This is a genomic window from Desulfurobacterium pacificum (genome assembly GCF_900182835.1).
GTDB lineage: Bacteria > Aquificota > Aquificia > Desulfurobacteriales > Desulfurobacteriaceae > Desulfurobacterium_B > Desulfurobacterium_B pacificum.
Map to the genome: position 1 here is coordinate 56863 of NZ_FXUB01000001.1, position 56999 is coordinate 113861.

General features: G+C 39.7%; 56 protein-coding genes (2 of these 56 only partly in view). 37 read left to right on the forward strand and 19 right to left on the reverse strand.

What is annotated here, in order from left to right; translation table 11 throughout:
• The 4 genes in view from rpoN to QOL23_RS00300 are tightly spaced (each overlapping or abutting the next) and all read left to right on the forward strand, a layout consistent with a single transcriptional unit that may run on beyond the window.
• On the forward strand, positions 1–247 hold the 3' end of the coding sequence (rpoN, locus tag QOL23_RS00285) for an RNA polymerase factor sigma-54 (protein WP_283399575.1). Its footprint begins 1031 nt before the window's first position; the window shows 247 of its 1278 coding nt (coding positions 1032–1278); its start codon lies beyond the left edge, outside the window; the stop codon is at positions 245–247.
• Complete coding sequence (locus QOL23_RS00290) at positions 244–2925, forward strand: [protein-PII] uridylyltransferase family protein (protein ID WP_283399576.1); 2682 nt, start codon at positions 244–246, stop codon at positions 2923–2925. Before rpoN ends, QOL23_RS00290 begins: the two co-directional genes overlap by 4 nt.
• Positions 2889–3515 carry a hypothetical protein gene (locus QOL23_RS00295; RefSeq protein WP_283399577.1) on the forward strand — a complete coding sequence of 209 codons (627 nt, stop codon included), beginning with the start codon at positions 2889–2891 and terminating at the stop codon, positions 3513–3515. The genes QOL23_RS00290 and QOL23_RS00295 overlap by 37 nt, the downstream gene beginning before the upstream one ends.
• Positions 3470–4171 (forward strand): hypothetical protein, encoded by a 702-nt coding sequence (locus tag QOL23_RS00300; RefSeq protein ID WP_283399578.1) that lies wholly within the window; start codon positions 3470–3472, stop codon positions 4169–4171. The genes QOL23_RS00295 and QOL23_RS00300 overlap by 46 nt, the downstream gene beginning before the upstream one ends.
• Here the strand turns inward: QOL23_RS00300 and lpxD are convergent.
• From lpxD to QOL23_RS00320, 4 genes are read right to left on the reverse strand one after another with little or no spacing between them, the layout of a single operon-like run.
• Positions 4146–5150, reverse strand: coding sequence for a UDP-3-O-(3-hydroxymyristoyl)glucosamine N-acyltransferase (gene lpxD, locus QOL23_RS00305; protein WP_283399579.1), 1005 nt, complete (start codon positions 5148–5150; stop codon positions 4146–4148). The two genes, QOL23_RS00300 and lpxD, sit on opposite strands and share 26 nt — an antisense overlap.
• On the reverse strand, positions 5150–5692 hold the full coding sequence (locus QOL23_RS00310; protein WP_283399580.1) for an OmpH/Skp family outer membrane protein: 543 nt from the start codon (positions 5690–5692) through the stop codon (positions 5150–5152). Before QOL23_RS00310 ends, lpxD begins: the two co-directional genes overlap by 1 nt.
• A gap of 21 nt (positions 5693–5713) precedes the next feature.
• A complete protein-coding gene (bamA, locus tag QOL23_RS00315) occupies positions 5714–8008 on the reverse strand; it encodes an outer membrane protein assembly factor BamA (RefSeq protein ID WP_283399581.1) in 2295 nt (764 codons plus the stop codon).
• Between the two features lie 41 nt (positions 8009–8049).
• Entirely contained in the window at positions 8050–9198 is a 1149-nt protein-coding gene (locus QOL23_RS00320; RefSeq protein ID WP_283399582.1) for a sensor histidine kinase, read from the reverse strand.
• A gap of 77 nt (positions 9199–9275) precedes the next feature.
• Here QOL23_RS00320 and polX point away from each other — a divergent pair, with 77 nt between their 5' ends.
• Positions 9276–10988, forward strand: coding sequence for a DNA polymerase/3'-5' exonuclease PolX (gene polX, locus QOL23_RS00325; RefSeq protein ID WP_283399583.1), 1713 nt, complete (start codon positions 9276–9278; stop codon positions 10986–10988).
• Between the two features lie 63 nt (positions 10989–11051).
• Entirely contained in the window at positions 11052–11432 is a 381-nt protein-coding gene (locus tag QOL23_RS00330) for a hypothetical protein (RefSeq protein WP_283399584.1), read from the forward strand.
• A 5-nt stretch (positions 11433–11437) separates the two neighbouring features.
• Here the strand turns inward: QOL23_RS00330 and tsaD are convergent, their stop codons facing one another.
• Both tsaD and QOL23_RS00340 read right to left on the reverse strand, forming a co-directional pair.
• The gene (tsaD, locus tag QOL23_RS00335) at positions 11438–12427 is read right to left on the reverse strand and encodes a tRNA (adenosine(37)-N6)-threonylcarbamoyltransferase complex transferase subunit TsaD (RefSeq protein WP_283399585.1); all 990 of its coding nucleotides are present in this window, start codon (positions 12425–12427) and stop codon (positions 11438–11440) included.
• Positions 12424–14313, reverse strand: coding sequence for a DUF3857 domain-containing protein (locus QOL23_RS00340; protein WP_283399586.1), 1890 nt, complete (start codon positions 14311–14313; stop codon positions 12424–12426). The genes tsaD and QOL23_RS00340 overlap by 4 nt, the downstream gene beginning before the upstream one ends.
• 147 nt (positions 14314–14460) lie before the next feature.
• On the opposite strand from QOL23_RS00340, the gene QOL23_RS00345 reads away from it, so the two are divergent.
• From QOL23_RS00345 to QOL23_RS00360, 4 genes are all read left to right on the forward strand, one after another.
• The gene (locus QOL23_RS00345; protein WP_283399587.1) at positions 14461–14787 is read left to right on the forward strand and encodes a DsrE family protein; all 327 of its coding nucleotides are present in this window, start codon (positions 14461–14463) and stop codon (positions 14785–14787) included.
• A 79-nt stretch (positions 14788–14866) separates the two neighbouring features.
• Positions 14867–15556, forward strand: a complete 690-nt coding sequence (locus QOL23_RS00350) for an ABC transporter ATP-binding protein (protein ID WP_283399588.1) — start codon at positions 14867–14869, stop codon at positions 15554–15556.
• A complete protein-coding gene (locus QOL23_RS00355; RefSeq protein ID WP_283399589.1) occupies positions 15553–16743 on the forward strand; it encodes an ABC transporter permease in 1191 nt (396 codons plus the stop codon). The genes QOL23_RS00350 and QOL23_RS00355 overlap by 4 nt, the downstream gene beginning before the upstream one ends.
• A complete protein-coding gene (locus tag QOL23_RS00360) occupies positions 16743–17936 on the forward strand; it encodes an ABC transporter permease (protein WP_283399590.1) in 1194 nt (397 codons plus the stop codon). The genes QOL23_RS00355 and QOL23_RS00360 overlap by 1 nt, the downstream gene beginning before the upstream one ends.
• Before the next feature lies 1 nt (position 17937).
• On the opposite strand, the gene uvrC is transcribed toward QOL23_RS00360, so the two are convergent.
• From uvrC to rsmD, 3 genes are read right to left on the reverse strand one after another with little or no spacing between them, the layout of a single operon-like run.
• Positions 17938–19695: an excinuclease ABC subunit UvrC gene (uvrC, locus tag QOL23_RS00365; protein WP_283399591.1), complete on the reverse strand. Its 1758-nt coding sequence runs from the start codon at positions 19693–19695 to the stop codon at positions 17938–17940.
• A complete protein-coding gene (locus QOL23_RS00370; protein WP_283399592.1) occupies positions 19679–20344 on the reverse strand; it encodes a 6-carboxytetrahydropterin synthase in 666 nt (221 codons plus the stop codon). The genes uvrC and QOL23_RS00370 overlap by 17 nt, the downstream gene beginning before the upstream one ends.
• Positions 20337–20921: a 16S rRNA (guanine(966)-N(2))-methyltransferase RsmD gene (rsmD, locus tag QOL23_RS00375; protein ID WP_283399593.1), complete on the reverse strand. Its 585-nt coding sequence runs from the start codon at positions 20919–20921 to the stop codon at positions 20337–20339. The genes QOL23_RS00370 and rsmD overlap by 8 nt, the downstream gene beginning before the upstream one ends.
• A 72-nt stretch (positions 20922–20993) precedes the next feature.
• On the opposite strand from rsmD, the gene QOL23_RS00380 reads away from it, so the two are divergent.
• Together QOL23_RS00380 and QOL23_RS00385 are read left to right on the forward strand one after the other, a co-directional pair.
• Positions 20994–21575 carry a LolA family protein gene (locus tag QOL23_RS00380; protein WP_283399594.1) on the forward strand — a complete coding sequence of 194 codons (582 nt, stop codon included), beginning with the start codon at positions 20994–20996 and terminating at the stop codon, positions 21573–21575.
• Positions 21576–21771: 196 nt separating this feature from the next.
• Complete coding sequence (locus tag QOL23_RS00385) at positions 21772–22902, forward strand: iron-containing alcohol dehydrogenase family protein (RefSeq protein ID WP_283399595.1); 1131 nt, start codon at positions 21772–21774, stop codon at positions 22900–22902.
• A 27-nt stretch (positions 22903–22929) separates the two neighbouring features.
• Here the strand turns inward: QOL23_RS00385 and QOL23_RS00390 are convergent, their stop codons facing one another.
• The 6 genes from QOL23_RS00390 to purS form a co-directional block, all read right to left on the reverse strand.
• The gene (locus tag QOL23_RS00390) at positions 22930–23430 is read right to left on the reverse strand and encodes an Hsp20/alpha crystallin family protein (protein WP_283399596.1); all 501 of its coding nucleotides are present in this window, start codon (positions 23428–23430) and stop codon (positions 22930–22932) included.
• 62 nt (positions 23431–23492) lie between these two features.
• Complete coding sequence (gene murB / locus QOL23_RS00395) at positions 23493–24335, reverse strand: UDP-N-acetylmuramate dehydrogenase (RefSeq protein ID WP_283399597.1); 843 nt, start codon at positions 24333–24335, stop codon at positions 23493–23495.
• A gap of 9 nt (positions 24336–24344) precedes the next feature.
• Positions 24345–25952: a CTP synthase gene (gene pyrG, locus QOL23_RS00400; protein ID WP_283399598.1), complete on the reverse strand. Its 1608-nt coding sequence runs from the start codon at positions 25950–25952 to the stop codon at positions 24345–24347.
• Entirely contained in the window at positions 25942–26682 is a 741-nt protein-coding gene (gene kdsB / locus QOL23_RS00405; RefSeq protein ID WP_283399599.1) for a 3-deoxy-manno-octulosonate cytidylyltransferase, read from the reverse strand. Before kdsB ends, pyrG begins: the two co-directional genes overlap by 11 nt.
• 9 nt (positions 26683–26691) lie before the next feature.
• Entirely contained in the window at positions 26692–27384 is a 693-nt protein-coding gene (gene purQ, locus QOL23_RS00410) for a phosphoribosylformylglycinamidine synthase subunit PurQ (protein ID WP_283399600.1), read from the reverse strand.
• A complete protein-coding gene (gene purS / locus QOL23_RS00415) occupies positions 27384–27641 on the reverse strand; it encodes a phosphoribosylformylglycinamidine synthase subunit PurS (RefSeq protein ID WP_283399601.1) in 258 nt (85 codons plus the stop codon). The genes purQ and purS overlap by 1 nt, the downstream gene beginning before the upstream one ends.
• Positions 27642–27717: 76 nt before the next feature.
• On the opposite strand from purS, the gene QOL23_RS00420 reads away from it, so the two are divergent.
• From QOL23_RS00420 to rpoD, 5 genes are all read left to right on the forward strand, one after another.
• Positions 27718–28983, forward strand: coding sequence for a TIGR04013 family B12-binding domain/radical SAM domain-containing protein (locus QOL23_RS00420; protein WP_283399602.1), 1266 nt, complete (start codon positions 27718–27720; stop codon positions 28981–28983).
• Positions 28970–29551: a CPBP family intramembrane glutamic endopeptidase gene (locus QOL23_RS00425; RefSeq protein ID WP_283399603.1), complete on the forward strand. Its 582-nt coding sequence runs from the start codon at positions 28970–28972 to the stop codon at positions 29549–29551. Before QOL23_RS00420 ends, QOL23_RS00425 begins: the two co-directional genes overlap by 14 nt.
• Before the next feature lie 11 nt (positions 29552–29562).
• On the forward strand, positions 29563–30018 hold the full coding sequence (lspA, locus tag QOL23_RS00430) for a signal peptidase II (protein ID WP_283399604.1): 456 nt from the start codon (positions 29563–29565) through the stop codon (positions 30016–30018).
• A 65-nt stretch (positions 30019–30083) separates the two neighbouring features.
• Positions 30084–31724, forward strand: coding sequence for a DNA primase (gene dnaG, locus QOL23_RS00435; protein WP_283399605.1), 1641 nt, complete (start codon positions 30084–30086; stop codon positions 31722–31724).
• Positions 31725–31735: 11 nt separating this feature from the next.
• Positions 31736–33427, forward strand: a complete 1692-nt coding sequence (gene rpoD, locus QOL23_RS00440) for an RNA polymerase sigma factor RpoD (protein WP_283399606.1) — start codon at positions 31736–31738, stop codon at positions 33425–33427.
• A gap of 26 nt (positions 33428–33453) precedes the next feature.
• On the opposite strand, the gene QOL23_RS00445 is transcribed toward rpoD, so the two are convergent.
• Positions 33454–34302: an RluA family pseudouridine synthase gene (locus QOL23_RS00445; protein WP_283399607.1), complete on the reverse strand. Its 849-nt coding sequence runs from the start codon at positions 34300–34302 to the stop codon at positions 33454–33456.
• A 121-nt stretch (positions 34303–34423) separates the two neighbouring features.
• On the opposite strand from QOL23_RS00445, the gene QOL23_RS00450 reads away from it, so the two are divergent.
• Complete coding sequence (locus QOL23_RS00450) at positions 34424–35038, forward strand: peroxiredoxin (protein WP_283399608.1); 615 nt, start codon at positions 34424–34426, stop codon at positions 35036–35038.
• A gap of 32 nt (positions 35039–35070) precedes the next feature.
• Here QOL23_RS00450 and QOL23_RS00455 read toward each other — a convergent pair whose 3' ends face one another.
• A complete protein-coding gene (locus QOL23_RS00455) occupies positions 35071–37125 on the reverse strand; it encodes a hypothetical protein (protein WP_283399609.1) in 2055 nt (684 codons plus the stop codon).
• A 54-nt stretch (positions 37126–37179) separates the two neighbouring features.
• Between QOL23_RS00455 and QOL23_RS00460 the strand changes: the two genes are divergently transcribed.
• Genes QOL23_RS00460 through QOL23_RS00475 form a run of 4 tightly spaced genes read left to right on the forward strand, consistent with a single transcriptional unit; the run spans position 37180 to position 42036 of the window.
• Positions 37180–37941, forward strand: coding sequence for a sugar phosphate isomerase/epimerase family protein (locus QOL23_RS00460; protein ID WP_283399610.1), 762 nt, complete (start codon positions 37180–37182; stop codon positions 37939–37941).
• Positions 37935–38468 (forward strand): peptide deformylase, encoded by a 534-nt coding sequence (gene def / locus QOL23_RS00465; RefSeq protein WP_283399611.1) that lies wholly within the window; start codon positions 37935–37937, stop codon positions 38466–38468. Before QOL23_RS00460 ends, def begins: the two co-directional genes overlap by 7 nt.
• Before the next feature lie 9 nt (positions 38469–38477).
• On the forward strand, positions 38478–40085 hold the full coding sequence (locus QOL23_RS00470) for an NAD(P)H-hydrate dehydratase (RefSeq protein WP_283399612.1): 1608 nt from the start codon (positions 38478–38480) through the stop codon (positions 40083–40085).
• Complete coding sequence (locus QOL23_RS00475; protein ID WP_283399613.1) at positions 40078–42036, forward strand: sensor histidine kinase; 1959 nt, start codon at positions 40078–40080, stop codon at positions 42034–42036. The genes QOL23_RS00470 and QOL23_RS00475 overlap by 8 nt, the downstream gene beginning before the upstream one ends.
• Here QOL23_RS00475 and coaD read toward each other — a convergent pair.
• Positions 42025–42519, reverse strand: a complete 495-nt coding sequence (gene coaD / locus QOL23_RS00480) for a pantetheine-phosphate adenylyltransferase (RefSeq protein ID WP_283399614.1) — start codon at positions 42517–42519, stop codon at positions 42025–42027. The genes QOL23_RS00475 and coaD overlap by 12 nt on opposite strands.
• A gap of 156 nt (positions 42520–42675) precedes the next feature.
• Here coaD and QOL23_RS00485 point away from each other — a divergent pair, with 156 nt between their 5' ends.
• The 10 genes from QOL23_RS00485 to QOL23_RS00530 all read left to right on the forward strand — a co-directional run bounded on the left by QOL23_RS00485 (position 42676) and on the right by QOL23_RS00530 (position 51900).
• The gene (locus tag QOL23_RS00485; RefSeq protein WP_283399615.1) at positions 42676–43746 is read left to right on the forward strand and encodes a 4Fe-4S dicluster domain-containing protein; all 1071 of its coding nucleotides are present in this window, start codon (positions 42676–42678) and stop codon (positions 43744–43746) included.
• Entirely contained in the window at positions 43715–44593 is an 879-nt protein-coding gene (locus tag QOL23_RS00490; protein ID WP_283399616.1) for an FAD/NAD(P)-binding protein, read from the forward strand. The genes QOL23_RS00485 and QOL23_RS00490 overlap by 32 nt, the downstream gene beginning before the upstream one ends.
• Entirely contained in the window at positions 44593–45372 is a 780-nt protein-coding gene (locus QOL23_RS00495) for an NADH-quinone oxidoreductase subunit B family protein (protein ID WP_283400229.1), read from the forward strand. Before QOL23_RS00490 ends, QOL23_RS00495 begins: the two co-directional genes overlap by 1 nt.
• Positions 45356–46591, forward strand: coding sequence for a Ni/Fe hydrogenase subunit alpha (locus QOL23_RS00500; RefSeq protein ID WP_283399617.1), 1236 nt, complete (start codon positions 45356–45358; stop codon positions 46589–46591). Before QOL23_RS00495 ends, QOL23_RS00500 begins: the two co-directional genes overlap by 17 nt.
• A 248-nt stretch (positions 46592–46839) precedes the next feature.
• The gene (locus tag QOL23_RS00505; RefSeq protein ID WP_283399618.1) at positions 46840–48708 is read left to right on the forward strand and encodes a proton-conducting transporter transmembrane domain-containing protein; all 1869 of its coding nucleotides are present in this window, start codon (positions 46840–46842) and stop codon (positions 48706–48708) included.
• Positions 48705–49544, forward strand: a complete 840-nt coding sequence (locus QOL23_RS00510; RefSeq protein ID WP_283399619.1) for a respiratory chain complex I subunit 1 family protein — start codon at positions 48705–48707, stop codon at positions 49542–49544. Before QOL23_RS00505 ends, QOL23_RS00510 begins: the two co-directional genes overlap by 4 nt.
• Position 49545: 1 nt before the next feature.
• A complete protein-coding gene (locus QOL23_RS00515; protein ID WP_283399620.1) occupies positions 49546–50064 on the forward strand; it encodes an NADH-quinone oxidoreductase subunit B family protein in 519 nt (172 codons plus the stop codon).
• Positions 50051–50395, forward strand: coding sequence for an NADH-quinone oxidoreductase subunit C (locus QOL23_RS00520; RefSeq protein ID WP_283399621.1), 345 nt, complete (start codon positions 50051–50053; stop codon positions 50393–50395). The genes QOL23_RS00515 and QOL23_RS00520 overlap by 14 nt, the downstream gene beginning before the upstream one ends.
• A 2-nt stretch (positions 50396–50397) precedes the next feature.
• Positions 50398–51483 carry a hydrogenase large subunit gene (locus tag QOL23_RS00525; protein ID WP_283399622.1) on the forward strand — a complete coding sequence of 362 codons (1086 nt, stop codon included), beginning with the start codon at positions 50398–50400 and terminating at the stop codon, positions 51481–51483.
• 21 nt (positions 51484–51504) lie between these two features.
• Entirely contained in the window at positions 51505–51900 is a 396-nt protein-coding gene (locus QOL23_RS00530; protein ID WP_283400230.1) for a 4Fe-4S dicluster domain-containing protein, read from the forward strand.
• Here QOL23_RS00530 and QOL23_RS00535 read toward each other — a convergent pair.
• Positions 51871–52179 (reverse strand): hypothetical protein, encoded by a 309-nt coding sequence (locus QOL23_RS00535; RefSeq protein ID WP_283399623.1) that lies wholly within the window; start codon positions 52177–52179, stop codon positions 51871–51873. The two genes, QOL23_RS00530 and QOL23_RS00535, sit on opposite strands and share 30 nt — an antisense overlap.
• 177 nt (positions 52180–52356) lie before the next feature.
• Here QOL23_RS00535 and mdh point away from each other — a divergent pair, with 177 nt between their 5' ends.
• The 5 genes in view from mdh to QOL23_RS00560 are tightly spaced (at most 15 nt apart) and all read left to right on the forward strand, a layout consistent with a single transcriptional unit that may run on beyond the window.
• Positions 52357–53298, forward strand: a complete 942-nt coding sequence (mdh, locus tag QOL23_RS00540; RefSeq protein WP_283399624.1) for a malate dehydrogenase — start codon at positions 52357–52359, stop codon at positions 53296–53298.
• Between the two features lie 15 nt (positions 53299–53313).
• A complete protein-coding gene (locus QOL23_RS00545) occupies positions 53314–54159 on the forward strand; it encodes a fumarate hydratase (RefSeq protein ID WP_283399625.1) in 846 nt (281 codons plus the stop codon).
• Between the two features lie 11 nt (positions 54160–54170).
• Entirely contained in the window at positions 54171–55103 is a 933-nt protein-coding gene (fabD, locus tag QOL23_RS00550) for an ACP S-malonyltransferase (protein WP_283399626.1), read from the forward strand.
• On the forward strand, positions 55100–56785 hold the full coding sequence (locus tag QOL23_RS00555) for an adenosylcobalamin-dependent ribonucleoside-diphosphate reductase (protein WP_283399627.1): 1686 nt from the start codon (positions 55100–55102) through the stop codon (positions 56783–56785). Before fabD ends, QOL23_RS00555 begins: the two co-directional genes overlap by 4 nt.
• A gap of 10 nt (positions 56786–56795) precedes the next feature.
• A protein-coding gene (locus QOL23_RS00560) for a clostripain-related cysteine peptidase (protein ID WP_283399628.1) crosses the window boundary here: on the forward strand, positions 56796–56999 show its 5' end (the start). 1443 nt of this gene lie beyond the right edge of the window; 204 of the gene's 1647 nt are visible here — the first part of the coding sequence; its start codon is at positions 56796–56798; its stop codon lies beyond the right edge, outside the window.

Genomic DNA, 56999 nt, shown 5'->3' on the forward strand with positions numbered 1-56999 from the left:
AGAGACGCCGTTTGGCGTTTATCCGTTAAAGTTTTTCTTTAAAAAGAGCGTTTCTGGAACGTCTGTTGATGCTGTAAAGGAAAAAATCAGAGAAATAATAGATAAGGAGGATAAGAGAAGACCTCTTAGCGATAGTAAGATAGCTGAAGAGTTAAAGCGTTTGGGCATAAAGATTGCCAGGCGAACTGTTGCCAAGTATAGAGAAGAGATGGGTATTCCTGGGGCTTTTGAGAGGAGGAAGCGGTGAATTTTCTTTTGGAAAGTTTGAAGAGAAATTTGGGAGAGGGCTGGGAAGGAATACTTTCATTTGTGGAAAGAGAGACTCTTCCTTCAAAAAGAAGAGCTTTACTTTTTGTTGAGAAGTTGGCTAATAGGTTGGGCAGTGAAGAGTTTGAGGAGTTGGGGGAGGATTTTGTTAAAGATGTAGTAAAGTTGGCTTCCTATTCTCAGTTTTTGGGAGACTTTATAGTAAGGCATCCTGAACTTTTAAAGGATTTAAAAGAGGTTTACAGAAAAAAATTTCTGTCTTTGGATTTCTCGTTTCATAAGAAGGATTTTAAGAGTGAGAAAGAGTTTCTGAACGCACTTAGGATTCATAAGCATTTTCATATGTGCAGAATTGTTTTGAGGGATATTCTTTCTCTTGCGCCTTTTGAGGAGCTTGTAAGGGACGTTACTATAGTTCACGATGTTGTAGTTAAAGAAGCTTATCTTTACGCTTTGAACGAGCTTGTTAAACGTTACGGTGAGCCTTCATGCGGTTTTGTCGCTGTTGCCATGGGTAAAGCAGCCGGTTTTGAGCTTAATTACTCTTCCGACCTTGACCTTATCTACGTTTACTATACAAGGAGGGGAGAAACTAAGGGAGGGACTTTAGGGAAACTTCAGAATCACGATTTCTTTACGTTGCTTTCTAACAGGATAACAGAAATCCTTTCAAAGCAGACAGAAGAAGGAGTTTGTGCGGTTGTTGATACGAGATTGAGACCTAACGGAACGATGGGTCCTGCCTGTAATGACATTGAAGCCCTTGAGCAGTATTACACTGCCGTTGCAAGACCTTGGGAGCGTTTTGCTCTGCTTAAATCACGCCCGGCGGCTGGAGATTTAAAAGAAACGGGAGTAGAGTTCGTTAAGCTTGCAAAAGCTTTTGTTTTCCGAAAGTACGTTGATTTAACGCTTATAGAGGAAGTTCTCAGACTTAAAGAGAAAATAAAGGCGAAAGTAAGGAAAAAGGGAGAGAAAATTGACCTTAAGCTTGGAGAAGGAGGAATAAGAGAGGTAGAGTTTATCGTTCAGGCGTTTCAGTTGATATACGGAGGGAAATATCCATTTATAAGGGCAAAGCACACGTTGACTGCTTTGAGGAGGTTGAGGAGGTGGGGATTTTTAAGGGAAAGTGAATATAGAGATTTAAGAGATGCTTACCTATTTTTAAGGAGATGTGAGCATATGCTTCAAATTACTTATTTCCGCCAGACCCAAACGTTTCATCCTGAAAGTGAGGAAGCTGAAGAGTTAGCTGTAAAAATGGGATTTCCTTCACGGGAAAAGTTTTTAAGCGTTTTAAAGAATTATATGGAAAGGGTTAACTATTATTTTAATAGGTTTTTCCCGACTGGAGACAATAAACCGCTTTCTTCTGTTGATGTTGAAGAGTTAAAGAAAATGGGATTTAGAGAGCCTGAAGAAGTAAAGAGGTTTATTGACGTTTTGCTTCATTCCCGATTCCTTTCTCCTTCAGAGATAAATCGTCTTGACGTTATGGGAAAGAGATTTTTGGAGTTTCTCTATGAAGCACCTAATTCCAAGAACGCTATGAAGAATTTAATTTCTTTTCTTGAAAGGGAAGAAGGACGCGTTTTCTTCTTTTCAATTTTGACTGAAATTCACGCTTTGAAAATTCTTTTCTTTTTACTATCAACAAAAGAGTTTTTTATAAAGCGTTTTAGAGAGACTCCAGAAATCGTTGATTTTATGTTTGAACCTGCTTTTATAGAAAATGGCGTTTTAAAAGAGAGAATTGGAGATTGTGTTGGAAAGTTGTCTTCTAACCTTCTCTTTTTGAAAAATCTGTTTGAAGTGGTGGCTGTTGTTAGGTATTACCTGAAAAGGACAGAAATTGAAGAGTTTTTATTGGAGTTTACCGAAGTTGCGGATTACTGTATTGATAGGATTTATGATGGAGTGGGAGGGGATTTTTCTCTTGCTTCTGTAGGGAAACACGGCAGTAGGGAAATGAACGTAGGTTCAGATATAGACTTGCTTTTCTTTACAGACTCTTTAGAGAATAGAGAGAAAGAAACAGAGAAAGCATTGAAGTTAATTGGAGAGCTTGAATCTTTAGGGTATGAAGTTGATACGAGGTTGCGTCCTTTCGGTGAAAAGGGTGATTTGATTTTTACAGTTGACTACTTTGAGAGATACACTAAAGAAGTTGCAAGATTGTGGGAAAAGCTTGCTTTCACGAGATTTAGATTTTTGAATGGAAGGATAAAAGGAGAAGTTGAAAAAGTTGTAGAGGAGTTTCTCTTTTCTGAGCCTTTTACTCTTGAGATTTTGGAAGGGATTACCTCAATGAGAAAGCGTCTTGAATCTGAATTGGGGAAAGGGAAAAACGATATTAAGTACGGTAGAGGAGGGATTGTAGACCTTGAGTTTGTTTCTTATACGTATCAGCTGTTTCTTAAAGAAAAGATAGGTAATACGTTTGCCGTGCTTAAAAGGCTTGCTGAGGAAAGAGCTGATTTTTCTGAAGGAGTAGAACTTTACAGGGAGTTAAGGAAGGCGGAATTTGAAAAAAGAGTGTTTGGAGAGTTCATTGAATACGGTGATAAAATTGCTTCGCTTAAAGAGAGAGCGAGAAAATTTTACGAAGGTTTTGTGGAATGGGTAAGAGAGAGGATTTCAACGAATATCTCGTAAATTTAAAAGATACTGTTGAAGCTGCATTTCCTGGAAGGTTTATCTTTAAAGGTGTTAACGATAGACAGATAGTGCAAGAATGGTTTGACCTTGAAATTCCGAATCATCTTGTTCCGCTTATTTTGAGTGATTTAGATGATGAAGGTAGGTTGCCGAGGATTTTTTCATTTTCGGACGTTAATGAGGAAGTTAAAGAAGGTTATAAAAGGTATTCAAAAAAGGAAGCAACAGAGGCTGCAGGAAGAATAAAGGAAGAGACTATTCCCTACAAGAGGATAGAAAGTCTTGCAAAAATCCTCCGCTCCATCCTCTTAGAAGCTGGAATAAGAAAGTACAAACTAATAAAAGAGTTAGAAAAACTAAAGGAAAGCGAAAATTTAGTGCTGATTGAGGAAAAACTTTCGGAAATGGAAGAAGCTTTTTATCAGTTGCTTTCTGAAAAATATCCTGAATGTAAAAAAATCGCCGAAAAGAAAGTTTCTCCTTACAAATTTTACTGGCATCCGAAAATTTACGAGATTACCTTAAAAGCGGTGGAAATGAAATGTCTGAAAGAAAAGTTCAAAGTTCCAGATTTCACGATTCTCTGAATTATTTCCTTGACTATCCTCTTGGTCGTAGAGAGGTTGTAGAGAGAAGGCTTGGAAAATTAGAAGAAGTGGGCGTAACTTTAATTTCTGTAGTTGCGAAAGGTTATAGAGGCGTTGTGTTCAAGGGAAAAACTTCAGACGGCAGTTTAGTGGCTATAAAGTTTAAAAGGTCAGATACGGTTAAGAACGTTATAGAAAAGGAATTACAATTCCTTGAATTTTTAGACGCTTTTAGCAAGAAAGTAAACATTCCCAATCCTGCTCCAAAGGTTTTAGCTGCCGATAAAGATTTTATCGTAATGGAGTTTATAGAAGGTGAAAAAATTGTAGACTTGCAGGGTGAAAGATTAAAAGAAGCGCTCTTATCGACTGTTGATAGCTGTTACTTTTTGGATTTAGCCAGAGTTCAGCATAACGAGATAAAAGGTGGAAAACACCTTATTTTTAGCGGTCAGCATGTGAAAATTATAGACTTTGAAAGTGCTAATTTTTCTAAAAAAACGAGAAACCTTTTCCAGTTTGTGGGTTATTACTTGGTCGGTAAAAAGCTTTTACCTAATCTTAATTTGAAAGAAATTTTAGCTTTACTACAAAACTATAAAAAAGACCCGGAAAAAACTGTTGAAACTCTTAAAAATTACCTAAAAACCGCTTAATCTTCTCGTAGATTTCTGGTAATCTATCCACCAATGCCTGAATTTTTCTCCACTCTCTGTAAGGTTTTACGGGGAATCCTGCGTAAACTCCCGGTTCTTTTATGCTTTTTGTGACGCCTGACTTCGCTCCTACTGTAACGTTACTTGCTATTTCAATGTGTCCGGCAACGCCTACTTTACCGGCTAACGTCACGAAATCTCCTATTTTCGTGCTGCCAGAGATTCCTACCTGGGAAACGATGAAGCAATACTTTCCGATTTTTACGTTGTGACCTATTTGAACTAAGTTATCTATTTTTGTTCCTTCCCCTATTACAGTATCTCCTATCGTCCCTCTATCTATTGTAGTATTTGCACCGATTTCAACAAAATCCTCTATTACCACTCCTCCGGTTTGAGGAACTTTAAAAACTTTCATCTCTTTTTTGCTAAAAGCGTATCCGAACCCATCAGAACCTACTACGCTTCCGGCGTGTATTCTTACCCAGTTTCCTATTTTGACGTTGTGGTAGATAACGACGTTTGGAAAGATGACAGAGTTATCTCCCACCTTGCTGTTTTTTCCTATATAGACGCCGGGGAATAGAATGACGTTGTCGCCTATTACTGCGTTTTCTTCAATGACGACGTTGTCACCTATGTAACAGTTGTTTCCCACTTTGGCAGATGCTGAAATTGTAGCTTTAGGAGAGATGTGTGGTGAAGGTAAATCTTCCGGGTAAAAGATTGAAAGCGCTTTAGCAAAAGCCACGTAAGGTTCTTCGCAGATTAATTGGGTGATTTCCAGCCCTTTAATGGGTTTTTCAACTATTATTGCTGAAGCTTTAGTCTTTTCTAAGTATTTTTTGTACTTGGGGTTAGTGAGGAAGGTAAGGTCACCTTCCTCAGCGTTTTGAATTTCGGATATGCTATTAATTTCTACATTTTCGTTGCCTAAAAGTTGACAGCCTAAGATTTGTGCTAACTCTTTTGCCTTCACTACTCTCCGCTCTCCTTATTATAGAGGTTGATTATTGTGTTTGTTAAATCGTACTTAGGGTCGGCGGAAATTATTCCGGCAGTCCTTTTGTCAACTATCATGGGTATTCCTTTCTCTTTGCGGTATTTCTGGATGAGTTTGACAACTTCTCCTAAAATCTCCTGGGTGTATTTGTTCTCAAGTTCTGCAATTTGTTCTTGAGCGTTTTGCTGTTCCTGTTGGTAGGCGAGGATTTTTTGCTGTAGGAGATTTTCCTTTTTCATTCTTGCCTGTTTGCTGAGAACGGGGCTTTTTAATTCCTGACGTAATTTTTTGATTTCGTCTCTGAGCTTTTGGAGTTTCTTGGAGAATTGCTGATATTTGGCGTTTATAACAGATTTTGCTTGTTTACCTTTGTTGGATTTGACTAAAATTTCCTGAAGGTCAACGTAGTAAACTGCGAACTGCTTAACCTGTTTTGTTGCTGCAGAAGAAGGTGTGAACGCTGCAGGAATACAGGTTATTAACGATGCTAACAGCGCTGTTGTAACAAGTTTTCTCATAATTTACTCCTCCATCTATGTTTAGAAATAGCTACCCATTCCAAAGTGCCATTCAGAAGAACTTTCTCCTGGACGTCTGTCAAGTTTCCATCCAAGGTCAAGTCTGATTGGACCCATAGGTGTTAGTACTCTTAGTCCAACACCTGCAGATTTTCTCATGTCTCCTAATTCATATCTATCCCACCAGCCGCCGCCTACGTCAACGAAAGCTATAAGACGAAGCATTTTGGTTACATCGTAGCCAACCTGGAAGTTGAACACCAATTCTCTGTTCGCACCTTCAGGGTCACCGTTTGAATCTTTTGGTCCTGCTTCACCCCAGCGGAAACCTCTAACTGTGTTATCTCCTCCAACGTAGAATCTGTAATCAAGAGGCAAGGAAGAGGTGCTACCGAAAGCGTCAGCGTATCCTATCTTGGCGTGGAAAGATGCTACAAAAGGTAGTTCAATGTCTATTGGTAAATCGTTAAGGTTGAAGTAGTAAGCGTAGTCTCCTACTAACTTGTAGAAATCTTCATCTCCACCGAACACGCTTGAAGCAAGCTGAGTTGTTAGCCTGTAGTATTCTCCTTTATGAGGAAGGAATCTGTTGTCTCTAACATCTTTAGAGATGAAGAATGTAGTCATACCTATTGTTCTACTTCCATATTCTTCTTTTATCAGGTCAGATGCATCTTCTGCTATATCTGTTACTTTATCTCTTTCAATCAGGTATCCTAATCCAATGTGCCAGTCTTCCCAGATTCTTCTTGTTACCATTACTGAGAAACCTGTTTTCTTACTCGTGTATGTGAAATACTCGTTTCTTCTGTTGTAGAGGGCAAAAGATAGTGTTTGAGGTTTATCTAACCACCATCTGTGGCTGTAGTTAAGGTCAAAGTAGAAAACTTTTGAACCTGCTTGGAGAGATATAGCGCCGGAATCTCCTGTTCCGAAGATGTTTCCCTTGGAAACGCTAACCATTCCAACCAACTTTGAAACGGAACTGTATCCTGCACCGATGGAGAACATTCCTGTCAAGCGTTCTTTTAAGTTGACGTTTACATCAACTTTGTCTTTGCCTACAACTTTTGGTTTAACATCAACATTTTCAAAGTATCCTGTGTTGAACAGTCTCCTTATAGACCTTTCAAGTCTTACTGTATTGAAAATACCTGTTTCGTAAAGGTCTAATTCTCTTCTTACTGTTCTATCTCTTGTTGCTACGTTTCCGTGAATGTTTATCCATCTGACGTATGCTCTGTTGCCTTCGTAAATATGGAAAATAACGTCTGCTGTGTGGGTTTTTGGATGAACTTTTATTTCTGGAACTACGTTGGCGAAGATAAAACCTAATTCTCCGTACTTTCTTATGATTTTTCTAACCAGTTTATCAACTAATTTTTGGTTGAACGTTCTGCCTGGACGAATCTTTTTTGATAATTTAAGGAGGTCTTTTGAAGAGAAGAGTTTGTTGCCTTCAAAGATGATTTTGCCAAACTTGTACTTTTCGCCTTCGTTAATTATTCTGTAAATGACTTTGTAGCAGTTTCCTTGTTCTTTTATTACTTCTGGTTGGGCTACTTCTACGTCAAGGTAACCTTTTTCCTGATAGAGTTTTTTGATGTTTTCAACGTCTTGGGATAGGTTTTCTTCTGATAGGGGAGCGCTGAAGCGGAGGTGGAGGATGGATTTTTCTTTTGTAGCTAAGACGCTTTTTATATCTTTGGAGGAAACGTGTTTGTTGCCTTCAATCTCTATGTCGCAGACGTTGGCTTTTTGCCCTTCTTGAATTATGAAAGTTACAACAGCTTTGGTAGGAGAAATTCTATCTATTGTGTAAGCGACTCGTGTTCCTGGGTATCCTTTCTCTGCGTATATTTGTTGAATTTTAAGTTTTAGCTCATCTAAGAATTTGTAGTCTAAAGGTTTCTGGATTTTTTTACTTTCACCTTCCTCTTCTTCGCTTTTTGTTAGTCCTAATTCCTCTTTTAATCTTTGAGAAGATATGTGGCTGTTACCTTTGAATACTATGTCTGCAATTATTGGTTTCTCTTTGACGAAATATCTCAGGATTAATCCTTTTTTCCCTTTTTCAACGTCAACGGAGATGTTCTCAAAATATCCTAACTTGAATAAAGTTTTTATGTCTTTAGCTACCAATTCTGGAGAATAAGGTTTACCTGGTTTTTCCGATATGTAATAAAGAATTGTGCTTTTAGGTACAGATTCGTTACCTATAACTTCAACTTTTTCTACTATGCCCTTATAGTTATCAGCAAGTGATAGGCTCGTGAAGGAAAAGAGAAGAGCTATTATCAGGAAAACCTTTTTCACAGTCAGCCTCCGCATTGTTGTGTTTTGGAATAATAGCATAACTATTTAGGTAGGTATATTTTAAAGCACGTTCCTTTCCCTTCTTCACTTTCAACTTCCACTTTCCCGTTTAGCCTTTCGGTAGCTAACTTTACTATGGAGAGTCCGAGTCCTGTTCCACCTAACTTTCTGGAGCGTGAACGTTCTACTCGGTAGAACCTTTCAAATATGAATGGGATGTGAGATTTTGGAATTCCTATTCCTGTATCGCATACAGATATTTCTACTTCATTTTTTAGTTCTTTAAAAGTTACTGTAACTTTCCCTCCTTCTTTGTTGTACTTAATGGCGTTGTCTATGAGGTTTTTCATGATGGCATGAATCATCTTTTCATCTGTTTTAATTTTTACATTTTCTGGTATATCTACTTCTATCTTTACGTTTTTTGATTGTGCGATTTCGGAAAGGTCGGAGACTAACTTTTGAATAAACGCTTTAAATTGGATCTCTTTTAAGTTTACCTGGAACCCGACGCTTTCTAACATAGATAACGTTATCAAGTCTTCAATTAGTTGTTCCATGTATTTAACTCTTTCCATAGCTTTGTTCACAAATTTTTGAGCTATCTCTCTGTCTTTACACTCTTCTTCTAAGGTTTCTAACGATAGCTTCATGGCAGCTAAAGGTGTTTTAAGTTCATGTGATACGTTAGCTATAAAATCTTTTTTCAAGTTTTCATACTTTTTCATTGTAGTTAGGTCTATTAGGAGAAGCACCTTTTCATCCATGTCTGAACCGAAGATTATCTGTACGTATCTGTCTCCAATTTTCTTCTCCTGCCAGGCACGGTAGTTTTCGTTAAAGCTTTCGTTAATCATTGTTATAACGTCAAAGTTTTTGATTGCTTGGTAGAAATATTTACCTTCATCTTTTGGTGATATACCTAAAAGTTCTCTGGCAAATCGGTTGGTGAAGATGATTCTTCCGTAAGGGTCCATAATTACTATGCCTTCTTTTATTAGACTCAAGGCTCTTGAAAGAAGTTTAATTTCATCGTGGCTGCTATTCGTTTTCCTTCTTTCTTTTCTGTGTTGTTCTCTCAGTGATTCAATAAGTTTTTCTCTTTTCTTTCTTTCAGAGGCTGCCACCCATACAGATATAAAACAGGTGACAGCTAAGAGTATTATTATTGAAATAACTATCGGGTTCATCAGCTTTTTCTCCGATAAGGGCTAAATAAATTATAACTTGGTAAAATGGATAAAGTAACTATTTCAGGGGGAGTTTTATGAAAAATAAAGAGCTTGCGGCGATTTTTGAAAAATGGGCTGATATTTTGGAGTTTATGGGAGACAACCCTTATCATATAAGGGCTTATAGGAATGCTGCTCGTTTGATAAACGACCTATCAGAAGATATTGAGGTTTTAGCTAAAGAAGGAAAACTTTCTAAACTTCCTGGTATAGGTCAAAGGCTTCAGGCGAAGATTTTAGAGTTTTTGAAAACAGGGAAGATTGAGGAGTTTGAGAAGTTAAAAGATAAAGTTCCAGACACAATATTTACGCTTCTTGATATTCCAGGCGTTGGTCCTAAAACGGTTAAGCTTCTTTATGAAGAGTTAGGCATAAGGAGCGTTGAGGACTTAAAAAGGGCAATAGAGAAGGGAGGACTCTTAAAGTTGCCTGGATTTGGTCCAAAAAGGGTGGAGAAGATTAAAAAAGGGATAGAGCTTCTTGAGAAGTCTGGAGGAAGAATATTGTTAGGTGTTGCTGTGTTTATTGCAGATAGGATTATTGAGCAGCTGAAAAGCCACTCTGCTGTTGAGAGAATTTCTGTTTGCGGTTCTACGAGGAGAATGAAAGAAACTGTTGGAGATATAGATATTTTGGCTACGGGAAGAAACCTTGAGATAATAGAAGCTTTCGTTAGTTTACCGAACGTTAAAGAGGTACTTTGGAAGGGGACGAAAAAGGCAACCATTATAGTTGAAGAGGGAGAACAGGTTGATTTAAGAGTAATAGAGCCAGATTCTTATGGTGCTGCTCTTCAGTATTTTACAGGTTCTAAGGCTCACAATATACACTTGAGGACTATATGTGTGAAGAAAGGTTTGAAGCTTAACGAGTATGGCTTGTTTAGAGGGGAGGAGAGAATTGCTGGGAAAACAGAGGAGGAAATTTACGAAGCTTTGGGTATGGATACTCCACCACCTGAGATTAGGGAAGATACAGGCGAAATAGAGGCAGCACTTGAACATAGACTTCCTAAGCTTATAGGTTATGGTGAAGTGAGGGGGGATTTGCATATCCACTCTCGCTGGAGTGATGGAGCGTCTACGATTGAGGAGATAGCAAAAAGAGCTATTGAGATGGGATATGAGTATGTGGGAATAAGTGACCATTCAAAGTCTTTAAAGGTAGCTAACGGGCTTTCGGAAGAAGATGTGTTAAGGAGAAATTATGAGATAGATAAGTTGAACGAGAAGTTTGCAGGAAAAATAAGGATTCTTAAAGGTATGGAGGTGGATATTCTGCCGGATGGTTCTTTGGATTACGATGATGAGCTTTTGAAGGAGCTTGATTTCGTTATAGCTGCTGTTCATTCAAGGTTTTCTCAGGATAATACCGAAAGGATAATTAAGGCAATGGAAAATCCTTACGTGACGATAATAGCTCACCCAACAGGTAGGGTAATAGGGCAGAGGGAGGGTTATCCTGTTGATATAGAAAAAGTTATGGATAAAGCTGTTGAGACGGGAACAGCGTTAGAAGTTAATTCCTACTATAACAGGCTTGATTTAAATGCAGCGCACTGCAGAATGGCGGTTAGGAAGGGGGTTAAGTTGGCGATTAATACCGATTCTCACCACGTTGACCATATGTGGATGGTAAAGTTGGGGGTTGGAACGGCGAGGAGAGGTTGGGTTGAGAGGAAGGATGTTGTGAATGCTTGGGGGGTGGGGGATTTTCTTGCTTTTGTAAATAAGAAAAGAAGTGTATGAGAAAATTTCCTTGTTTTTGAATGTTGGAGGTATTAATATATGTTCAGAGTTTAGGAGGATTAAATGCCAACTATACCTATTGAATTATATGAACTTTTTGAGAGAAAGCTTGGAAAAGAAGAAGCAAAAGAGGCAATAAAACTTATAGAAGAGGTATTTGAAGCAGTTGAAGAGAAGGCTAAAGAGCAGAAATCGGTAGTAAAGGCTGAATTAAGGGATGAACTTAGGAAAGAACTTGCGACTAAAGAAGATATTTCTTTGGTTGGACGAGAGATTGAATTGGTTAGACAGGAACTTGAAACTACAAGACAGGAACTGAAAGATGAAATAAAGACTTTGGAAGAAAGAATAAAAAGATGGTTAGTGATACTTGGTTTTTTGATAGTTATAACAAATCAGAATACCGTTTTATTTCTATTAAAACTTATTGGTGTTTTAAAATGAAGTTTTTAGTTGCTATTTAATATAGAGCGAGCTGCTGCAGAGATTGTTAGAGGGTCTTCTCCTTCTAACAGGTATTTCATGTATCCTACAAATGCGACCATGGCACCGTTGTCGGACGTGTATTTGATATCTGGAATAAAAACTTTTTTACCTTTTTCTTTTAATTTTAAGAGTTCTTCTCTCAAAAGGGAGTTTGCTGAGACTCCTCCAGATACTGCTATTGCCTCAGCCTTATAGTAATCAATGGCTTTCTTGAGTTTACCTAACAGGTATTCTATTGCCGTTTTCTGAAACGATGCTGCCAACTGTTCTTTGGGATAACCTTTCTCTATAAGTCTTTTGACAGCAGATTTTAGCCCGCTGAAACTATAATTAAATCCTTCTACTTTGGGTTTCGGAAGTTGGACGTATTCGCCGAAATAGTTTTTGTAAATGTTATCTATTACAGGTCCTCCGGGATATCCTAAATCTAACATTTGAGCTACTTTGTCGTAAGCTTCTCCTACGGCATCGTCTAACGTTTTGCCTATAAGTGTGTATTTAAAAGGATGTTCTACTAAAAACATTAACGTGTGCCCTCCGCTTACGACGAGGGCGAGGAATTTATCCGGTATTTCCTTTCTTTTTTCTATGAAAGGGGAGTAGATGTGTGCTTCTATGTGGTGAACTGCTTTAAAGGGAAGGGAAAGGCAGTAGGAAAGTCCCTTCCCGAAGGTTAGTCCAACTAAAAGGGCAGGTAGAAGTCCCGGTGTTCTTGTTACAGTGATAAGGTCTAAATCTTTTGTTTCTATACCTGCAATTTGTAGTGATTCCTGAAAAACTAAATCTATGTTCTCTGCGTGTTTTCTTGCAGCAATTTCTGGGACTATACCACCAAATGGTTGATGAAACTCGTGCTGAGAAGAAACTACGTTTGAGAGTACTCTATCTTTCTCTCCGTCGTAGACGGCAATTGACGTATCGTCGCAGGATGTATCTATCCCTAAAACTTTCATTTTTGCTCCTTCTTCAGGATAATGACTTCGTTTCTAATAGTTTTTACAAACGTGTTGAAAAGGTCTCTTAAATCCATGTATTCTTCAGCGGGAATTACGTGCTTGTTGAGAATTAGCTCTAAGTGCATGTTTAGGGTTTGCGGTTTGATTTTCCATTTCAAACTCATAAATCCTACTCTGTTTTTGAACGTGAAATCTTCAGGTTTTAGGTAAAGCTTGTATCCTGCTGGAATTTCAATGTTAGCTTCTATCTCTTTAGACATTTTGTAACCAACAACGTAGGGGTATTTTCTCTTCTTTTCTGCAACTAAGGATACTAAACGAGAAAATGAAGGAATGGGTAGTTTGGCAAGTAGAAAATGAGAGGTTAACGTTGCGTATTCGTTATCGTAACCTTTTATGGAAATTGTTATATCGGGAATGTCAAGGTTTTTGAAATCGGAAAGATGATACTCCACTACATTAAATCCTGGAGAAATTGAGGAAGCCAAGTTTTCAACGTGCCTTTTTATGTCCTGCTTTGTTGCTGTTATGAGTCTTGCTCTTTCAAACATACTGTAAACGCCTTTGTATATGAAAGAAAAGGTGCCTTCTAATTTCCCGGAGGAGTTTAAAGAGAAGTTTCCTTTAAAATGTTCTACGTTTACTGAAGGCGGTGCAACGGGGGTTTCTTCCAAATAACCTTTCTCTTTTTCAACGTCAATCATTAAAACGTTTCTTCCCTGGTCTCCAGGAGGTAAATATCCGAACGGAACGAAATCGGAAGTGGTATCCATATAAACTATTTTTCCATTTAGTTTAACTGCCGCTATTTCGTGGTCAAAAGCGGTGGGCATTGGTAGGTTTTTATCCATATTTGCCTTGTCTGACGTTGGTATTAATACGGGATAACCTTTAATTCCTGCTGCTTTAAGCATTGCAACTAAAAGTGTTGCGTGGTCTTTACAATCTCCGTATCTGTTCTTTAATATTTCGGAAGCTTTGTGTGGTTTATAGCCGTTGATTCCGAATTCCATTCCTACGTATCTGATATTCTGGGAAACGAAGTCGTAGATAGCTTGTATCTTTTCTCTTTTCGTTTTCTTATCTGCTGTTAATTTTGCTACTAATTCTTTAATTGTTTTATCCGGTTTTATGGCATCTTTTGCAAGTTCTGAATACCACTTTGCAACTTGCTGCCAGCTTTTAAGAGATGTTATAGAAATCTTTTTGGCTATTTCTCCTATTGGTGGCATTGAGGGTTCAGTTTCTATTGGCGGAACGTTGGTAAGTTTCCAGGAAAGTACTTTGAAGTTCTTTTCTTCTTTTATTTGTGGTGTGGCTTCTTCTTTATTCATGTTGTAACACTTGTATTTGAAGTATTTTCCTTTTGGTATGTAGGCTGTAAATGTTGCTTCTTTAACGGGATATTCTCCCTGAAAGTAATTTGTAGTCCAGAATTCGTTTTTCATGTAAGGCTTGAAGGTTTCAACTTCGTAAGCGTATTTAATGATTGAACCGGGAGCAACTGCTGGCATTGAGATTGTTTGGTACTTTAAGTCTGAGTATATAGGAGCTTCAGATACGAACGGTGGATAGACTACGTTATAGGCTTTTTTACTTGGGTAGATTTTTCTGCCGTCTGGGGTTACGGTGTAGGCGTAGAGGATTTTTACTTTTTGGTGTTCTGTTGAAAAAGGAATTACTACTTCGCCAAAGTCTTTGATTCCTCTTTTTCCAGTAATTTTTACTGCCATTTCTTCTTTAAAAATTTTTCTGCCATCTTTGAAGAACTTTACTGATGAGTGGTCGTAAAGAATTACTGCGCCGTAGTTTTCGGCTAATGCCGATAAGGGAATTAAGAGAATTAGCAGGATAGCGGTTAGAAGCTGTTTTGTTTTTTTCATTTTTCACCTCCTTTTGCGGTGTAGGAAAAGTTTATCAAAAGAGTTTGGTGGGAAAATGCTAAAGTAAAATGCAAGTGCATAATGTAGATATATGCAAAAAAAAAACATACAATAATACTTGCTAATAACAAGAATGAGGGAGGAAAGATGAAATTGGCAGTTGTTGTGGGAACTAATGAAGTAAAAAGAATGCGCAGCGCTCTTAAATTTGTTAATGCAGCTGTAACTGATAGTGAGGTAAAACTATTTATTTTAGGGGAGTGTTTTAAGGATAAAATTCTTGATGTGGAGGAGCTTCACTTAAAGGAAGCGATAGAGAGTTTTCTGGAAAGAGGAGGAAAGATATATACCTGTGGTACGTGCATAGTTGTTAAAAAATTTATTAAAGACGGGGAGGAGGGAGTTTGTCCTCTTTCTACGATGGAAGATTTATACGAAATAATCAAATGGGCTGATAAGGTTATTTATTTTTAAGTTTGTTATTATTGCTGGAAAGTTTCCTTGAAGGCAATTATAATCCTTCTGTGTCAAATTTTTCCTTTGGAGAAGCTTTATGGCTTTAATTAAACTTGAAAACGTTAGGAAGGTTTTTAAGCAGGGAGAGCTTGAAACAGAAGTGCTTAAAGGGATAACTCTTGAGATAGAAAGAGGTGAGTTTGTAGCTATAATGGGACCTTCGGGTTCTGGAAAGTCAACGCTGATGTATATTTTGGGTTGTCTTGATAAGCCTACTTCTGGAAAGTACTACCTTGATGGTAAGGATGTTCTCAGAATGACTGATGATGAACTTTCAAGGTTAAGAAGTAGGTACATAGGCTTTATTTTTCAGGCTTTTTATTTAATTCCTTATTTGAGCGTTATAGATAACGTTCTTCTTCCTACTGAATATCTTGATTCTAAAACTAAAAAGGAACTTTTTAGGGGAGTTTCGCCGAAAGAAAGAGCCATTCAGCTTCTTGAAAGACTCGGCATGAAAGAAAGAATGGATTACAAACCGGAGCAACTTTCAGGAGGTCAGAAGCAGAGAACTGCTATTGCAAGAGCTTTGATGAATTCTCCGGAAATTATTCTCGCTGATGAGCCTACGGGGCAGCTTGATAGTGCTTCAGGAAAGGCTGTTATGGAGACGTTTAAGGAGTTAAATGAGGAAGGAAAAACAGTGATAGTTGTTACTCATGACCCAAATGTGGCTTCTTACGCTAAAAGGGTTATAGAAATTGTTGATGGAAAAGTGAAGGTATGAGCGGGATTTTTCTGAAAGACCTTTTAGCTTCTCTTATACACGGTAAATTGAGGACGGTTTTTGCTGTTTTAGGAATAGTATTTGGGGTTTCTTCGTTAGTTTTAATCGTTTCGGCGATTAAGGGAAGTACTCTTCAGGCGAGGAAGGTTATAGAGAGGCTTGGTCCCGATTCTGTTTTAATAGTTTCTGGGGCTATAGGGAAAGGTCCGAGAGGGAGAACGAGAAATCTTTCTCTTGATGATGTGAGAGATATTTCTAAGCTTGAAGGTATATATGCTTTGACTTACGGCATTGTAAAGCCAATGATGATTTCCAATACTAAAACGTCTAAGTTTTCTGCTGTTTTTGGAGTAGGAAAAAATTGGCTGAAATCGTGGGATTATAGGGTGGAGATGGGGAGGGGATTTTCTCCTGATGACTTTAAAAATATGAAGAAAGTTGCCGTTGTCGGTCACGATGTTAGTGATTTTCTCTATCCTAACGAAAATCCTATAGGGAAAATAGTTCTTATAGGAAAAGTTCCTTTTAGAATTATAGGGGTTTACAAGAAGAAAGGAAAAACGCCGAACGGTCATAATTTAGATAATAGAGTTTTTATATCCTATGACTTGTTTGACAGAGTGGTAGATAAAACCTACGGAAAGGTTTCTGTTATCAGGTTTAGAGTTGTTGATATTAACCGTTATCAGCAAATTCTTAAAGAGACTAAGCAGATACTTTTGAAGAGACATAGAAAGGATGAGTTTACGATAATTACGCCGGTTGTGGTTAAGAAATTTCTCTCTATGATGTCGGCTACTTTTGCCTTGTTTTTGGGGATAGCTTCTACAACAGCTTTGGTTGTTGGTGGATTCGTTCTTTCTTCAATCTTTTATATAAACGTTAAAGTTAGAGAGTGGGAAATAGGTTTGAGGAGGGCTTTGGGGGCTACTAAAAGGGCGGTTTTGTGGAGGATTTTGTCAGAAAGTATAGTGATTGCCATTATTTCGGTGATTTTGGGTACTTTTGTGGGTTTTGCTTCTGTAAAGTATGTTTTGCCAGCCCTTAAAATTCCTGTTGTTTATCCTGTAGAGGCGTTTTTTATTGCAGCTTTCTTTTCTCTTCTTGTATGTATGCTGGCAGCGTATTTTCCATCCAAGAAGGCAGCGGAGCTTGACCCTATAACTTCTTTGAGGAGAAAGGTTTAATGAACGTTAATGCCCTTTTCTCCTACTTTAGGGAGAACAAGAAAAGAATGGTTCTTTCCGTTATAGGAGTTGCTATTGGTGTTTTTGCCTTAACGCTGATGACCGGCATAACAGGAGCAATGAAGAGAAGTATATCTAAGGCGTTGGGGAGTATGGGGGCTAACCTGATAGTTGTTATACCAGGAGAGGTAAAAAATTTTGGAGGTAGAACGTTACAGTTATCCTTTTATCCGACTCTTACGTTGAAAGATGCGAAAGCAATAAAAGAAAAATGTCCATCGGTCAGGGACGTTGCGCCGTATAAATTGGTTAATCCTAATGTTCATTATGGGGGAAAGTCTATCTCTTCTGATGTTGTAGGAACTACGCCGTCTTATGAGATAGTTACCGACTTTCATCCTTTTTGTGGAAGATTTATAACGCAAGATGATGTGGAAAATATTTCTCAGGTTGCAGTAATCGGTTATGAAGTTGCTAAAGAGCTTTATGGGGAAACGTGTCCGGTAGGAAAGACGGTTTATCTCTACAATGCTCCTTATAAAATTGTAGGAGTGATGGAAAAGAGAGGAACGGACTTAAGCGGAGAAGACTTGGATACGAGGATTTTTATTCCTATAACTTCTGCTGTTAAAAGGATTTCAAACGTTGACTATATTGATGGAATTTACGTTCTTTCTGTTTCTCCTTCTATGGTGAGAGAAACTATAAAAGAGGTTAAGACGCTTTTGCTAAAAAGGCACGGAAAGAAAGATTTTACAGTTGATAGATACGAGGATGTTGTTAATACAAAAAAACAGGCATTGGCTATATTTTCTAAGCTTTCAATAATTGTAGCCACTATATCTTTTGGTGTTGGTGCTTTAGGAATATTGGCTGTAATGACGCTTTCTGTTTACGAGAGGCTTATAGAAATAGGTGTAAGGAGGGCTTTTGGAGCTTCAAAGAAGCATATTCTTGTTCAATTTCTAATTGAGTCAATCATTCTCTCTTTTTCGGGTGCTATTCCTGGAATAGCTTTAGCTATTTTACTGGTTTTGCTGGTTTCTAAAGTAGCAGGTTGGGTTGCTTATATTCCTATTGATGGTGCAGTAATTTCTTTTTCGCTGTCGTTGGTTATCGGTTTAGTGGCTGGAGTTTATCCGGCTTTGAGAGCTACATCTTTTGACCCGAAGGAGATTTTGAAGGAAGAGTAGTTTAATCTAATAGTTTCTTTGCTCTCTCAATTACTTGTTCTGCAACATTTTTGGGTATTCCAATGCTTTTCAGTTCTTCTACTGTGGCGTTGGCTATTTCTTTGGGGTTAGGGTAGAACTTTTCAAGGATTTTCCTGCGTTTTACGCCTAATCCTTTGATATCGTCAAAAATGCTTGTGAGCATTAGTTTTTCTCTGACTTTTCTGTTGAAAGTTACAGCAAATCTGTGGGCTTCGTCGCGAAGATTCGTGAAAAATCTGTAAAGGTGGGGATATTTCTTAGTTTCTACAACTTCTCCGTCGTCTGTGTAAACGATTTCTTCTTTTTTGGCTATGGAAAAAACTCTGAAGTCAAGCCCTAGAGAATCTCTTACTTTCAATGCAACGTTGAGCTGTCCTATACCACCATCGATGAGAGCTAAAGAAGGTTTTTTCACTTCTCCTTTTTTTATTCTTTTAAATCTACGGGTTAAAACTTCTTCTAATGAAGCGTAGTCGTTAACGCCTTTTACTGTTTTTACTTTGTATCTGCGGTAGTCGTTTTTGACGAACTTTCCGTTTTCCCAAACTATGCAAGAGCCTACTGTTCCTGTGCCTTGAAGCGTGGATATGTCAAAAACTTCTACTCTTTCAGGAAAGGAGTCTAAAAAAACTTTTTCGTATTCCCGTTTTAGTTCGTTTAACTTGAAAGAGATTCTTGGAGTAGTGGCTTTGTTCTTTTTTATGAAAGATTCTATTCCCTCTGGGATTGGTTCTGTTTTAAGGTAAGGAAGTAGCGAGGAGAAGTTTGAGAGGACTGGATGGGAAGGCGGTTCCTCATATGTGTTTTTTAGCCAAATGCTTCCTACAACGTTACAGTTTAACTTTGCCTCTTTAAGAGCGAATAACTCTTTTAAGAGATTTTCATCCCATACATCAATGGGGTCAAAAGTAAAGGTTTCTTTTCCGTAAACTATGCCGTTTCTAACGGTTAACTTAATTCCTGTGAAGAGACCGTTTTTTTCTTCTAAGTAAAATACATCACAATTAGGATAATCGTTAAAAAATGCGCTTCCTCTTTCGTAGATGTCCTTTAATGAAAGCAACTGGTCGCGTAAAATGGCAGCCCTTTCAAACTCTAAATTTTCGGCTGCTTTTTCAATACTTTTGTACAGTTCATTTATGTAACTTTTAACGTTGCCAGAAAGAAAAGAGAGAGCACCTTTTACCTGAAGCGCGTAATCTTTAGCCGAAACGTATCCTGCACACGGAGCGGTACATCTGTCTATGTAGTACTGAAGGCAGGGTTTATCTCTTTTAACCAATTCCTTGCACTTTCTAATCTTAAATACCTTGTGTATAACTTCCTTAACGTGCCTTGCGTTTTTTGCGGGGATAAAAGGTCCGAACCTTTTGCCAGAGGTTTCGTTTTTTTTCCTCACTATTTTAACTGTTGGATATTTTTCGTCCGTTATTAGAATATAAGGATAGCTTTTGTCGTCTTTTAAAAGGACGTTAAACTTGGGTAGATACTTTTTGATTAGTTCAGCCTCTAATATCAGTGCTTCTCTTTCACTTTTTACCACTATGTATTCAAAGTCTGCGGCAGTTTTTACGATTCTGTAACTTTTATCGTTAGGATTTGTGGCGTTAAAGTGATTGGTCAGGCGGTTTTTTAAAGACTTCGCTTTGCCTACATATATAACGTTTCCTTTGACGTCTTTAAACAGGTAAACGCCTGGAGCGTCGGGGACTAATTCAAGCTTATCTCTCATTTTCATAAAAAACTGCGTTAGAAGTTGGAGTTTCCTGTATCGCTACTTTTTGGCACTTTACGTTTAAAGGTTTAACGTTTTCTCTAACGAAGAAGTAGAAAAACCTTGCTAAATTTTCGCTCGTTGGGGAGCAGTTTATAAAGGCTAGACCTTCTAAAATTCTTGCGTAGAAATCTTCAATGATAGAGTTGTCTTTTGTTTTAACTGTGAAGAAAGTGAAGTAATTTAGTCTTTTTAGCTCTTTGAAGTTAACCTTTTTAAAGTCTTCAACGTTTAACTTGAAATTTTCGTCAACGAAAGCTACTTTAACTTCTGCTGATTTAATCTCTTCAGGTAGGGAAAGAGTGTCTTCCTTTAAAATGCCTAACTTGTTTAAGAACAGTTTAAGCGCTGGGTCGTCTGCTCCTAAAATAAGTTTGTGGTCAACGAAGTTATCTATAAACTCCTTCAGCCACCATAAGTGACCGAAGTCTGTAACCATCTGAGCGTTATCTAAATTTTCCGAACTTAAATAGACTGTTAGTTTGTAGTTGTGCCCGTGGCCGGGAAGTCTTCTACACTTGGGATATGTGTTTTTAGCCCACCTTTTATCTAACTTTTGAGAGTGAACAGAGTGAGCTGCGGAGAACTCAAAAGACTTTGAAATTTCATACATTTTCTTCCTCTTCTGGATGAAAGTTTACGAATGTTACGAGCGTAGTTCCGTAGCCCCGCCTTTCTACTATCCACTTTTCATCTTCTGGTAAAAACGGGTGTTTTTTCGGTTCTTCTAAAATCAGCAGTCCGTCCCTATCAAGAAGTCCAAGGTTTTTAACCATATTTACTATGCGTGTGTAAAACCCCTTTTCGTAAGGTGGGTCTGCGTATATAAAATCAAATACCATTCCCCTTTTTGCCAGCTTTTTGAGAGCTTTAACGTAGTCATCACAGATTACTTCATATCTATCTTTTTCAATGCCTAACTTTTTAAGGTTTTCTTTTATCAGGTTGCAGAATCTTTTATCGTTTTCTACAAAAATTACTTTACCGGCACCTCTGCTGAGAGCTTCTATACCGACATTTCCGCTTCCTGCAAAAAGGTCTAAAAACGTTGTTCCTTCAAGGTAATTGTTCAGTATGGAAAATACAGATTCTTTAACTCTGTCAGTTGTTGGTCTTAAAAGTTTTGTGTCGTCTCTTTTTGGTAGCGTTTTTATCCTTTTACCTTTAAGTTTTCCACCTATAATTCTCATGCTCTTTCCTTTAAAGAGGATTAAATTTTGCTTGAGTTTAAAATATAGGAAATTAATCAATTAGAGGTAGTGATGCTGAAAAAGTTTTTAGTGATTTTCTTTTTGCTGTTTTTTACTGTTCCTGCTCGTGCGAATTTTGAGGAGTTTGTTAAGTCTATTGAAAACATTAGGAGCGCTGTTGTTAAATTCAGGCAGATTACGAAAATTCCCGTTGCCGGCGACGAAGTATCTCTTTATGAAGGAGTTATTTATTACAAAAAGCCTTTAAAGTTTCGCTGGCAATATATTGAAGGGAGCGAAATCTACATTATTTCTAACGGAAAATTTGTGGAAACTGTTTTTCCCGACGATGGCGATTGTCAGTTGTTTAGGTTGACGAAAGAAAGTGACCTATTTCCGCTTATATCTCTATTTGAGAACCCTGAAGTGTTTCGTAAATACTATAAAGTTATAGCTAAGGGAGATGTTGCAGTTGCAGAGCCAAAGTTTAAAGGTTCTTTTTTCAAAAGGATAGTTTTTTACTTTAACGGCAAAAAACTTTTGAAAATTAAAGTCGTGCAGGAGGACGGCACGGAGGAAACTTACCTAATTACGGCATTTAAGAAAAACATTCCTTTAAAGGACAACCTGTTTAAGTTAAAAAGGTGCAGTTGATTTAAGGGAGAGGTCGGCAGAGCCGACCAGGGAGAGTACCATGGGAACTGGAAGAAGGTGTTAAAAGCTAATTTATTGCTTTTGTATTTAATGTCAAGTATTGCATTAAAAATTTTCCTTATTCAATTTTATCGAAGTTTTGTGAGAAATTTTTGTTAGGATAAAATTTTGTAAGTTAATTGTGGAGGAGGAATTTATGATATTTAGGCACTTTATCCCTACAAAAATAGTTTTCGGCAGGAAGTCTCTTAATAAACTATCTCAAGAGGTGGAATCTCTTAAATTGGATACTTCAAAGACTGCAATTATCTGCGGTAGGTCTGCCGTAAGCCACGGCTACGCTGAAGCTATAAAGAAGCAGATAAGCGGGAAAGTGGAAGTTTTTGACCTTGTAGAAGCTGACCCTTCTGTAGAAAATGCTTACGCCGTTTTGGAAGTTGTAAGAAAGTTTTCTCCCACTTTAATAATTGCTGTTGGCGGCGGAAGTGCGATAGATGTGGCAAAAGTTGTTTCCATTATGCTTACTAATTCTGGTGCGATTGAAGAATACATAGGCGTTCCGGATGCTTTTAAAAATCCTTCTGTTCCTCTTGTGGCTGTTCCTACTACTTCCGGTTCCGGTTCTGAAGTTACGCCTTACGCCGTTTTGACCGATAGAAAAAAGTACCGTAAAGCGCCTCTTATATCGCGGTTTCTCTTTCCCGTTTTGGCTGTTGATGACCCAGAGCTTACAGTTTCAAAGTCTCAAATTGTTACGGCGAACACCGGCGTTGACGCTCTCACTCACGCAGTAGAGTCTTTCCTTTCAAAGAGAGCTACGCCAATTTCGAGACTTTATTCTCTTGAAGCTATAAGTCTTATTTATAAATATCTTCCGAGAGCTTTTGGAAATCCTGCTGACATTGAGGCAAGAGAGAAAACTATGTTGGGGAGTTTGTTTGGCGGTATGGCTATTGCTGACGCAGGAGCCGGTTTGGTTCACACTTTGGCGCACATTTTGGGCGTTCTCTATAAAGTTCCTCACGGTCTTGCGAATGGGGTGTTTTTGGTTCCCGTGCTTTCGTTCTACGGGTTGTCTGCTAAAAAGGAGATAGAAGAAATTGGAAAGGTTATGGGAGTTGAGGGTAATTATAAAGAAGTGCTTTCAGTTTTGAGGGAGTTCCTTTCTTTCTTGGGAATTCCATCAAGCTTAAAGGACCTTGGAGTGATGGAGTCTGACATCTCTCAGTTTGTAAGCCTTGCCATGGAGAAAAAGTTTTTAATGGCTAACTTACCGAGAATCCCTTCTGAAAGAGACCTGCGGAGAATTCTAGAATCAGCGTTTTGATAAAGGGGGCGTAAAGCCCCCAATCAGTTATTTCTCGTCTTTACCTTTATCTTCCTTCTTACCTTCTTCAGGTTCTTTAACGATAATCTTAACTTCTTTTCTTGCACTTTCTGCTTTTGGAAGTCTTATCTCTAAAATTCCTTTATCGTAGGTGGCTTCTATACCGTCTTCTTTTACTTCGACCGGCAATGGGATTACCCTCTGGAACTCGCCGTAGAAGCTTTCGCTGAAGAATACATTTTCTCTTTCATCTTTCTTTTCTTCTTTCTTAACGCCTCTGATTATGAGGTAGTTACCCCTTACGCGGATGTCTATGCTGTCTTTGTCAAGTCCTGGCATTTCTGCTCTTACTACTACTTCGTCTGGCGTTTCGTACATTTCTATTCTTGGTTCAAAGCCCATTTCAAAACCGCCTGCCGGGAAGCCTCTGAACATTTCAGACATCATTCTTTCCATTTCTTGAAACTGCCTGAAAATATCTTCAAAGGGGTCAAACCCTCTTCTTCTGCCGAAAAATCCTCCAAACATCGCTCCCTCCTTAAAAAAGTTTTTTAGAAATTTTCATTCCTGATTTTAAATTAGGCGGTTCTTTAAATTTTGCAAGGGACTTTGACTTCTAACTCTAATTCAACGCCGAATTTTTCTTTGACTCTTTTCCTGGCGGTTAGTATCAGCTCTTTGAACTCTTCGAACGTTGCACCACCATAGTTTACGGCGAAGTTTGCGTGTTTTTCTGAAAATCCCACCCTTCCCACTCTAAATCCTTTTAAGCCTGCCTGGTCAAGTAGTTTCCCTGCCGGCGGGAGGGGGTGGGGGGGATTTTTGAACGTGGAGCCTGCAGTTTTCAGGTAAAAGGGCGGTTGTGTTTCAAGGCGCTTTCTTACGAAATGGGCGATTTTTTCTTTTACTCTTGCATCTTTTTTTATTTTGAAGGTTGCTTCTACGATGATGCCGAGGGAGGGGAGGGGGGATTTTCTGTATCCGAAAGAATCAAAATCTTTGAGAACTTCAACTTCGCCGCTTTCAAAACTTAAGAACTTAACTTCTATCAATCTTTCTTTTACTTCAAATCCGTAAGCTCCTGCGTTCTGGGCAATTAACCCTCCCACCGTTGCTCTTCTTATCCCTGCTAAATGTTCAAAAAGGGAAAATCCCCCCCTTATCTGCTCCTTTAAAATTTCCTTTAACGTTACACCTGCTCCTGCAGTTAAAGTTTCTTCAGAAAACGCAAAATTTCTAAAAAGCTTGAGAGATATAAGCCTTTTTTCTAAAACTTCAGGTATTACTACGTTTGACCCGCCCCCTAAAACGAAAAAATCCCCTCCCTCTACTAAATTCTTCAACTCTTTAACGTTTTCAGGGTAAAAAATGTCGTGAATTCCGCCAATACCTATGGTGGTAATTTCTTCCGCCGAACGCTTTTCTACCTTCAATTCAGAGCCTTACGAAGAGATTTCCATTGCTGCCTTCACAAAATCAACAAATAGAGGGTGCGGTTCTCTCGGTCTTGACTTGAATTCAGGGTGATACTGAACGGCGACAAACCACGGATGGTCTTTAACTTCAACAACCTCAACTAACTTTCCATCCGGCGACGTTCCCGCTATTACCAGACCTGCCTTTTCAAGAACCTCTTTAAACTTATTGTTAAATTCGTATCTATGCCTGTGCCTTTCAGATATCTCTTTCTTTCCGTATGCTTTAAAGCTGAAGGTTCCTTCTTTCAAAACGCACGGATAAGCGCCCAACCTCATCGTTCCGCCTTTTTCGCTTACCTTTTTCTGCTCTTCCATCAGGTCAATAACCGGATATTTTGTGGAAGAGTCAAACTCTGCGCTGTGAGCACCTTCTAACCCTGCAACGTTTCTTGCAAACTCTATTACCGCGCACTGCATTCCAAGACATATGCCGAAAAACGGAATCTTATTTTCTCTTGCAAACTGAACTGCCTTTATCTTTCCTTCAACGCCCCTTTCGCCAAATCCTCCCGGCACTAAAACGCCACAAACGTCAGACAGGAATTCTTCCGGCTCTTTTTCGTCAAGCTCTTCTGCGCTTACCCACTTGATTTCAACTTTCACGTCGTTTGCCGCTCCTGCGTGGACGAACGATTCTATAATGCTTTTGTAGGCATCCGGCAGCTCAACGTATTTACCTACAACTGCTATCCTTACAGTTCCCTTTGAAGGTTTCTTTATCCTGTGAACAATCTCTTTCCATTTAGAAAGGTCTGAGTCTTTTGTAGCAGGTAGCTGGAGCTTTTCAACTATAAGCTCGTCAATTCCTTCTTTCTTCAAAACTAAAGGAACTTCGTAAATCGTAGAAAGGTCTTTTGCTGTGATAACTTCCCTCTCTTTTAGATTTGCAAACAGGGCTATTTTTTTCTTTACTGAAGCTGGGATACTTCTTTCTGCCCTACAGACTATTATGTCAGGCTGGATACCTATCGCCCTTAATTCTTTAACCGAGTGCTGAGTTGGTTTGGTTTTTAGCTCACCAGCGGCTTTAACGTAAGGCACATAAGTTACATGAACGTAAATGGCGTTTGCCCTTCCAACTTCTGTTCCAAGCTGCCTTATAGCCTCTAAAAACGGCAAACCTTCTATATCTCCAACGGTTCCACCAACTTCAACGATTACCACATCAACATCTGAAGACATCAGTTGCCTTATTTTTTCTTTAATTAAGTTGGTGACGTGGGGAATAACCTGAACTGTTCCTCCTAAAAACTCACCCTTTCTCTCTTTTTGAATAATCTCCTGGTATATCTGACCGGAAGTAACGTTGTTAATTCTCTTCATTGTAGCGTGGGTGAAGCGCTCGTAGTGTCCTAAGTCAAGGTCTGTTTCCGCGCCGTCGTCGGTAACGTAAACCTCTCCGTGCTGGTATGGATTCATCGTTCCGGCATCAACGTTCAAATACGGGTCAAGCTTCTGTATAGTAACTTTAAATCCCCTGCTTTCTAAAAGCGTGCCTATTGAAGAAGCAGTTATACCTTTACCGATAGAGGAGAGAACGCCTCCGGTTACAAAGATTAGTTTAGAAGCCATTTTTCATCTCCTTTTCAAGTATCTTTTCAGCTTTTTTAAGGTCTTCTGCCGTGTCTATTCCGAAAGGTGCTGACGGGGCGTCGGCAACGTAAATTTTCTCGCCGTTTTCTAAAATCCTTAACTGCTCTAACTTTTCTATCTCTTCAAGCTTTCCTCTGTTCCAGGAAACAAACCTTTCAAGCGCTTCCTTCGTGTATCCGTATATCCCAACGTGCTTTAAAAATATTGAAACGTCGAGCTTTTCATCTCTCGGGAAAGGAATTAAACTCCTTGAAAAGTAGAGTGCATATTTGTTTTTATCTCTAACTACTTTTACGTTGTGAGGTGATTGGACGTCTTCAAGCGACGAGAACGGAACAGCAACCGTCGCGAATTCTGCTTTTCCTTCAAACAGCGCTTTCGCAACTGGCAAAACGTGTTCTTTCTTTACGAACGGCTCGTCACCCTGGACGTTGATTATGTATTTAACGTTTTTATCCTTCACTGCCTCAAATACTCTGTCCGTTCCGCTCGGCAGTTCAGAAGGCGTCATAACAACTTCAACGTCAACGCCTTTTAGAGCTTTTGCAACTTCTCTGCCGTCGGTGGCAACTATCACTTTTTCTGTTATTTTTAAACAGCTTTCAGCCGTTCTGACTATTAAGGGTTTTCCTTTGAGCTGCTGGAGGGGTTTTCGGGGAAGCCTTGTGGAACCAAGCCTTGCAGGAATTACTATGACAAATTCTTCCACGCTTCCCCCTTAAGAGGTGAGTGTTTCAACTATTGAGGCAAACATCCTGTATCCGTCTGTTGAACCTAATATGGCTTCTGAAGCTCTTTCGGGGTGTGGCATTAAGCCAAACACGTTGCCCCTTTTGTTGCAAATGCCGGCTATGTTGTTTAAAGAACCATTAGGGTTGAACTCTTCGCTTACTTCACCCTCAGGTGAACAGTATCTTACGACTACCTGTCCGTTTTCTTCTAATTCTTTTAAAACTTCAGGTGGACAGGTGTAGTTTCCTTCAGCGTGGGCTATCGGTATCCTGATTACTTCTCCTTTATCGTAAAGCTTCGTAAAAGGTGTTTCATTGTTCTCAACTTTCAGGTGAACGAATTCACATATGAAGGTAAGCGTTTTGTTTGGAAGCATTGCACCAGGCAAAAGGCCTGCTTCTAAAAGTATTTGAAATCCGTTGCATATTCCCATAACGAGTCCGCCTTTTTCCGCAAATTCGCATATACTTTCTGTAACCGGAGAAATCTTCGCCATCGCGCCAGCTCTTAAGTAGTCACCGTAAGAAAATCCCCCCGGCACCACCACGCAGTCAATTCCGGAAAGATCGGTTTCCCTGTGCCATAAGTATTTAACTTCATGCCCTAAAACTTTTTCTATAACCCAGCCAACGTCTCTATCGCAGTTACTACCGGGATAAACGGGAATGCCGAACTTCATTACTTCACCTCTTCAATTTCGTATGAATACTCTTCAATTACCGGATTTACTAAAAACCTTTTAGCCATTTCTTCAATCTCTTTCTTCACTTCTTCTTCCGATTCTGCCTCAACGTTCATCGTTATGAACTTACCAACTCTTACGTTGCTCACCTTTTCAAACCCCAAGCTGTGAGCAGCCTTTTCAACGGCAACGCCCTGCGGGTCTAAAATTCCTTCCCTGTAACTTATGTAAACTTTTACCCTGTAAAGCGCCATTTCCACCTCTTTCCCGTTTGTTGGGAAAATTCTAACATTTGTCGGGTATTATTTTTATTACGGCAGGTAAGGGAAGATGAGAGACCTTCGCCTCGTATTCTTTGAAAATAAATTGAATAGATACAGCATTAACGCCCTTTTAGGGGCTATTGAAACTTACGAAGAGCTTGAGCGCCTTCCCATATACTTTGTTCAAAATTCTGAAGAAGCTGTTTCTCTTATAAACTCTTTTCCGAAAACTGCACTAACCGTTTTGAACTTTTCCTTCTTTACACCGCAGTTGTGGGACGTTAGAGAGTCTGTTAAGAAGATAAGAAGGGAAGTTAAGCGCGAGCTTATTCTTACCGCAGGAGGTCCTCACCCTTCAGGTGACCCTATCGGAACGCTGAAGATGGGATTTGACCGCGTTTTTGTAGGAGAAGGTGAGGTTTCTTTTCCCGCTTTTCTTAAGAGTTTGATGGAAAATAAAGAATATCAGGCTTCTTCAAGCCTTTGCGTAAACCTTAACGCCTTTCTGCCATTTTCTATCAGGTTCAGAAGGTTTAACCCGATAGAGATTACCCGCGGTTGCCCCTTTGGTTGTGCGTTTTGCCAAACGCCGAGGATTTTCGGCAGAAAGGTTAGGCACAGGAGTATAGATGTAGTCGTTTCGCACGTTGAGACAATGATAAAACACGGTTTAAAAGATATCAGGTTTATAACCCCCAACGCTCTGTCTTACGGTTCTGAAGATGGAATAAAGCTTAACCTGAAAGCCGTTGAGGAGTTGCTTTCTTCTGTAAAAAAGATTAAGGGCGTAAGGAGAGTATTTTTCGGTTCTTTCCCTTCGGAAGTAAGACCTGAACACGTTACAGAAGAATCAGTAGAGCTTATCAAGCGATATGCCGATAACGACAACCTGGTAATAGGCGCCCAATCTGGAAGCGACAGAATTCTAAAGCTTTGCGGAAGGAAACACACCGTTGAAGATGTTTACAGAGCGGTGAAAATAGCCGTAAAGAACGGCTTTAAAGCAAAGGTTGACTTCATCTTCGGCTTTCCCGACGAAACGGAAGACGACATAAAACAGACAATAAACTTTATGGAGGAGTTAACTAAATTGGGTGCATCAATCCACGCTCACTTTTTCATGCCACTTCCCAAAACTCCTTTTGCTGCAAAAAAGCCAAAACCTGTAGATTTGAAGCTTTTAAGAGTTATAAATAAGCTTACGGGTAAGGGGCTACTTTTTGGAAACTGGAAACAGCAGGAGCAGTTGGCGTTTAAAATTTACGACTACCTGCACGGGCAATTTGATAACATTTCTACCACCTTAAAGGAGAAGGCTTTTGACGCGGTGTAGAAACTGTGGGTTTATTAAGTGGTATTTTCTTGTAATAGTGGTGGCTGCGTTTACGCTGCGGTTTTACCCTCAGTATTCAGCTTTTATCAACAGTTTTTTCCTTATAGGCATTCCGCTACTTTCAAAGAAAACGCCGGAGCAATTAGGTTTTAAAAACTTTAAAAGCGGTATTTTGTGGGGGCTTGCAGCTTCAGTTACCGTTCTTCCTGTTTACGCTTTAGTTTTAACTATCTTAGGGGCAAAATTTTTGCTTCCTAATACTGATAAACTGCTGAATCTGCTTTCTTTCTATTTTGTCGTTGCCCTATCAGAGGAAACTTTCTTCAGGGGATACTTCTACTCTGAAATGGAAAATGAGCCTTTCTTTCTTTTTATATCAAAAAACAACTTTGTTTCAAGCTTTCTCTTTGCTACTGCGCATGCATTTATATACTACAACCCTATAATGTTTAAAGTTTTCTTTCCCTCTCTGATTATGGGATGGCTTTACGAAAAGAGTGGCTCTATATTTGCACCAGTAATCTTTCACTGGCTTTCAGACGTTATTTACGCTTTGATTAAGTTTTAGCGGAGAGTTAGATGAAGAAGTTGTTTTTTTTAATAGCTTTTTTAGTGTTTGTTTTAGATAGAATTACAAAACTTTTAGCTGTGAAATTCCTTGTTAAGTCTGTGTCTATAATTCCCGGATTTTTCAGCCTCACTTTAGCTGAAAACAGGGGAGCTGCCTTCAGCATTTTCTCTTCTGGGAATCAAATAGTTAGGTTTTTCTTTCTAATAATTTTGCCGGTTGCCGTAATTGGCTGGATAGTTTTTTACGTTTTAAAACGAGAGAACCTGTCTTTACTTGAAGTTGTTTCCTTATCTCTCATTACCGGCGGTGCTTTAGGAAATTTGTTTGACAGGGTTTTAAACGGAAGAGTGGTTGACTTTATAGACTTTCACATTGGCGTTTATCACTATCCCACGTTTAACGTAGCCGATGTAGCAGTTTTTCTTGGTTGCCTGCTTCTTCTCTATAAGTATATGAAAAGTTGACTTTAGTGTTAGGCTGAATAATTTTTAACTTAGCATCGTGACTACTTGACAAAGAGGTGATATAATTGGGGAACTATAAATTCCCCCCATCTTTTATCCAGGAGTTGCTCTCAAGGGTTGACATAGTTGACATAGTATCCCACTACCTTACCCTCAAGCAGGTAGGAAGAAACTTCACAGCTCTCTGTCCCTTCCATCCAGAAAAAACTCCTTCTTTCGTTGTAAGCCCTGAAAAGCAGATATTTAAGTGTTTTGGATGCGGCGTAGGTGGAAACGCCATAACTTTTGTTGAAAAGTATGAGAATCTGTCTTTCCCAGAAGCAGTTAAAAGGGTTGCTGAACTTTCCGGGATAGAACTTCCAACGGAATTCAAGGAAGACGATGCGCTATCAAAGATAGAAGAAGAAGGTTACAAAGTAGCCGAGTATTTTCACTCTAAAATTTCTCAACTTAAAGATTACCTGCAGAATAGGGGAATTGAAGAATCAACCGCTTCGCGCTTTTTGTTGGGATACGCTCCAAGGGGATATTCAAGAGAACTAAAGGTCAGCAGAGAAACTGCCAGAGAATTAGGTATTATTTCTGAGTCTGGTAAAGAGTTCTTTGCAGAACGCCTCATTATTCCCATATTCAGCCACGGCGGTAAGGTTGTTGCTTTTGCCGGCAGAGTTCTTTCTAATGATTCTAAACTGCCTAAATACATAAACAGTCCAGAAAGCTCCGTTTTTAAGAAAAACTCAACCCTTTACGGCTTTTACCAGTCAAAAGAGGAAATTTTAAAAACCAGAACAGCAGTTGTTGTTGAAGGATACTTTGACGTTATCTCTCTTCATCAGATAGGTGTAAGAAATGCAGTAGCTCCTATGGGAACCTCTATAACGGAAAATCACGTTAGAATTTTGTCCCGCTACGTTGAAAAGCCTGTTCTTGCGTTTGACGGAGACAGTGCCGGTAAAAAGGCGACTTTAAGAGCGGCAGGGTTGTTTTTAGTAAAAGGTAAAGAGCCGTTTGTCGCTCCTATGCCAGAAGGCGAAGACCCTGATTCACTTTCTCACTCTTTACCAGAAAAGCTGAAAGAGATTGTTAATTCACCTCTTCCCTTTATAGACTGGGTTATAGATTCGGCAGTAAAGTTTCCAGACCTTGAAAAGTCTCACTTCTTGCGCGAATTTGCAAACGCGATAGCGCCTTTAAGGTTAGCCAATCCTTTCCTTTACAAGATTTATGTGAGTAAAGTTTCTGCTCAGTTTGACGTTGACCCTGCCTGGTTTAAGGTTAACGCTCCAAACTTTAGAAAAAAAGAAGATTCAGAAGAATCCGTTCCTGTTCCTCCGGTAGAAAAGGCATTTATTAAGGGATTGGTGGAAAGAAAGATTGAGTTTCCGTTGGAGGTTTCGCCTAACGTTTTCCTTTCTCCTTTAACGGCAAAAATTTACACGCTTTTAAAGAATGCTGGATTTTCCCACCTTACCGTTCAGTCAGAATTTCCCGAGCTAGCTTCAGTTCTTTCAGAAATACTCTTTTCAGACTTTACTGATGATGAGATAAGAAGTGCTTTCTGCCGAATAGCCGTTAAGGAGTTAAAGAGAAGACTTCGCAAAATAGAGGATGTTGACGAAAAGAGGTATTTGAGGCAGCTCATAGTAGAGCTTGAAAAGAAAAACTTGGACGTTTTGAGGGAGCTTTGCGATAAAACACTTATTTGAAGGAGGTAGCCTTGGAAAGGCTAAACTTTGATGAAATTATCGCCATAGGGCGTGACAAGGGCTACATCACTTTTGACGAACTTATGGAGCATTTAGACGAAGAAATGCTCACTCCTGAAGTAATTGAAGAGCTTATCACCCAGCTTGATGAGTTTGACATCCACATTATACCAAAGGAAGGTGAAGAGCACGTTGACCTTTCAAAGCTCCAGATTACCATTGCTCCAGATACTATGCCCCGTTCTGATGACCCGATAAGGCTTTATTTAAGAGAGATGAGCAAGATTTCTCTCCTCAAGCGCCACGAAGAGATATCCCTTGCCAAGAGAGTGGAATTAGGCAGAAAGGCGCTTCTCAGGTATCTTTTAAAAACGAGAGCTGTTCTCAACTATGTTTTGGACGTTGAGGAAAAAATCAGGAACGGTGAAGTTAAAGTAAGGGACATCATGCGTTCTCCTGATGAGTTTGCAGAAGGGGGAGAAGCGCAAAGGCGCAAGAAGTTTTTTGCAATAGTAGAAGAGATAAGGCAGCTCCTCCCCGAATGGGAAAAGCTACAAAAGCAGTACAGCAGAAGTAAAAGAAACAAGCAGCTTAAAAAAGAATACCTCAAAGTATGGGCAAAAATCAACAATCTTCTCAGAAAATTACCGCTTTCCTATTCCATTTACGAGTGTATAGCAGAGGACATTTACAGAAAGTATAAGATACTCAAAAAGAGCGAGAAGAGTTTACAGAAACTCAGTGGAAAGCTTTCTTTCCTTGGTGTTCCTATCGAAGAGATATGCTACAGATTGGATGATGAGGAAATAAGGGAGAAAATTGACGCTTCCCGCTACACGACGAGAGAAATTAAAAAGATGGTTAAAAAGTATCTTGATACGAGAGAAACGTATAAAAACGTTCTTGATTCTTTGGATATGCCGCGCAATACTTTTTACAAGTTAGCTGAAAAAATCTACTTCTACAAGAAAGATTCTCAAGAAGCCAAGCAAATTCTTGTTCGTTCAAACCTGAGGCTTGTCGTTAGTATTGCGAAGAAGTACATAAACAGAGGTCTTCAGTTCCTTGACCTGATTCAGGAAGGTAACATCGGTCTTATGAAGGCGGTTGATAAGTTTGAATATAGAAGGGGATACAAGTTTTCTACTTATGCTACCTGGTGGATAAGGCAGGCAATAACCAGAGCGATAGCAGACCAGGCAAGAACTATAAGGATTCCCGTTCACATGATAGAGACCATAAACAAAGTGATTAAAACTTCAAGACAGATGTTCCTTGAAATGGGCAGAGAGCCAAAGCCTGAAGAGATAGCTGAAAGGCTGAAGATGCCTGCTTCTAAAGTGCGCTCTATCCTGCAGCTTGCTCAAGAACCTGTTTCTCTTGAAACGCCAATTGGAGATGACGAGGACAGCACTTTGGGAAGTTTGATAGAGGATTCCAAGAGCCCTATTCCTGAACATGAAGTTATTAAAAGGGATTTAAAAGAGAAGGTTGCACAGCTACTTTCTGAACTTAACGAAAGGGAAGCTTTGGTTTTAAAGTTAAGGTTTGGACTTGATGGATATCCGGAGCATACTCTTGAGCAGGTTGGTAGAGAGTTAAAAGTAACGAGAGAGAGAATTAGGCAGATAGAATCAAAGGCTTTGAGGAAGCTGAGAAATTCTGGTCTTAATATTGATTTGAGCATCTTCCTTGAAAGGTAACTTTTTGCCCCTTCTGGGGCTTTCTTTTACACTTCTACTTCTTCAATTTCTATCTGGTTGGTTTTAATCTTTTCAATAAATTGGGATATGTCCGGAGGTAGGGGGGATTTTGCGTTAACTTCCCTTTTAGTTATTGGGTTTACAAACGATAGGCTGTAAGCATGAAGCATTATTCTTGGGGCAAAGCAAAGAGGTTCTTTCCAGTCCTTCCAGTATAAAAATTCCCCTACAACGGGGTGTCCTATACGGCTGAAGTGAACTCTAATCTGATGTTTTCTTCCTGTTGGAATTTCTACCTTTACTAAGGTTGATAGGTTTTTTATTTTTTCTTCTACTTCGTAAATGGTAAGGGCGGGTTTGCCCGATACAGGAAAGTTTACTTTTCCTTTCTCTCTTTTTAGCGTTTCCAGGATAAGAGCCTTGTAAACTTTCTTAACCTGTTTTTGACGAAAGACTTCCTTGAATTTTTCAAAAATTCTTCTGTCTTTTGCAACTATCAAAACGCCTGACGTTTGTTTGTCAAGGCGGTGAACTACGAAAAGGTTCTGGGACTTTAACTGTTTCCTTAAAATTTCTTCTACGTTTGGTTTGTCTAAGTTTGAGTTTAGAAAGGGCGGTTTGTTAACAACTATCACACTTTCATCTTCGTAAAGAACATCTATCTGCGCCTTTTTAAAAAGGTAAATTGAATTCGGGATGCATACTATACTTTTGGGGCGGATGAGGGTGCGGTAGGTGGGGATTTTGCGATAGTTTACGCATACCAAGCCTTCATCTATAATCTTTTTAGCTCTTTTCTTTGAGCCTGTAACCGTTGAAACTACATCAATCAATTTTTTCCCTTCTGTTTTTACCCTTACCTTCCAGCCTAACACATTGCCTCCAGAGTTTCGGAATTATATAAAATAGACTGAAGCTATTAAAAAGATAGTTGATTTAAGGGCGAGCTATGTTAAATTTATAACTGAAAATAATTTTCAATTAGAGGAGGTGCACATGGCTCTCGTAGGACAAAAAGCTCCTGAATTTGAGCTCCAGGCATACGACCCGGTAAAAGACGCTTACACAACAGTAAAGCTTTCTGATTACGTTCCAAACAGCGAAGGTAAGTTTCTAATTCTTTGCTTCTATCCAGCAGACTTTACCTTTGTCTGACCAACGGAACTGGCTGCGGTCGCAGCTAAACACGAAGAAATTAAGAAAAGAGGTGCAGAAGTTCTTGCAATCTCCACAGACACCGTTTTCAGCCACCAGATTTTCTGTAAGGTAGAACCTTTGATGAAGGACGTTAAGTTCCTCTTGGCAGCAGACCCAACAGGTGAAGTGTCTAAGAAATACGGTGTTTACATTGAAGGAGCTGGAATTGCAAGAAGAGGAAGATTCATCATCAACCCTGACGGTGAGATTGTTGCTGAAGAAGTTCTTAATCCTCCAGTTGGAAGAAACGTAAACGAACTTTTAAGACAGCTTGATGCATGGAAATACGTTTACGAACATCCAGATGAAGCCTGCCCTGCAAACTGGAGACCTGGCAAGAAAACTCTCAAGCCTGGTCCTGACATTGCAGGTAGAGTTGGTGAAGTTGTTACTATTGAAGATATTCTCTCTTAAGACCTTTAATTGTGGGGGCTTTTGCCCCCTTACTACCATTTAACCTGAAAGTTTAAACCGTTGCAAAAAGAGTGGTTCGTTCCTACTGTTCCAATTAAAGAGAGTTTACAGAACTTTCCAGGTTTTAAAGAAAGAATTATTCCAGTTTCCTCCCCAACATAACTTCCAGAAAACCTTGTAAGCCTGTCGTAAATGAACCCTATTTCTGGTTTTAATCTGTCTATCTTTTTCCTTCCAAGCTCTAAATTTTTCTTTACTAAAAGTTTTAAAAATCTGATATTGCTTTCTCCAGGTCTATAAATGTAGCTGACGTTTCTGAAAAATTCTTTCATTCCAAAAGTTTCAAAGTTTGTTGAATATACCTCATATAGTGCATTTACTTTTAAGTTTTTGATTGCGCCTTCAAATTTCAAAAATCCCCCCCACTCCCTACTACTCAAACTCCCATTCCTGTTCCATTCTCTCAAAAATCCACCCCTCAACCCTTTAATGCTAACGTGCAGTCCCGCTACAGCGTCTTTTTCGCTTTCTTTTTTCCTGAGCAACCCGCTTACACCAAAGTTTTTAAAAAGCGTTTGAGCAAATAGATACTTTACCGTATGTCCACCTTCCCTTTCAGCAAAAGCCCCGCCGCTTAGCGCTCTAAATGAGTATCTTAATCCACTTAAATTTGCATCTATAAATCCCGGTATTTTTACGTTCTGTAATCCAGCCTTTAACTGCCTGATAGAGATATAGGCTTCTTCAAAGTGCCAGAGCTTGCCGGCGTTTTTCTGATACAAGAAATTGTCCGCCGTATTACCCCATATCACGTAATCCGTTTTGCTGTTTCTTCCGGTTGAAACTTTAACCGTAAATCTGTCGCTGTACATTGTCAGTTTGTAGGTTGAGTGCCAGTATCCTACGTGTTTTGCCGTGTTCCACCCTTCGTATCCGCTCTGAACGTTGTAGAAGTGCTGTGGAAAATTTGCATATTCGCCTGCGATGTCAAAGTAGTTTTTGAGCTTGAAAGAAGGAATCTGAAATCTTTTAAAAGGAAACTGCGGTATTCCTTTCCAGCTATAACCTGTAAAAAATCCCCATCTGTCCCCATCCCCCATTGCAGCAGTTAGAAACAGGTTGCTCTTTTCACTTCCCACGAGTAACTTACTTCCACCTTCTATTCTGCTCTTGTTGTAAACGGCAACGTAGGGAAAAAGTCTGAATTCACCGTAGGTTTTCTTTAACGCTACTCTTAAAGCTTTCAGGTCAGAAACGGCAGGATGGTAGATAACCCCGAAATCCGGAACCCCTTCCCTGTATCCGTAAGATGTGAAACCTTTTTCAAAAGCGCATCCTTCCAACTTCAAAAGGTTGTTTTCCCACTTCCCGTAAAATCCCCACTTCCCGTTCTGCACCGCAGCGTCAAACGCTTCATTTTCACTTTTAACTCTCAGTATCAGGTTGTTCTTATTTATTCCTTTTTCATTTCCTCTGGCGTCGGAAATCCTTATAGCTGCAGCAGATAAAACGTATTTCCCCTTTTTCCACACAATTTCCGGACCAAAAATATCAACGTCATCTTCGCTTTCGCCGTTTAAAAGCAGATATTTCCCTTCATAACCTGCTATCTGATAGTAGTTGAACCACAGGTTATCTTTTAATCTATAGGAAAACTTTCCGCCCCACAGGTAATCGTTGAAAACAGGGGAAAAGTTAAACCTGCTTTTTCCTGCTGTCAGCGTCAGGTTTTCAAGTATGAAGTGCCTTTTCCTCAGATAAAGCTCTCTTATATCAAAAGTTCTGCTCTGGTAAGGAAAAAGCCTGTCTTCAATAGGCGTGAAGGCGTTAACGAAAGGAAGTTTTGTCGTTCCCGATACAATTGATACCTTAAAAACACTTCCCTTCTTTATTTTGAACTTTTTACCAATAAACAGGTTGTAGAAAAATCCCCTCTTCTTTCCATTCCACAAATCGTAACCGGTTCTGTAAGACTTTTGATTTTTCAACTTTACGTAGTAAAATCCTCCCTCTCCTCCAATTTCTGCGCTCTTTGCTTCTGCACAAAGAAGGAGGAACAGCGTTGCAGCGAAAAGAGACAGTTTCATATCACCCCCAGCGTGTAAATAATTTGAATTTTACAATAAGAGAAGAGGTTAAAAATGAAAATTGTCGGTCACGTTTCAGCGAAAAGGATTCTTTCCACCCCTGAAACTGTCAGAGAGATTACTTCTTTAGGCATAGGCGTTGAAGTTCAACTTTCTTCAGATATCCTTGATACTTTCACGCTGAAAGATTTCGGTAACCTCAAGTCCTTAATAGGCGACGCTTTAACGACAGTTCACGCACCCTTCTTAGACCTTAACCCCGGTGCTGCCGATAGTTACGTTCTAAAAGCTACCAGAAAGCGCTTTCAGGAAACTCTGATAGCAGCTAAGGTTCTTGAAGCTGAGGTAATCGTTTTTCACACCGGTTATCACCCGGCTAAAATTGACCCAATATTTGACGAATGGTTTGAGCGCGCCATTGAAACCTTTAAACTGGTTGCAGCAGAAACTGATGCGTTAATAGCTCTTGAAAACGTTTTTGATACAGAACCTTCAGTTCTCAAAAAGTTTGTTGACAACCTGCCGAAAAACGTGGGCGTCTGCATAGATGTTGGACATTTAAACCTTTTCAGCAAACAGCCTGTTTCTGACTGGATAAGCGCCTTTAAAGACAGAATCTATGAGTTTCACGTTCACGATAACAGCGGCGTTAAAGATGAGCATTCTTTTTTAGGTTCGGGAACCGTTCCTTTAAAAGAGTTTTTCAAAGAAGTAGAAAAGGTTGAAACCGACTATATATTTAACCTTGAAAATAAGACGGTGGATGATATTAAAAAAAGTTTAAAGTTTTTGGAAGAAGGAGGATTTTTATGGTAAGAGAGATAAAAATTTACCCAGATGAGGTTTTGAAGCAAAAAGCACAGCCTATAGAAGAAGTTAACGATGAAGTGAGAGCTTTGGTTGATGATATGTTTGAAACTATGTATAAAAAAGGTGGTGTTGGTCTTGCAGCCAACCAGATTGGCGTTCTCAAAAGGGTAGTTATAATAGACTTAGGTTCTGGCAAAGAGAATCAGGGGAAAGACAAAATCGTTCTGATTAATCCTGAAATCGTTGCTATGGAAGGTGAGCAGGTGGGAGAGGAAGGATGCCTTTCCCTTCCAGGACTTTACAAAAAAGTAAAGAGGGCTAAATACGTTAAGGTAAAAGCCCTTAACTACGACGGTGAAGAGTTTGAAATAGAAGGTGAAGATTTGCTCGCGAGGGCACTTCAGCACGAGATAGACCACCTTAACGGTGTCGTTTTTATTGACAGGCTCTCACCGCTTCAAAGGCGTCTGGCGCTTGAAAAGTATAAAAAGCTAAAGAGGAAGTATGAGAAGAAAATGGCTTCTCAAAGGTAGGAGGCAGCCATGAGGCTTTTAACCTCTTCAGAAATGGCAGCAGTTGACAGAGAAACGATACAGAATCTTGGCATTCCCGGAACGGTTTTAATGGAGAACGCTGCAAGGGGTGTTGCTACCGTTATCTATAAATACGTTGAAGGAAATTCCGTTTTAGTCGTTTGCGGCGGCGGAAACAACGGTGGAGATGGTCTTGCAGCGGCGAGAAATCTCTACAATATGGGCTACGACGTTGAAGTTGTGATGCTTACTCAGCCGGAAAAGCTTAAAGGTGATGCAAAGCTTAACTACTCTATTCTCTCAAAACTTCCTGTCCCCATTTACATTTTAAAAGAAACCGAACTCTTTGAATTCGGCTTAAAATTGAGAGATTTTGACATAGTTGTTGACGCCATTTTCGGAACGGGGCTTTCAAGACCGGTTGAAGGTATTTACAAGCAAGTGATTGACTTAATTAACAGGTATGCCCAAAAAGTTGTTGCAGTTGATATACCTTCAGGACTTTCCGGAAGCACCGGTGAAATTTTAGGAACGTGCGTAATTGCCGACTATACCGTGACTTTTGCCTATCCAAAGATTGTTCACGTTATGCCTCCTGCCTGTGAATACGTTGGCGAAGTTTTTATCGTTGATATTTCTATTCCTGAAGAAGCTACTTCCGTTTTGGATACAGACAGGTTTATTCTCACTTTTGAAGAGGTTGCCTTTTTACTGCCACCAAGAGAAATTATGAGCCACAAGTACACGTTTGGACACCTTGCCGTTATTGGCGGTTCTAAAGGAAAGACCGGTGCGCCTTCTATGGTTGCAGAGGCTTCTTTAAGAACGGGGACAGGTCTTTCTACAGTAATAGTGCCTTCTTCGCTTAACGAAATCTTTGAAATAAAGCTTACTGAAGCGATGTCAATTCCTGTTGAAGATGAAAATAAAGGGTGCTTTACAGCTTCTTCCGTTCAAACTGTTTTAGACGTGGTTGAAAGTGGAAAGTTTTCAGCCGTTGCAATAGGTCCAGGTCTTGGTAACGACCCGGAAACTTTTGAGTTTGCAAGAGAGTTTATAAGGCAATGCAGTAAACCTATGGTTATAGATGCGGACGGTTTAAACGCTCTTGCTGAAAATCCTGAAATTTTAAAGTCAAAAGAAAACGTAATCGTTACACCTCACATAGGCGAGTTTTCAAGGCTTACGAAACTTTCAAAAGAAGAGATTCTTTCAGACCTTTTCGGTTGTGCGCAAGATTTTGCAGTTGAATACGGCGTTACGGTTGTCCTGAAGAGCGGAAGGACAGTTATAGCAACGCCGGACGGAAAACTTTACCTCAACGTAATTGGAAATCCCGGTATGGCTACGGCAGGAACGGGAGACGTTTTAGCCGGCGTTATCGGTGGGCTACTTGCAATGGGACTTGAAGCTGAAGACGCTGCTAAGTTAGGCGTATTCCTGCATTCATTATCGGGTGATTTAGCAGCTCAAAAACTTACTCAGGAATCCTTAATTGCTACCGATTTAATTAAATACCTGCCTGAAGCTATAAAATTTTTAAAGCAGAAGGAAAGCTCACCTGCAAAAAACGAACTGCCTTTTGTAACCTCATTGAGAGAGTGCGTGGGTGTTTAAAAACAGGGCTTTTGTAGCTCTCTTTATTTTCTTTCTCATTTTACTTATCGGATACTTTGGAACGTCGGCTGTATCAAGTTTTACCGGGGAGTTTTACCTTAACAATCCGCTTTTTCACGTTCTCTTTGCATTTATTCTGATTCTTATAACGGTTCTCTTTGCTTTCTTTATAAGAAACTTGGTACTTTTCTTCTTCCCTCACTTTAAAACGAACCTGCGAATGAAGATATTCACAGCTTTTCTCTTGCTTATTTTAGGACCGGCTCTATTTACGATTTTTATCTCAAGTAGCGTTGTAAATAAAGGGCTTGACAGGTTACTGAGAATTCAGGTAAAGCGCATTGTAAATCTATCTGAAGATACCACAAACGAATTTCAGAATTTTATAGCCGACGATATAAAGAGAAAGATAGCTCAGTTAAGATGGAAAAAGAAAATATATCCATACACTCTTAAAGTTTACGGCATAGATGGATTTTTAAGGAAAAAGGGAGACAAGATAGAAAGGATAGGCGATATTCCGCTCAAGGTTCTTGATTTAAAGAATATCTCTCACCTTAAAGAGTTTTCCTACTTAGATACTTCAACGGGCTACTTTATCGTTTGTGAAAACAAGAAAGGTTTACTGGTTTGTATTTCCAAAAAATTTCCGCCTGAGTTGGTTGAAAACATAAAGAAGATTAAAGACCTATACTCAAACTACGAATCTTTAGTTGCCTACAAGTCGCCTATAAAGGCGTTGTATACGTTTACCTTCGCTCTTATGGGGCTTGCCGTTCTGTTTGGCGCTCTGTGGTTTGCGAGATACTTTGAAAAGAGGATAACCATACCGATAGAAGCTCTCTACAGGGCAACTCAGAAACTCTCAAAAGGGGAACTTGACGTTAAGGTAGAAGAGCAGGCTTCTGATGAGCTCAAACACGTTATAGATGCTTTCAACTACATGGTTGAGCAGCTTAGAGCGTTGAGAATCTCTCTTGAAGAGAGTAGAAAGTACGTTGAGCAGATTCTCAATTCCATATCGCCTGCAATCGTTACGTTTGATATTGATGGCAAGGTGATTTCCTGTAACGAGAGCGCGAGGAGGCTGTTTGGATTTTCTGAAGAAAATAAAGGTGAGAACGTATGGAAATTGCTGGAATCCTACCCTCAGCTAAAGAAAGCAGTTAAGGAACTTATTCTGACGGGTAACAGAAAAACGGAAGTGAGAGAAGAGATAAATGGGAAGGAAAAGTTTTTCTCTGTTGAGATAATCGTTCCTGCTGGCGTTTCAGATAGAATACTTATCGTTGAGGACGTTACCGATTTGGTTAAGGCGCAGAAAGCTCAAACCTGGAAAGAGATAGCTCAGAGAATAGCTCACGAGATTAAGAACCCTCTTACCCCCATAACCCTCAACGCAGAGCGGATAAGAAGGCAGTTTAAGAAGAAAAATCCTGAAATAGAAAAAGTGATAGAAAAGGCAGTTTCTTCTATTTTAGCAGAGGTTGAAGTTATAGAGCGCTTGATAGATGAGTTCAGAAAGTTTGCAAGGCTACCCCTTCCCGAAAAAGAGCTAACAGACTTAAACGCTCTCATAAAAAGCGTTGCCGACGGATACAAAGAAAAGTTAGAAGTAGAGTTAAGCTTTGAGGATATCCCTCAGCTTTCCCTTGATAGAGTTCTTATGAGAGAGGTTTTTGCCAACCTGTTCAGGAACAGTATGGAAGCAGGCGCAAAAAGAATATCCGTTACCACTACGGAAAAAGACGGTAAAGTTTACGTCGTAATAAGAGACGATGGACCTGGAATTCCAGAAGAGCTTATGGATAAGCTATTTTCACCTTACGTTTCAACAAAAGAGAAGGGCTGGGGCTTGGGGCTTTCAATAGTTAAAAAGATAATAGAAGACCACGGCGGAAAAATCTACACGATAGATAAAAACACTTTTGTTATAGAGCTACCTGTTTAAGAACTTCTCTTTTAATTTCTTCTCAACGAATTTAGTGACAAACTGCGAAACGTCGCCGCCGTAAAAAGCTATCTCTCTCACTGCTGAAGAGGAAAGGTAGGCGTATTCATCGGATGGCATCAAAAACACCGTTTCTATCTCTGGAAATAGCTTTCTGTTTAAAGATGCCATCGTAAACTCGTGGTCCATATCTGAAACTATTCGTATACCTCTCAAAATCGCCACGGCGCCTTCTTTCTTTGCAAACTCTACTAAGAGAGAGTTAAACGTTTTTACCTTTACTTTGCCGTTTAATCCAACCTCTTTCAAGCTTTCAACGAACATCTCTTTTCTTTCTTCGATAGTGAATAGGGGTTTTTTCTTGGGATTTTCTGCTATTCCCACAATCAATTCTGGAAACAGCTCTATCCCGCGTTTCACTATATCTAAATGCCCCAGCGTGACTGGGTCAAACGTTCCTGGATATATTGCCTTCTTTATCATTTTTCCTCTCAATTTAGGTGAGTTTTTGTTATTATAAACAATAGGGTTTTGAACGTATGGGCTTATTTGTTTGGTAGAATAGTAGTAGATTGTAAACTTGACTTCATAGGATTTTTTTAATATAACTAACTAAACATCATAGGGAGGACGAGAAAGTTGGAGTTCCACATTGACAAAGCAAAAGTGCTTCCAAAAGAGAATCTACGTAGCTTTTTGGAAGGGTTGAAAGAATTAGGGAAACTCATTGCCCCTCTTAAAAAGCAGGAGAAGTTTTACTTTGACGTTGTGGATGACGTTTCAAAGGTAGAACTCTCTTACACGAGAACGATTCTACCGCCTAAGAAGTTTCTGGTCCCTTACAGAAGAGAAAGATACACTTATGACACTGTAAACCTTAATTTTATTGCTTCGTTCAAAGCTGAACCGCAGATAATTTTTGGTATCCACTCGTGTGACCTGCACGGCATTTCCATTTTAGATTCTGTTTACCTGAAGGAAAATCCCGACCCCCGCTACCTTGAGATTCGCAAAAAAACTGTCCTCATCGGTATTTCCTGTAAGCCTGACGAGTATTGTTTCTGCATGTCAACAGGAACTGCGTTTCCAGATGGTGCTAACTGGGATTTGTTCATGACAGACATTGGCGATGATTACTTCGTCAGCATAGGAAGTCCAAAAGGTGATGAAGTTATACTTAAGATGAAAGAACTTTTCAGAGAGATTACAAAAGAAGATTTAGACCTTTATAAGAAAAGCACTTCTTTTAAGAAGAGTCTGTTTGACTTTAAGACCCTTCCAGATTTAGGCAGAATTTCTCAGGTTATTGAACTTGAATACGATTCGCCTGTCTGGGAAGAGGAAGCAGAAAGGTGTCTTGGGTGTGGAACCTGCACGAACGTCTGCCCTACGTGCTTCTGCTATACGGAAGTTGATATTCCATCTCTTGACGGCAAAACGGTTAGCAGAATTGAGTTTACAACTTCCTGCCAGTATCCTTACTACTCTTTAGTTGCCGGTGGGCATTACTTCAAACCTTCAAGAGCAAGCAGGTTCAAGCACCGCTACTACCACAAATTTGTAGGTTATCCTTACCAGATTGAAAAGCTTGGATGTGTTGGCTGCGGACGCTGCAGCGCTGAATGTCCGGCAAAAATCAGTATGGTTGAAACAATAAAGAAGTTGAGAGGGACTGCCGATGAAGAAGAGCTTAGAAAAGTTGCTGAATAAGCCCCTACCGGGCGACCCCCTTTTACCTCACAAGGCGCTGATTACCGATATTGAAGAATTAGCGCCAGACCACAAAAGATTTTCCTTCTCTTTCCTTGATGAGAAACTGAACGAAACGTGGGAACACATACCGGGTCAGTTCGTAATGATTACCGTTCCGAAAGCCGGTGAAATTCCTATTTCTATCTGTTCTTCACCTACAAGGAAGGGAACGATAGAGTTAACCGTTCGTAAAGTTGGTAGGAAAACTGAAGTTCTGCATCAGATGAAGCCCGGTGACGTCGTAGCAATAAGAGGACCTTACGGTAACGGATTTCCTGTTGAAATTATGGAAGGACACAACGTTCTGATTATCGCCGGTGGTCTCGGTATAGCGCCTCTCCGCTCTCTAATCTGGTACGTTTTAGACAAACGCCATCTCTACAAAGAGGTTTACATCCTCTATGGAACGAGAAACTATGAGAGCGTTCTCTACAAGGAAGAGATGAGACGTTTAAAAGAAAGACCTGACGTTAAGTGTCTTTACATCCTTGACAGGATTGAGAACGATGAAGACAGAGCCTGGACGGATAGGGAAGGGCTTTTAACGGAGCTGATTCCGGAAGTGGACTTAGACCCTGCAGATACTTACGTTGCAGTTTGTGGACCGCCGGTTGCCTACAAGTTTATAGGTAGAGAGCTGTTAAAGAACGGTTATCCTGAGAGTCAGGTGTTCGTTTCTCTTGAAAGAAAAATGGAGTGCGGTATCGGTAAATGCGGTCACTGTCAGATTGGATACAAATTTGCTTGTATTGATGGACCAATATTCCCACTTTGGGATACAAAGAACCTACCGGAGATGCTGTGATGGTGAAGATAGGAATAATGGGATTAACAGGGTGTTCTGGGTGTCAGTGTGAAATTCTTAACTGTCAGGACGCTTTAATGAAACTTCTTGGAATGGTGGAGATTTCTTACTTTCCTCTGGCGCAGGATAACAACACGTTTGAAGAATTTGACGTTATGTTTGTTGAGGGTTCGGTAACTACGGAAGAAGATGAAGCGAAAGTTTTGAAGGCGAGAGAAAAGTCAAAAATTTTAGTGGCAATCGGTTCCTGCGCCTGTTACGGGGGAGTTCAGGCACAGAAGAACGATGAGGCATCTTTGGAAGAGATGCTAAAAACCGTTTACGGAAGAACTGAGCTGTTTTTAAAGGTTACGAAGCCCCGTGCCGTTTCAGAGGTAGTGGACGTTGACTACGAGCTACCGGGATGTCCTCTTGATAAGAGGCAGTTCGTTTACGCTGTTTCCTTCCTGCTTAACGGCGTTAAACCTTTCTTCCCGAAGATTCCTGTATGTCACGAGTGTAAACTTTCTGAAACTGAGTGTTTAACTCTTAAAGGTATTCCCTGTCAGGGACCTGTTACCTATGCCGGTTGTGGGGCGCCCTGCACCTCTCAGGGAGTTGGATGTCAGGGATGCCGCGGTAACTGTGACTTCCCCAACTTTGATGAGATGCTGAAGATTCTCAATCAGAATGGTCTTTCTGAGAAGGATGCTGTTGCTTTCCTGAAGGTGTTTAGAGGATATCAGGGGAAAGAGATTAAAGTAAATGGTGAGGAGCGCAGAAATGAGAAAGGAGCTTAACGTAGACCACTTGACTCGTGTTGAAGGGCACGGTGCTGTTAATATAGTTTTTGAGAACGAGAGGCTGAAGGAAATCAGGCTTCGTTTTACTGAAGGTCCAAGGTTCTTTGAGTTTATTACAAGAGATAGACTCTGGACAGAAATTCCGAAGATTGTTTCAAGAATCTGTGGAATCTGTTACGTTTCTCACAGACTTGCTTCGTGTGCTGCAGTTGAGGATGCATTAGGAGTGGAAATTACGCCGGAAATAAAGGCTTTGAGGAAGCTATTGGCAGTTGGGGAGTATCTGGAGAGTCACGCGCTTCACCTTTACTTCTTGGCGCTTCCTGACTATATGGGGTATCCATCTGCCATTGCGATGGCGAAGGATTATCCTAATGTGGTGAAGAGGGGATTTTTCATCAAGGATATTGGCAATAAGATAATGAAGCTTATCGGTGGAAAGACAATTCACGGTGAGAACATTTTACCCGGTGGTTTTGAGTCTGTTCCTTCGGTTGATGATTTGAAGAGAGTGAAGGAGGATTTATACAGGGTTATTCCCGAAATCAGGGCTACCATATCTCTGTTTGAATCTTTAGAGTATCCGGAGTTTAACAACCCTCATGAGATAGAGATGTGTATAGAGGCGGAGGATTTTCTCTCTCTCGCTGATAAGGTTCACATCTCTGATGGAACAGTCTTTACAAAGCATGAGTATGAACTTTTTGTGGAAGAAACGGTTTCGGATTACTCTACGGCTAAAAAGTCAAAGGTTAAGGGTAAGCCATTTCTCATAGGTCCTCTTGCAAGGGTTAACCATTACATAGAGAGATTTTCCATTAAATCTGACGTGGAAAATCTGAAAATTAAGTTTCCGTCTGCTAATACGCTCCACGCTAACGTGGCTCGTGCGCTGGAAATGCTTGAAGCTGCTTTCATAGGCTTAAAAGCTGTTGATGAACTTATCTCTTCTTCACCTTTTAATGGAAGAGTTAAAGTTACACCTAAGAAGGGAACCGGTTGTGGAGTTAAGGAAGCACCAAGGGGAACGCTCTTCCACAAGTATACTTTTGACGATACAGGTAGATGTGTTGCCGCCAACATTATTACTCCTACTGCTCAGCTTCAATCTGTTATAGAGAAAGACTTGAGAGACTTAGTAGAGAGAAGTTATGACGTTGAGGATGAGAAGTTAAAGAAACGAGCAGAGATGTTGGTTCGTGCTTACGACCCATGAATTGCCTGTGCTGTCCACCAGTTTGGTGGAAATGAAGAAAATTTCCTGAACATAGTTAGACTCTAACTATAAGAAATTCTTATATAAAAAGCCCGGGATTTTTATCCGCCCGGGCTTTTTTATTTTGTTAAATTTTTGTAAAATCCCACTTTGTATTTGTAGTTTTGTAGATACTTGTAAACTTATTTTTGAATTTTTGTTGAATACTTTGATAAAATTAAGTTTATATTCTGCCTGGAGGTAGGGAAATGGGCTTACTTGAATCTGTTTTAGGGCTTATCGTTCTTCCCTGGATACTGGCACTGTTAGTTTTTCTTTCACCTTCTCATCGCTTGAGACAGGTTTTAACTTTTCTTTCTTTGCCAGCTTTGACTTACATGGCTTTTGTAGTTTGGAACTCAAACGTATTACCTGTTTTTATTGAAACTCCTCACTGGCTTGAATATGCAGTAACTGTTTTTGACTACTTACTGTTGGCTTACTTCTTGTATCAGGGAATTAAATTCAGAAGTTTGTTGGTTTCTGCATTAGCTGTAGCTCAGATTTTTCTACTGACATGGGCTTTAAGTATCCTTCCACCTACCTCCACCCCTCCAATTTACGTTGACCGTTTAACGGCTTTTATGTACCTGATAGTTGCTACTGTTGGTTCAATTATCTGTATTTACGCTACCAAGTACATGGAACAGGAAGATGTGAATAGAGAAAATCGTTTTGTTGCTATACTTCTATGGTTTTTAGGTGTTATGAGTTTTGCTGTTTCTGTTAATAATATTGAATGGTTTTTCGCTCTATTTGAAACGACAACGCTCGCTTCTTATATCCTTATCAGGTTCCGCTGGGATGAGGTTTCTATAAAAAATGCTATTCAAGCTCTCTGGATGAACCAGGTGGGTGGTATAGCTATTCTTTTAGGAATTCTTTTTGCCGTTAAAGAATACGGAGTATATACGTTTACTGACATAATCAAACTTCATCCTACCGCTGTTTCTATGATTCCTTTAGGCTTTCTGGCTATTTCTGCTCTTGTTAAAGGTGCTCAGATGCCTTTCCATAGATGGTTGTTAGGTGCTATGGTAGCGCCTACGCCTGTTAGTGCCATACTTCATTCGGCTACAATGGTAAAAATAGCTCCCTACCTTATTTTAAGACTTTCTCCGGTAATTAAAGGAACTCTGCTTGCAAAGCTTCTTATAGTTACTACCGGTTTCGTTTTCGTTGCTGCAGGTTTGCTGGCTCTTACCCAGAACAACTTTAAGAGAATTCTCGCCTACTCCACTATTTCACTTTTAGGACTTATGATGCTAACTGCAAGTATGGGAAGTTCTATAGCTGTTTTAGCTTCTCTACTCTTAATACTTTTCCACGCTGTAGTTAAGGCTCTCCTCTTCCTTGAAGCTGGAATTATGGAAAAGCTCTTTAAAGCTAAGTACATAGAAGAGATGAGGAGACTGGTAGAGAAAGCTCCGATAACTGTTGTTTACATTTCCATCGGATTTATGAGTATGACCTTGGTTCCTTACGGTATATTTGTAGCTAAATGGTTAACTTTGGAAGAAGCTTCAAACTTCCTTTCACACGGTGCATTTATTGCTTCAATAATCTTCATTACGATTGGTGGCGTCATACTAACGCTTCTTTACTTTAAGGTTATTGGCGTTTTAACGAGAAAACGTGGAGAGTTCTTAAGATTTCAGCTTGAAAAGTTACCTTTCCTCTATATGTTTACTACGTCGCTCTACGTTATCTTTACAGTAGTTGCTTCTATTTTCGTTGCCAAGCTTTCTGCAAACTTTATTAACTACGCTGTAAGAGATATTACCGGTACTTTGGCAAAAATCCACGCCTCCGGTCTCACCCTTTACACTCCACTTTCCGAAATTTACGGCTGGCAGATAGTAGGTGCGTTTATTCTTCTATTGCTTGTTCCAATAATCGCTTACTTCGTTCACTTTAAGGGGACAGATAGAGTTTACGAGTATACCTGCGGTGAAAATATTGAACTGACGCTTGGAACTTACAGCTTCTTCTGTATTTCCAACCTTGAACCTTTCATTGAAACTGCTGCTGTAGCCCTCTTTATTATGACTCTGGTATTGGGCGGAGGTCTGGTATGAATTGGGAAGCCTTTATCGCTACGTTACTTGCTCCAATTGCGGGAGGTTTAATCTACGGCTTTGAGAGAATCGTAAGGGCAAGAATGCAAAACAGATTGGGACCGCCGTTACTTCAGCCTTTCTACGATTTCTTAAAGCTTATGGATAAGCGTTCTATTATCATTCATTCCTTTCACGCCTTTATGGGAATTATGTACCTGTTTGGAACGTGGTTTTCTCTGTACGTTCTCCTTTCAGGCGGCGATTTACTTATAGCAATATTTTTCCACGTTCTTTCCCTTGCGTTTTTGGTTGTTGGAGGGTTCAGCGTTCGTTCACCCTATTCAGTTGTAGGTGCTATGAGAGAACTTATCCATATGTTAGCTTATGAGCCGGTTTTCGTCATGGCAGCTGCAGGTCTTTATCTTGTCACAGGAACGTTCCAGATTTCGGAGATTCTTCACTCAAACGTTACACCCATAGTTTACCTTCCTTTAGTTTTTGTAGCTTACCTTTTAGTTTTACCTACGATTCTGAAGAAATCTCCTTTTGACATAGCTGAAGCGCATCAAGAGGTAATTGGTGGACCAGAGATAGAGTATTCTGGAAAGTTTTACGAAGCTGTTTATACGGCAAAGTGGATAGAATACATTTACGCTTTCTTCTTCGTATTTCTCTTTACCGGTAAAAATTACCTCTTAGGTTTAATTCTTGCGGTTTTCGCTTTCTTCTTCGTGAACCTTATAGATAACGTTACTGCGAGAACGAACTTCCGTCAGATGGTAAGGTTTCACTGGTACGTTCTTATACCTTTGGTAGTTATTAATCTCATGCTACTTGCTCTATGGAGGGTTTAAAATGTTGAACGTATACAGGAAAAAATCCCCCTGGATACTTCACTACAACACAGGAAGCTGTAACGGTTGTGATGTTGAGATACTTGCCTGCCTTGCACCTAAGTACGACCTTGAACGTTTTGGGATTCTTAACAGAGGAAACCCGAAGCAGTCTGATATTCTTTTAGTTACTGGTCCTGTGACAAAGAGAGCAAGAGACAGACTTATAAGACTTTACATGGAGATGCCGGAGCCGAAAGTTGTTGTTGCAGTAGGTGCGTGTGCTTGTACCGGCGGAGTGTTTAGAGGTATGTACAACGTAGGTAACGGTGTTGATAACTTTATACCTGTTGATGTTTACGTTCCAGGTTGTGCTGCGAGACCTGAAGCAATCATAGATGGAGTGGTTAAAGCGCTGGAAATCTTAGAGAAGAAAAAGAAGAATATGGAACTTCCGGTTATCTGTAAAGACCTTGAACCTGATACAAACAGAAGAAAGTTACTTGCCGAGTGCTGCAGGAGGTGCCATGAAAATAGATGAAGTTAAAGTTCCTCTGAGAGATGTAAGAAGGGCAATAAAGGATTTTTACGACCCAAACGAATGGCACTTTATAACTGTTAATGGAACTGATTTGGGCGGTAAAGTAGAGTTAAAGTGGTTCTTTGCTAAGTACGGAGAAAAAGAGGTTTTTAAAGTTTTTACTGCAGAAGCCAACTACGATGATGAAATTCCTACAATTACTTACATAATTCCATCAGCTTGGATATCTGAGTGGGAACTTGCAGACCTTTTAGGACTTAACGTGGAAGGCGCTAAAAAGGGTCTTTTCCTTGACCCTGATAGTCCACAAGCACCTTTAAGGAGAGGTTAGAGATGGGAAATAGGATAACTATACCTTTTGGTAGTCAGCACGTAGCTTTACCAGAACCGGTAAGGTTTGTTTTCCAGACCGAAAATGAAAGAATTATTGACGTTGATGTTGACGTAGGTTACGTCCATAGAGGAATTGAAAAAGCCTGTATGACGAAATTTAAATATCTTCAAGTAGGTTACGTGGTAGCTCGCGTTTGCGGTTTATGTGCTATTTCTCACACATTAGGTTACGTTACAGCTATTGAAAGAATGATGGGAATAGAAGTTCCCCGTAAAGCGCTCTATTTAAGGCTTTTGGTTAGCGAACTTGATAGGGTTCATTCTCACCTTTTGGCTATGGGGCATACGGCAGAAGTAGCAGGTTATGAGAACCTGTTTATGCAGACGTTTAAGCACAGAGAACTTGTCATGGAACTTCAGGAACTTGTAACGGGGAACAGGATACAGTTTGATTACGTTACTGTAGGTGGGGTGAACAGGGAGTTAACTGCTGAAGAAGAAAAAGTTTTAAGAGAGAAGTTAAAGTTACTTGAGGAGAAATGTAGGTGGTTAAAGGACGTTTTTGAGAATGACTATACGGTAAAGTTTCGCTGGAAAGGAACGGGAGTAATTACGCCTGAAATGGCTAAAGAGTTGAACGTAGTTGGTCCTCCTGCAAGAGCTTCAAACCTTCCGACAGATGCAAGAGCTGAATACGATTACCTTCCATTTGAAGAAGTTGGTTACAGAATGGTAGTAAGGACTGAAGGTGATATCTATGCCAGAACTCTTGTAAGAGCTGAAGAAACTCTTAACTCTATAGAGATGCTGTGGAACATTTTAGATGGTATGCCTGAGGGTGATATTAAGGTTGACGTTAAAGGACTACCTGAAGGAGAAAGTATTGCAAGGATAGAAGCGCCAAGAGGAGAACTTTTCTACTACGTAAAAGCGAGTAAGAAGATAATTTTAGATAGATTGAGAATTAGAGTTCCGACCTTTGCCAATATTCCGGTTATGAAAGAGTTATTTATAGGTATGGATTATGCAGATGTTCCTGCAACTGTTATAAGTTTTGACCCTTGTCTTTCCTGTACTGCAAGGTAAGGAGGTGAAACCGTGAAAGATATGATTATTGAAACGATAAAGAACCTTTTTTCTAAGCCGGCTACCGTTAAATATCCTTTTGAACCCTCTCCTACGCCTCCTAACTATAGAGGGTTGATAGTTTATAAAGAGGAGCTGTGTATTTTCTGTACCAAGTGTGAATTAGTTTGTCCTCCGGGTGCTATAAGATTTACTTATGAGGAGGACGGTTCTAAAAAGTACCACTACAACCCTTATCTGTGTATATACTGCGGTGAGTGTGTAAGGGCTTGTCCGAAGCCAGGATGCCTTACCCAGGTTGAAGACGTTGCACCGCCAGCCACCAAGGAGACAAAGCCGAATTGGGACGCGGTTGAAGTGGAGGCAGAGGAAAGCAAGAAGAGATGGTTAGCTGCAAGGAAGAAGAAAAAGTCCTAACAGGGCGCTTTTAGGGAAGAAGTTTTTTAAGAGTAGAGAGTTATCGTTTAAAAGGCGTCTAATTTCGGTTAGTAGTTCAAGTATTTGTGTGTTTGTGGGAGAGAGAGGGGGGATTTTTCTTATCTCTTCTAATAGAAACCTTTTTTGACTTTGTATGTTCTTAAACTCCCTTATATCAACAGGAGAAAGTTTTTCTTTCCTATTTTTGCTTTTAATGAAGCTTTTGATAATCTTTTGTTCAGATATTAGCAATGCTTTTAAATTTTCTAATAGTTTCATTAGTTTTTCTCCTTTCACAATCTCCCCCCAGATTTCCATCTACTATTTAATATAGGAAAAATTTTTTATTCTGCATGAAACTCGTAATCTGGTTTTAATAATTTTAAAAAGCATCTTAAATTCATGTTAAAATTAACACCGTTTTCTTTTCGTAAAATATTTTAGAGGAGGTAAGAGTTGGATAGAAAAAAAATAACAATTGTAGGTGCGGGTAATATAGGAGCAACGTTAGCTTTACTTTTGGCAAGAAGAGAAACTGCAGACATTACTCTTATAGACATTAACGAAGGGGTTGCTAAAGGAAAAGCTCTTGATATCATGGAAGCTTCTCCTATTCTTGGCTTTAACGCAAGAGTTACAGGAACAGGTGATTATGCAGATACGGCAAATTCTGATGTCGTTGTTATTACTGCGGGCTTTCCAAGAAAGCCAGGAATGAGCAGAGATGACCTTCTGTTTAAGAACTTTGAAGTTGTTAAAGAAGTATCTGAACAGATAAAAAGATATTCACCTGATGCCTTCGTTATAGTTGTTACAAATCCGCTTGATGCTATGACTTATACAGCTTTGAAAGTTACAGGTTTCCCCAAAGAGAAAGTTATAGGTATGGCAGGAGTTTTAGATTCAGCGAGGTTTGCTTACTTTATTTCTGAAAAAACAGGAATATCTGTTGAAAATATAAAAGCTTTTGTAATAGGCGGTCACGGCGACGATATGGTTCCTCTTAAAAAGTACACAACGATAAGTGGTATTCCTGTTACGAAGTTTCTTTCGGAAGAAGAACTTAACAAGTTAATAGAGAGAACACGTTTTGGTGGTGGAGAAATTGTTCAGCTTCTTAAAACGGGTAGTGCATTTTATGCACCAGCAGCTTCCATTTTAGAAATGGTTATAGCTATTCTCTGGAATAAAAGAAAAATCCTCTCCGCCAGCGTCTACCTTGATGGAGAAGTAGGAGAGTACTATAAAGCTTCGGGACTTTGTGTTGGCGTTCCTATCGTTTTAGGTAAAAATGGAGTTGAGAAAGTTATAAAACTTGAACTTGACGATGAAGAGTGGAAACAGTGGGAAAAATCGGTAGCTTCTGTTAAGAAGTTGGTAGAAAAACTTCCCGTTTAATAAGGAGTTGATGTGATGAGAGAGATTCATGTAGATGAAATAAGAAAAGCCGTTAAAAAGCTATGTATGGATGCAAACTACTACCTACCCGAAGACGTTTTGTCAGCGTTTGAAGAAGGTAAAAGAAAAGAGGAATCAGAAACGGGAAAAAACGTTTTTGATATTTTAAAGGAAAATGCATCTATTGCTGCCACAGAGCAGATACCTTACTGTCAGGATACCGGTTTTGCCGTTCTATTCGTTGAAATAGGTCAAGATGTCAGATTTGTTGGTGGCAGTCTTGAGGATGCAATCAATCAAGGAGTGGCGGAAGGCTACACTGAAGGTTATCTGAGAAAATCCATCGTTTCTGACCCACTGTTTGACAGAAAAAATACTGGAAATAACACACCTGCTGTGGTTCATTATTCAATCGTTCCGGGAGATAAAGTAAGAATAACCATGGCTGCTAAAGGCGGCGGAAGTGAAAATATGAGCAGGCTTGCCATGCTCAAACCAGCTGATGGAGTTGAAGGAGTTAAAAAATTTGTTCTTGAAACGGTTAGCAAAGCAGGACCAAACCCATGTCCGCCTATTATTGTAGGAGTAGGTATCGGTGGAACTTTTGAAAAGGTGGCTTTTTTAGCCAAAAAGGCTCTGTTGAGACCTATAGGTGATAGAAACAAAGACCCAAGGTACGCCGAGCTTGAACTTGAACTGCTTGATGAAATTAACAAATTAGGAATAGGTCCTGCCGGATTTGGCGGTAGAGTTACGGCTTTAGACGTAAAAATTGAGTGGTATCCGTGTCATATAGCTTCTCTGCCTGTTGCAGTTAATATTCAGTGTCACGCTTCAAGGCACAAAGAGATAGAAATTTAGGGGGCGTGTTAATGAAGGTTGCTTTCATTTTTCCAGGACAGGGTTCTCAATATCCCGGTATGGGAAAGGAGCTTTACGACGCTTTCCCTGTGGCTAAAGAAGTTTTTGAGGAAGCTTCCGAAGGTGTAGGTATTGATATTGCAAAACTATGCTTTGAAGCTTCTGAAAGTGAACTTACGCTGACCTATAACGCTCAGCCTGCAATTTTTACTGTCAGCATGGCTGCTTTAAAGGTATTGCAATCAGAAGGTTTAAGCGTTCAACCTGTTGTTGTTGCAGGGCATTCTTTGGGAGAGTTTTCTGCTGCTGGCTCGGCGGGAGTTTTTAGCGTTAAAGATGGTGCTTTTCTGGTAAGGAAGAGAGGAGAATTTATGCAAGAGGCTGTTCCAGCTGGTGTTGGCGGGATGACAGCGGTTATTGGACTTCCTGCTGAAGAGGTGGAGAGAATTCTTAAAAATGTAAAAAGTGGGTTTGTACAGGTGGCAAACTATAACAGCCCCGAACAAACGGTTATTTCAGGTGAATTGAAAGCTCTTGAAGAGGCAGAAGCTCTTTTAAAAGAGGCAGGTGCTAAAAGAGTAGTGAGACTTCCTGTTTCTGCACCGTTTCATTCTGAACTTATGAAACCTGCTGCTGAAAGGTTGAAAGAATTGATGGATAGTATGTCGTTTTCTGAAGCAAAAGTTCCTGTTCTTAACAATGTGGATGTTGCGCTGATAACGGAACCTGAAGAAATTAAAGATTCTTTCTACAGGCAGGTGTTTTCTTCTGTCAGATGGGTTGAAGACGTGCAAAAGATGAAGGAAATGGGCGTTGAGTTGCTTTTAGAGATAGGACCTAAAAACGTTTTAAAAGGACTTGTCAGGAGAATAGATAAAAGTTTAAAAGTTTTGAACGTTGAAAAACCGTCAGATGTAGAGAAGGTTTTGAAGGAACTTCAATGAACCTTAGTAGCTCGGCTCTTGAGATTTTGAAGGCTCGCTATCTGAGACCTAACGAAACGCCAGAGGATATGTTTCGCCGGGTTGCTAAGGCTGTTTCTTTAGCTGAACTATATTACAGTTCTCCTTCTATTGCTGAAGAGTGGGAAGAAAAGTTTTACAAAGTAATGGTTAACCTTGAGTTTCTTCCCAACTCTCCTACTCTTATGAACGCTGGAACGGAGTTGGGCCAGTTAGCTGCTTGTTTCGTTCTTCCTGTTGAAGACTCAATAGAGGGGATTTTTGATACCGTTTCTTTGATGGCTAAAATTCAGAAAACTGGTGGTGGAACGGGTTTCTCTTTTTCCAATTTAAGACCTAAAGGGGATAAAGTTAAAAGCACTAACGGTGTTGCTTCTGGTCCTGTTTCTTTTATGAGAGTGTTTGATTGCGTTACCGATTCAATTAAACAGGGTGGTAAACGGCGCGGTGCAAACATGGGGGTTCTTTCTGTTTACCATCCCGATATTGAAGAGTTTATAACCTGTAAGAGAGATAAGAGGAGTTTTTTAAACTTCAATATCTCTGTAGCCTGTTCAGATGAATTTTTTGAAAAAGTGGAAAGAGATGAAAATTTAGACTTGATTAACCCGCGCGACGGGAAAGTATGGAGAAAGGTAAAGGCTAAAGATTTGTTAAGGTTAATTGCGGAAAGTGCCTGGGATTGCGGCGACCCTGGTATTCTCTACATTGATGAAATCAACAGGCATAACCCTACCCCTTCTTTGGGGAGGATAGAGGCGACAAACCCCTGTGGTGAAGTTCCGTTGCTTCCTTACGAGGAATGCAACTTGGGTTCTATAAATTTAAGCAGAGTAATTAAAGATGGTAAGGTTGATTGGGAAAAGCTTTCATACCTTGTAGAAGTTGGGATAAGGTTTTTGGATAACGTTATAGATGTGAACGTCTATCCTGACTGGCGCATTGAGAAAATGGCAAAAGGTAACAGGAAAATCGGGCTTGGCATTATGGGGTGGGCTGAATTTTTAATCAGATTGGGAATTCCTTACGATTCTGAAAGAGCTCTTTTAATGGCAGAAAAGGTAATGTCTTTTATAAATAAGAAAGCGTTTGAGACTTCCGTTAAACTTGCCCGTGAGAGGGGAAGTTTTCCGAACGTGGATAAAAGTATTTACAGGGGGAAGCCGATAAGAAATGCTACGAGGACGAGTATAGCTCCAACCGGAACTATAAGCATGATTGCTGGAACTACTCCGAGTATAGAGCCTCTCTTTGCTGTTGCTTACGAGAAGAAAGTTCTGGACAACAAAAAGGTTGTTTACGTAGAACCACTCTTTATGGAGTATGCTAAAAATTTATCTGAAGCTGAAATTGAGAAGATTTTAGAAGAGGGAACGGTTAAAAATATAGATAATTTGCCGGAAGAGGTCAGAAGGATTTTCGTTACAGCCTTAGAAATACCTCCTGAATGGCATATTAAGATGCAGGCTGCTTTTCAGAAATATGTGGACAACGCCGTTTCCAAAACGATAAATTTGCCAGAGGATATAACGGTGGAAGAGATAGAAAAGATATTTATTATGGGTTTTAAGGAGAAGTTAAAAGGGATAACCGTTTTTAGACAGGGTTCTAAGCAGGGAGTTATAGAGTTTGGTGTAAAGAAAAAAGTCAAATGTTACTGCTGAGGAGGTAGTTTTGAAGAGATTTTTCTTCCTGCTATCTGTTCTGGTATCTTTTCTTTTTGTTTCTTGTGGCGGTGGTGGAAACAGTTCTTACGTTTATTCCGGAAGTTTTTTAGCCAGTTACGTTAAAGGTTTGAAGGTATGCGTTGAAGGAGGAGGATGCACATATACAGATAGTTCTGGTTATTTCGTTTTGGACGTACCTTTTAGTGGAGCA

Bases quoted from the DNA above. Each gene is read 5' to 3' on its own strand.
- polX (WP_283399583.1), top strand. From the start codon at position 9,276: ATGAAAAATAAAGAGCTTGCGGCGATTTTTGAAAAATGGGCTGATATT.
- pyrG (WP_283399598.1), bottom strand. From the start codon at position 25,952: ATGGCTTCTAAACTAATCTTTGTAACCGGAGGCGTTCTCTCCTCTATC.
- lspA (WP_283399604.1), top strand. From the start codon at position 29,563: ATGAAGAAGTTGTTTTTTTTAATAGCTTTTTTAGTGTTTGTTTTAGAT.
- QOL23_RS00310 (WP_283399580.1), bottom strand. From the start codon at position 5,692: ATGAGAAAACTTGTTACAACAGCGCTGTTAGCATCGTTAATAACCTGT.
- tsaD (WP_283399585.1), bottom strand. From the start codon at position 12,427: ATGAAAGTTTTAGGGATAGATACATCCTGCGACGATACGTCAATTGCC.
- QOL23_RS00300 (WP_283399578.1), top strand. From the start codon at position 3,470: ATGTCTGAAAGAAAAGTTCAAAGTTCCAGATTTCACGATTCTCTGAAT.
- QOL23_RS00495 (WP_283400229.1), top strand. From the start codon at position 44,593: ATGGTGAAGATAGGAATAATGGGATTAACAGGGTGTTCTGGGTGTCAG.
- QOL23_RS00380 (WP_283399594.1), top strand. From the start codon at position 20,994: ATGCTGAAAAAGTTTTTAGTGATTTTCTTTTTGCTGTTTTTTACTGTT.
- QOL23_RS00470 (WP_283399612.1), top strand. From the start codon at position 38,478: ATGAGGCTTTTAACCTCTTCAGAAATGGCAGCAGTTGACAGAGAAACG.
- QOL23_RS00340 (WP_283399586.1), bottom strand. From the start codon at position 14,313: ATGAAAAAAACAAAACAGCTTCTAACCGCTATCCTGCTAATTCTCTTA.
- QOL23_RS00525 (WP_283399622.1), top strand. From the start codon at position 50,398: ATGGGAAATAGGATAACTATACCTTTTGGTAGTCAGCACGTAGCTTTA.
- def (WP_283399611.1), top strand. From the start codon at position 37,935: ATGGTAAGAGAGATAAAAATTTACCCAGATGAGGTTTTGAAGCAAAAA.
- rsmD (WP_283399593.1), bottom strand. From the start codon at position 20,921: ATGAGAATTATAGGTGGAAAACTTAAAGGTAAAAGGATAAAAACGCTA.
- uvrC (WP_283399591.1), bottom strand. From the start codon at position 19,695: ATGAAAATGAGAGATAAGCTTGAATTAGTCCCCGACGCTCCAGGCGTT.
- QOL23_RS00420 (WP_283399602.1), top strand. From the start codon at position 27,718: ATGAGAGACCTTCGCCTCGTATTCTTTGAAAATAAATTGAATAGATAC.
- QOL23_RS00355 (WP_283399589.1), top strand. From the start codon at position 15,553: ATGAGCGGGATTTTTCTGAAAGACCTTTTAGCTTCTCTTATACACGGT.
- QOL23_RS00390 (WP_283399596.1), bottom strand. From the start codon at position 23,430: ATGTTTGGAGGATTTTTCGGCAGAAGAAGAGGGTTTGACCCCTTTGAA.
- coaD (WP_283399614.1), bottom strand. From the start codon at position 42,519: ATGATAAAGAAGGCAATATATCCAGGAACGTTTGACCCAGTCACGCTG.
- QOL23_RS00460 (WP_283399610.1), top strand. From the start codon at position 37,180: ATGAAAATTGTCGGTCACGTTTCAGCGAAAAGGATTCTTTCCACCCCT.
- QOL23_RS00490 (WP_283399616.1), top strand. From the start codon at position 43,715: ATGAAGAAGAGCTTAGAAAAGTTGCTGAATAAGCCCCTACCGGGCGAC.
- QOL23_RS00535 (WP_283399623.1), bottom strand. From the start codon at position 52,179: ATGAAACTATTAGAAAATTTAAAAGCATTGCTAATATCTGAACAAAAG.
- QOL23_RS00370 (WP_283399592.1), bottom strand. From the start codon at position 20,344: ATGTATGAAATTTCAAAGTCTTTTGAGTTCTCCGCAGCTCACTCTGTT.
- fabD (WP_283399626.1), top strand. From the start codon at position 54,171: ATGAAGGTTGCTTTCATTTTTCCAGGACAGGGTTCTCAATATCCCGGT.
- QOL23_RS00530 (WP_283400230.1), top strand. From the start codon at position 51,505: ATGATTATTGAAACGATAAAGAACCTTTTTTCTAAGCCGGCTACCGTT.
- QOL23_RS00500 (WP_283399617.1), top strand. From the start codon at position 45,356: ATGAGAAAGGAGCTTAACGTAGACCACTTGACTCGTGTTGAAGGGCAC.
- QOL23_RS00555 (WP_283399627.1), top strand. From the start codon at position 55,100: ATGAACCTTAGTAGCTCGGCTCTTGAGATTTTGAAGGCTCGCTATCTG.
- QOL23_RS00320 (WP_283399582.1), bottom strand. From the start codon at position 9,198: ATGAACCCGATAGTTATTTCAATAATAATACTCTTAGCTGTCACCTGT.
- QOL23_RS00360 (WP_283399590.1), top strand. From the start codon at position 16,743: ATGAACGTTAATGCCCTTTTCTCCTACTTTAGGGAGAACAAGAAAAGA.
- QOL23_RS00350 (WP_283399588.1), top strand. From the start codon at position 14,867: ATGGCTTTAATTAAACTTGAAAACGTTAGGAAGGTTTTTAAGCAGGGA.
- QOL23_RS00330 (WP_283399584.1), top strand. From the start codon at position 11,052: ATGCCAACTATACCTATTGAATTATATGAACTTTTTGAGAGAAAGCTT.
- QOL23_RS00545 (WP_283399625.1), top strand. From the start codon at position 53,314: ATGAGAGAGATTCATGTAGATGAAATAAGAAAAGCCGTTAAAAAGCTA.
- QOL23_RS00510 (WP_283399619.1), top strand. From the start codon at position 48,705: ATGAATTGGGAAGCCTTTATCGCTACGTTACTTGCTCCAATTGCGGGA.
- QOL23_RS00520 (WP_283399621.1), top strand. From the start codon at position 50,051: ATGAAAATAGATGAAGTTAAAGTTCCTCTGAGAGATGTAAGAAGGGCA.
- purS (WP_283399601.1), bottom strand. From the start codon at position 27,641: ATGGCGCTTTACAGGGTAAAAGTTTACATAAGTTACAGGGAAGGAATT.
- QOL23_RS00505 (WP_283399618.1), top strand. From the start codon at position 46,840: ATGGGCTTACTTGAATCTGTTTTAGGGCTTATCGTTCTTCCCTGGATA.
- QOL23_RS00345 (WP_283399587.1), top strand. From the start codon at position 14,461: ATGAAATTGGCAGTTGTTGTGGGAACTAATGAAGTAAAAAGAATGCGC.
- QOL23_RS00515 (WP_283399620.1), top strand. From the start codon at position 49,546: ATGTTGAACGTATACAGGAAAAAATCCCCCTGGATACTTCACTACAAC.
- QOL23_RS00455 (WP_283399609.1), bottom strand. From the start codon at position 37,125: ATGAAACTGTCTCTTTTCGCTGCAACGCTGTTCCTCCTTCTTTGTGCA.
- QOL23_RS00295 (WP_283399577.1), top strand. From the start codon at position 2,889: ATGGGTAAGAGAGAGGATTTCAACGAATATCTCGTAAATTTAAAAGAT.
- purQ (WP_283399600.1), bottom strand. From the start codon at position 27,384: ATGAAGTTCGGCATTCCCGTTTATCCCGGTAGTAACTGCGATAGAGAC.
- QOL23_RS00385 (WP_283399595.1), top strand. From the start codon at position 21,772: ATGATATTTAGGCACTTTATCCCTACAAAAATAGTTTTCGGCAGGAAG.